At 70.7% G+C, this 57,085-nt stretch carries 55 protein-coding genes and 1 pseudogene (2 of these 56 cut by a window edge); 21 read left to right on the forward strand and 35 right to left on the reverse strand.

Annotation, left to right across the window (positions count from 1 at the left end):
• Positions 1 to 288: the 3' end of an acyl-CoA dehydrogenase family protein gene (locus tag ABZV38_RS07155; RefSeq protein ID WP_356325413.1), read on the forward strand. Its footprint begins 720 nt before the window's first position; the window shows 288 of its 1,008 coding nt (coding positions 721-1,008); its start codon lies beyond the left edge, outside the window; its stop codon occupies positions 286 to 288.
• Between the two features lie 107 nt (positions 289 to 395).
• Here the strand turns inward: ABZV38_RS07155 and ABZV38_RS07160 are convergent, their stop codons facing one another.
• Positions 396 to 899: a pyridoxamine 5'-phosphate oxidase family protein gene (locus ABZV38_RS07160; RefSeq protein ID WP_356325415.1), complete on the reverse strand. Its 504-nt coding sequence runs from the start codon at positions 897 to 899 to the stop codon at positions 396 to 398.
• 161 nt (positions 900 to 1,060) lie between these two features.
• Between ABZV38_RS07160 and ABZV38_RS07165 the strand changes: the two genes are divergently transcribed.
• Positions 1,061 to 1,348: a hypothetical protein gene (locus ABZV38_RS07165; protein ID WP_356325418.1), complete on the forward strand. Its 288-nt coding sequence runs from the start codon at positions 1,061 to 1,063 to the stop codon at positions 1,346 to 1,348.
• 6 nt (positions 1,349 to 1,354) lie between these two features.
• Here the strand turns inward: ABZV38_RS07165 and ABZV38_RS07170 are convergent, their stop codons facing one another.
• Entirely contained in the window at positions 1,355 to 1,918 is a 564-nt protein-coding gene (locus tag ABZV38_RS07170) for a HutD family protein (RefSeq protein WP_356325420.1), read from the reverse strand.
• A pseudogene (locus ABZV38_RS07175) lies at positions 1,915 to 2,340 on the reverse strand (VWA domain-containing protein); the annotation flags it as partial. The pseudogene ABZV38_RS07175 and the gene ABZV38_RS07170, both read right to left, overlap by 4 nt.
• Positions 2,341 to 2,558: 218 nt before the next feature.
• On the opposite strand from ABZV38_RS07175, the gene ABZV38_RS07180 reads away from it, so the two are divergent.
• Positions 2,559 to 3,494: a rhomboid family intramembrane serine protease gene (locus tag ABZV38_RS07180; protein WP_356325422.1), complete on the forward strand. Its 936-nt coding sequence runs from the start codon at positions 2,559 to 2,561 to the stop codon at positions 3,492 to 3,494.
• Positions 3,495 to 3,668: 174 nt separating this feature from the next.
• Here the strand turns inward: ABZV38_RS07180 and ABZV38_RS07185 are convergent, their stop codons facing one another.
• From ABZV38_RS07185 to ABZV38_RS07195, 3 genes are all read right to left on the reverse strand, one after another.
• On the reverse strand, positions 3,669 to 5,129 hold the full coding sequence (locus tag ABZV38_RS07185) for a glutamate synthase subunit beta (RefSeq protein ID WP_356325424.1): 1,461 nt from the start codon (positions 5,127 to 5,129) through the stop codon (positions 3,669 to 3,671).
• The gene (gene gltB / locus ABZV38_RS07190) at positions 5,122 to 9,681 is read right to left on the reverse strand and encodes a glutamate synthase large subunit (RefSeq protein ID WP_356325426.1); all 4,560 of its coding nucleotides are present in this window, start codon (positions 9,679 to 9,681) and stop codon (positions 5,122 to 5,124) included. Before gltB ends, ABZV38_RS07185 begins: the two co-directional genes overlap by 8 nt.
• 384 nt (positions 9,682 to 10,065) lie before the next feature.
• The gene (locus ABZV38_RS07195) at positions 10,066 to 10,800 is read right to left on the reverse strand and encodes a VIT1/CCC1 transporter family protein (protein ID WP_356325428.1); all 735 of its coding nucleotides are present in this window, start codon (positions 10,798 to 10,800) and stop codon (positions 10,066 to 10,068) included.
• Positions 10,801 to 11,063: 263 nt separating this feature from the next.
• Between ABZV38_RS07195 and ABZV38_RS07200 the strand changes: the two genes are divergently transcribed.
• The 7 genes from ABZV38_RS07200 (at position 11,064) to ABZV38_RS07230 (ending at position 18,991) form a co-directional block, all read left to right on the forward strand.
• The gene (locus ABZV38_RS07200) at positions 11,064 to 12,359 is read left to right on the forward strand and encodes an ADP-ribosylglycohydrolase family protein (protein ID WP_356325430.1); all 1,296 of its coding nucleotides are present in this window, start codon (positions 11,064 to 11,066) and stop codon (positions 12,357 to 12,359) included.
• A 62-nt stretch (positions 12,360 to 12,421) separates the two neighbouring features.
• Positions 12,422 to 13,609, forward strand: coding sequence for an ADP-ribosylglycohydrolase family protein (locus ABZV38_RS07205; RefSeq protein WP_356325645.1), 1,188 nt, complete (start codon positions 12,422 to 12,424; stop codon positions 13,607 to 13,609).
• Positions 13,563 to 14,738 carry an ADP-ribosylglycohydrolase family protein gene (locus ABZV38_RS07210; protein ID WP_356325432.1) on the forward strand — a complete coding sequence of 392 codons (1,176 nt, stop codon included), beginning with the start codon at positions 13,563 to 13,565 and terminating at the stop codon, positions 14,736 to 14,738. Before ABZV38_RS07205 ends, ABZV38_RS07210 begins: the two co-directional genes overlap by 47 nt.
• A complete protein-coding gene (locus ABZV38_RS07215; protein WP_356325435.1) occupies positions 14,735 to 16,099 on the forward strand; it encodes an ADP-ribosylglycohydrolase family protein in 1,365 nt (454 codons plus the stop codon). The genes ABZV38_RS07210 and ABZV38_RS07215 overlap by 4 nt, the downstream gene beginning before the upstream one ends.
• Positions 16,096 to 16,980 carry a ribokinase gene (gene rbsK / locus ABZV38_RS07220; protein ID WP_356325437.1) on the forward strand — a complete coding sequence of 295 codons (885 nt, stop codon included), beginning with the start codon at positions 16,096 to 16,098 and terminating at the stop codon, positions 16,978 to 16,980. Before ABZV38_RS07215 ends, rbsK begins: the two co-directional genes overlap by 4 nt.
• Positions 16,977 to 18,176, forward strand: a complete 1,200-nt coding sequence (locus ABZV38_RS07225) for a CoA transferase (protein ID WP_356325439.1) — start codon at positions 16,977 to 16,979, stop codon at positions 18,174 to 18,176. Before rbsK ends, ABZV38_RS07225 begins: the two co-directional genes overlap by 4 nt.
• A complete protein-coding gene (locus ABZV38_RS07230) occupies positions 18,173 to 18,991 on the forward strand; it encodes a CoA ester lyase (RefSeq protein ID WP_356325441.1) in 819 nt (272 codons plus the stop codon). Before ABZV38_RS07225 ends, ABZV38_RS07230 begins: the two co-directional genes overlap by 4 nt.
• 253 nt (positions 18,992 to 19,244) lie before the next feature.
• On the opposite strand, the gene lgt is transcribed toward ABZV38_RS07230, so the two are convergent.
• The 11 genes from lgt to hisI form a co-directional block, all read right to left on the reverse strand.
• Complete coding sequence (lgt, locus tag ABZV38_RS07235; protein WP_356325443.1) at positions 19,245 to 20,204, reverse strand: prolipoprotein diacylglyceryl transferase; 960 nt, start codon at positions 20,202 to 20,204, stop codon at positions 19,245 to 19,247.
• A gap of 108 nt (positions 20,205 to 20,312) precedes the next feature.
• Positions 20,313 to 21,140 (reverse strand): thioredoxin domain-containing protein, encoded by an 828-nt coding sequence (locus tag ABZV38_RS07240; RefSeq protein WP_356325445.1) that lies wholly within the window; start codon positions 21,138 to 21,140, stop codon positions 20,313 to 20,315.
• Between the two features lie 76 nt (positions 21,141 to 21,216).
• On the reverse strand, positions 21,217 to 22,029 hold the full coding sequence (trpA, locus tag ABZV38_RS07245) for a tryptophan synthase subunit alpha (RefSeq protein WP_356325447.1): 813 nt from the start codon (positions 22,027 to 22,029) through the stop codon (positions 21,217 to 21,219).
• The gene (gene trpB, locus ABZV38_RS07250) at positions 22,026 to 23,312 is read right to left on the reverse strand and encodes a tryptophan synthase subunit beta (RefSeq protein ID WP_356325449.1); all 1,287 of its coding nucleotides are present in this window, start codon (positions 23,310 to 23,312) and stop codon (positions 22,026 to 22,028) included. The genes trpA and trpB overlap by 4 nt, the downstream gene beginning before the upstream one ends.
• Positions 23,313 to 23,447: 135 nt before the next feature.
• Positions 23,448 to 23,648 (reverse strand): tryptophan synthase subunit(beta), encoded by a 201-nt coding sequence (locus tag ABZV38_RS07255; RefSeq protein ID WP_356325647.1) that lies wholly within the window; start codon positions 23,646 to 23,648, stop codon positions 23,448 to 23,450.
• Between the two features lie 26 nt (positions 23,649 to 23,674).
• Positions 23,675 to 24,484 carry an indole-3-glycerol phosphate synthase TrpC gene (trpC, locus tag ABZV38_RS07260; RefSeq protein WP_030972813.1) on the reverse strand — a complete coding sequence of 270 codons (810 nt, stop codon included), beginning with the start codon at positions 24,482 to 24,484 and terminating at the stop codon, positions 23,675 to 23,677.
• A gap of 115 nt (positions 24,485 to 24,599) precedes the next feature.
• Complete coding sequence (locus tag ABZV38_RS07265) at positions 24,600 to 25,028, reverse strand: DUF2752 domain-containing protein (protein ID WP_356325649.1); 429 nt, start codon at positions 25,026 to 25,028, stop codon at positions 24,600 to 24,602.
• A gap of 130 nt (positions 25,029 to 25,158) precedes the next feature.
• Positions 25,159 to 25,410: an HGxxPAAW family protein gene (locus ABZV38_RS07270; RefSeq protein ID WP_356325451.1), complete on the reverse strand. Its 252-nt coding sequence runs from the start codon at positions 25,408 to 25,410 to the stop codon at positions 25,159 to 25,161.
• Positions 25,411 to 25,546: 136 nt separating this feature from the next.
• Positions 25,547 to 26,206 (reverse strand): TIGR02234 family membrane protein, encoded by a 660-nt coding sequence (locus ABZV38_RS07275; RefSeq protein WP_356325453.1) that lies wholly within the window; start codon positions 26,204 to 26,206, stop codon positions 25,547 to 25,549.
• Positions 26,207 to 26,220: 14 nt separating this feature from the next.
• Positions 26,221 to 27,708 (reverse strand): anthranilate synthase component I, encoded by a 1,488-nt coding sequence (locus ABZV38_RS07280; RefSeq protein ID WP_356325455.1) that lies wholly within the window; start codon positions 27,706 to 27,708, stop codon positions 26,221 to 26,223.
• Positions 27,709 to 27,719: 11 nt separating this feature from the next.
• Positions 27,720 to 28,100, reverse strand: coding sequence for a phosphoribosyl-AMP cyclohydrolase (gene hisI / locus ABZV38_RS07285; RefSeq protein WP_356325457.1), 381 nt, complete (start codon positions 28,098 to 28,100; stop codon positions 27,720 to 27,722).
• Positions 28,101 to 28,185: 85 nt separating this feature from the next.
• Here hisI and ABZV38_RS07290 point away from each other — a divergent pair, with 85 nt between their 5' ends.
• Positions 28,186 to 28,818, forward strand: coding sequence for a TIGR03085 family metal-binding protein (locus ABZV38_RS07290; RefSeq protein WP_356325460.1), 633 nt, complete (start codon positions 28,186 to 28,188; stop codon positions 28,816 to 28,818).
• A 16-nt stretch (positions 28,819 to 28,834) separates the two neighbouring features.
• Here the strand turns inward: ABZV38_RS07290 and ABZV38_RS07295 are convergent, their stop codons facing one another.
• From ABZV38_RS07295 to hisD, 10 genes are all read right to left on the reverse strand, one after another.
• Positions 28,835 to 30,079, reverse strand: coding sequence for an MFS transporter (locus ABZV38_RS07295; RefSeq protein ID WP_356325462.1), 1,245 nt, complete (start codon positions 30,077 to 30,079; stop codon positions 28,835 to 28,837).
• Between the two features lie 26 nt (positions 30,080 to 30,105).
• Positions 30,106 to 30,693, reverse strand: a complete 588-nt coding sequence (locus tag ABZV38_RS07300; RefSeq protein ID WP_356325464.1) for a helix-turn-helix domain-containing protein — start codon at positions 30,691 to 30,693, stop codon at positions 30,106 to 30,108.
• Between the two features lie 164 nt (positions 30,694 to 30,857).
• Positions 30,858 to 31,613, reverse strand: coding sequence for an imidazole glycerol phosphate synthase subunit HisF (gene hisF, locus ABZV38_RS07305; protein ID WP_267005654.1), 756 nt, complete (start codon positions 31,611 to 31,613; stop codon positions 30,858 to 30,860).
• Positions 31,610 to 32,008, reverse strand: coding sequence for a RidA family protein (locus ABZV38_RS07310; RefSeq protein ID WP_267005653.1), 399 nt, complete (start codon positions 32,006 to 32,008; stop codon positions 31,610 to 31,612). The genes hisF and ABZV38_RS07310 overlap by 4 nt, the downstream gene beginning before the upstream one ends.
• Positions 32,005 to 32,733: a bifunctional 1-(5-phosphoribosyl)-5-((5-phosphoribosylamino)methylideneamino)imidazole-4-carboxamide isomerase/phosphoribosylanthranilate isomerase PriA gene (gene priA / locus ABZV38_RS07315; RefSeq protein WP_326631047.1), complete on the reverse strand. Its 729-nt coding sequence runs from the start codon at positions 32,731 to 32,733 to the stop codon at positions 32,005 to 32,007. Before priA ends, ABZV38_RS07310 begins: the two co-directional genes overlap by 4 nt.
• Positions 32,733 to 33,374, reverse strand: coding sequence for an imidazole glycerol phosphate synthase subunit HisH (gene hisH / locus ABZV38_RS07320; RefSeq protein ID WP_356325466.1), 642 nt, complete (start codon positions 33,372 to 33,374; stop codon positions 32,733 to 32,735). The genes priA and hisH overlap by 1 nt, the downstream gene beginning before the upstream one ends.
• A gap of 11 nt (positions 33,375 to 33,385) precedes the next feature.
• Positions 33,386 to 33,553, reverse strand: a complete 168-nt coding sequence (locus ABZV38_RS07325; RefSeq protein WP_356325468.1) for a hypothetical protein — start codon at positions 33,551 to 33,553, stop codon at positions 33,386 to 33,388.
• Positions 33,550 to 34,146: an imidazoleglycerol-phosphate dehydratase HisB gene (gene hisB / locus ABZV38_RS07330; protein WP_356325470.1), complete on the reverse strand. Its 597-nt coding sequence runs from the start codon at positions 34,144 to 34,146 to the stop codon at positions 33,550 to 33,552. The genes ABZV38_RS07325 and hisB overlap by 4 nt, the downstream gene beginning before the upstream one ends.
• Positions 34,143 to 35,264, reverse strand: coding sequence for a histidinol-phosphate transaminase (locus tag ABZV38_RS07335; protein ID WP_356325472.1), 1,122 nt, complete (start codon positions 35,262 to 35,264; stop codon positions 34,143 to 34,145). The genes hisB and ABZV38_RS07335 overlap by 4 nt, the downstream gene beginning before the upstream one ends.
• Positions 35,261 to 36,583, reverse strand: coding sequence for a histidinol dehydrogenase (hisD, locus tag ABZV38_RS07340; protein ID WP_356325474.1), 1,323 nt, complete (start codon positions 36,581 to 36,583; stop codon positions 35,261 to 35,263). The genes ABZV38_RS07335 and hisD overlap by 4 nt, the downstream gene beginning before the upstream one ends.
• A 169-nt stretch (positions 36,584 to 36,752) precedes the next feature.
• Between hisD and ABZV38_RS07345 the strand changes: the two genes are divergently transcribed.
• From ABZV38_RS07345 to ybaK, 4 genes are all read left to right on the forward strand, one after another.
• Positions 36,753 to 38,354 (forward strand): oxidoreductase, encoded by a 1,602-nt coding sequence (locus ABZV38_RS07345; protein ID WP_356325476.1) that lies wholly within the window; start codon positions 36,753 to 36,755, stop codon positions 38,352 to 38,354.
• A 276-nt stretch (positions 38,355 to 38,630) separates the two neighbouring features.
• Entirely contained in the window at positions 38,631 to 39,668 is a 1,038-nt protein-coding gene (locus ABZV38_RS07350; protein ID WP_356325478.1) for a hypothetical protein, read from the forward strand.
• Positions 39,669 to 39,673: 5 nt separating this feature from the next.
• Positions 39,674 to 40,420, forward strand: a complete 747-nt coding sequence (locus ABZV38_RS07355) for an LON peptidase substrate-binding domain-containing protein (RefSeq protein WP_356325481.1) — start codon at positions 39,674 to 39,676, stop codon at positions 40,418 to 40,420.
• A 25-nt stretch (positions 40,421 to 40,445) separates the two neighbouring features.
• Entirely contained in the window at positions 40,446 to 40,955 is a 510-nt protein-coding gene (gene ybaK / locus ABZV38_RS07360; RefSeq protein ID WP_356325483.1) for a Cys-tRNA(Pro) deacylase, read from the forward strand.
• 163 nt (positions 40,956 to 41,118) lie between these two features.
• On the opposite strand, the gene ABZV38_RS07365 is transcribed toward ybaK, so the two are convergent.
• The 4 genes from ABZV38_RS07365 to ABZV38_RS07380 form a co-directional block, all read right to left on the reverse strand.
• Entirely contained in the window at positions 41,119 to 41,796 is a 678-nt protein-coding gene (locus ABZV38_RS07365; protein WP_356325485.1) for a hypothetical protein, read from the reverse strand.
• Positions 41,797 to 41,830: 34 nt separating this feature from the next.
• Complete coding sequence (locus ABZV38_RS07370; RefSeq protein ID WP_356325651.1) at positions 41,831 to 42,631, reverse strand: ABC transporter permease; 801 nt, start codon at positions 42,629 to 42,631, stop codon at positions 41,831 to 41,833.
• A 127-nt stretch (positions 42,632 to 42,758) separates the two neighbouring features.
• Positions 42,759 to 43,733 carry an ABC transporter ATP-binding protein gene (locus ABZV38_RS07375; RefSeq protein WP_356325653.1) on the reverse strand — a complete coding sequence of 325 codons (975 nt, stop codon included), beginning with the start codon at positions 43,731 to 43,733 and terminating at the stop codon, positions 42,759 to 42,761.
• A gap of 95 nt (positions 43,734 to 43,828) precedes the next feature.
• Positions 43,829 to 45,085 (reverse strand): NYN domain-containing protein, encoded by a 1,257-nt coding sequence (locus ABZV38_RS07380; RefSeq protein WP_356325487.1) that lies wholly within the window; start codon positions 45,083 to 45,085, stop codon positions 43,829 to 43,831.
• Between the two features lie 224 nt (positions 45,086 to 45,309).
• Between ABZV38_RS07380 and ABZV38_RS07385 the strand changes: the two genes are divergently transcribed.
• Positions 45,310 to 45,489 (forward strand): hypothetical protein, encoded by a 180-nt coding sequence (locus tag ABZV38_RS07385; protein ID WP_356325489.1) that lies wholly within the window; start codon positions 45,310 to 45,312, stop codon positions 45,487 to 45,489.
• Positions 45,490 to 45,589: 100 nt separating this feature from the next.
• Here ABZV38_RS07385 and dnaE read toward each other — a convergent pair whose 3' ends face one another.
• Positions 45,590 to 49,126, reverse strand: coding sequence for a DNA polymerase III subunit alpha (dnaE, locus tag ABZV38_RS07390; protein ID WP_356325491.1), 3,537 nt, complete (start codon positions 49,124 to 49,126; stop codon positions 45,590 to 45,592).
• Positions 49,127 to 49,295: 169 nt separating this feature from the next.
• Here dnaE and ABZV38_RS07395 point away from each other — a divergent pair, with 169 nt between their 5' ends.
• From ABZV38_RS07395 to ABZV38_RS07415, 5 genes are all read left to right on the forward strand, one after another.
• A complete protein-coding gene (locus ABZV38_RS07395; protein WP_356325492.1) occupies positions 49,296 to 50,621 on the forward strand; it encodes a DUF2252 domain-containing protein in 1,326 nt (441 codons plus the stop codon).
• A 66-nt stretch (positions 50,622 to 50,687) separates the two neighbouring features.
• On the forward strand, positions 50,688 to 51,416 hold the full coding sequence (locus ABZV38_RS07400) for a hypothetical protein (protein ID WP_356325494.1): 729 nt from the start codon (positions 50,688 to 50,690) through the stop codon (positions 51,414 to 51,416).
• A 50-nt stretch (positions 51,417 to 51,466) separates the two neighbouring features.
• Entirely contained in the window at positions 51,467 to 52,279 is an 813-nt protein-coding gene (locus ABZV38_RS07405) for a DsbA family protein (protein ID WP_356325496.1), read from the forward strand.
• 84 nt (positions 52,280 to 52,363) lie between these two features.
• Positions 52,364 to 54,025 carry an alkaline phosphatase D family protein gene (locus ABZV38_RS07410; protein WP_356325498.1) on the forward strand — a complete coding sequence of 554 codons (1,662 nt, stop codon included), beginning with the start codon at positions 52,364 to 52,366 and terminating at the stop codon, positions 54,023 to 54,025.
• 285 nt (positions 54,026 to 54,310) lie between these two features.
• Positions 54,311 to 55,300 carry a zinc metalloprotease gene (locus ABZV38_RS07415; protein WP_356325500.1) on the forward strand — a complete coding sequence of 330 codons (990 nt, stop codon included), beginning with the start codon at positions 54,311 to 54,313 and terminating at the stop codon, positions 55,298 to 55,300.
• 60 nt (positions 55,301 to 55,360) lie between these two features.
• Here ABZV38_RS07415 and ABZV38_RS07420 read toward each other — a convergent pair whose 3' ends face one another.
• The 3 genes in view from ABZV38_RS07420 to ABZV38_RS07430 are tightly spaced (at most 47 nt apart) and all read right to left on the reverse strand, a layout consistent with a single transcriptional unit that may run on beyond the window.
• Positions 55,361 to 55,930, reverse strand: a complete 570-nt coding sequence (locus ABZV38_RS07420; RefSeq protein WP_356325502.1) for a dienelactone hydrolase family protein — start codon at positions 55,928 to 55,930, stop codon at positions 55,361 to 55,363.
• 47 nt (positions 55,931 to 55,977) lie between these two features.
• On the reverse strand, positions 55,978 to 56,457 hold the full coding sequence (locus tag ABZV38_RS07425; protein WP_356325504.1) for a GNAT family N-acetyltransferase: 480 nt from the start codon (positions 56,455 to 56,457) through the stop codon (positions 55,978 to 55,980).
• Positions 56,454 to 57,085, reverse strand: the 3' portion of a protein-coding gene (locus ABZV38_RS07430) for an RluA family pseudouridine synthase (RefSeq protein WP_356325506.1). It continues 310 nt past the right edge of the window; only the last 632 of its 942 coding nucleotides appear in the window; its start codon lies off the right edge, out of view; its stop codon occupies positions 56,454 to 56,456. The genes ABZV38_RS07425 and ABZV38_RS07430 overlap by 4 nt, the downstream gene beginning before the upstream one ends.

Raw genomic sequence — 57,085 nt, forward strand, 5'->3', positions numbered from 1 at the left:
GGCCTGGAGTTCGCCCGTCCGCTGCTGTACGGGGCTGCGGCGGCGCTCGCCGAGGGGGCGCCGCGCGCGGGAGCGGATGTCGCGGCGGCGAAGGTCGCGGCGGGCGAAGCGGCGTACGCGGTGGCGCGGGCGGCGCTGCAGTTGCATGGGGCGGTGGGGTATACGGAGGAGCTGGATCTGTCGGTGTGGATGCGGAAGGCTGGGCCGCTGCGGGATGCCTGGGGGGTCCGGGGGGACTGTCGGGGGCGGGTCGTGACCGCGGGCACTCGGTGGGTGCTCCGTCCTTGATCCCCCCATGGCCCGAAGGGCATGGAGGGACCATCTCGACAGGCTCGATTTCCCCGCTCGGCGGACTCGACGTGGCCGGGCCGGCGGCCCCGCCCGGCCCGGTCGTTTCAGGCCGCTTCGTGCGGGGGGCTGTCGTCGTTTCCGCGGTGGAGCGTGCGCAGGGGGGTGCCCGGGCGCCATGTCTGGACGATCAGTTCCTCGTCCTGCAGCCCCGTGCGGACCACCTCCGTCAGTTCCGTGCGGAACAGGTGGAAGGGCTCCGGTGGCTTCGCCTCCGCGATGAAGCGGGCCAGGACGTCGGGGTCGGTCTCCTCCACCGCGCGGCCGGAGACCCGGACGTCGGCGTCGGCCATCGTGTCGTCCGGTCCGGGGTTGGCCTGCACGGCGAACCGTGGATCGCGCCGCAGGTCCAGCGCCTTGCGCGAGTTCGGCATCATGCCGAGCCACAGCTCACCGAAGCGGAAGTCCACTTCCAGTCCGGTCACACGCGGCGAGCCGTCCTTGCGAAGGGTAGCCAGGACGTGGTGCTTGTACAGCCCGAAGCGGGCCTGAACGGTCTCGGCGAAGTCCGGCTCCGCCGACTGGAACGCTGCCCAGGAAATCGATGTCATGACTCCATCGAACCCTTGAAACCCGACATCTTCTGTCCGGTTTTTTGGGCGGCCACCCGATCGGATGCCGTCCTGCGTCGATCGTGTTCTGCTGGACGAGGCACTGGCCGTCAGCGTGGCGGCGGGGAGGGACTGATCCCGCGAACCCGAGGTGATTGACGATGGCGATCTTCGTGCATGCCACTCTGCCGGGCGTCACGGCCGACCAGTACGACGCTCTCAACAGGGAGCTTCAGGCACTGCCCGGAGACACCTTCGCCGGCTGCCTGTCGCAGGTCTGCACATTGACCGATTCGGGCGTGGAGCTTTTCGACCTGTGGGAGTCCCCGGAGGCTGTGGAGAAGTTCGGCACCGTGATGCTGCCGGTCGCCGAGAAACTGGGGCTGCCCATGACATTCGGACCGCCGAGGATGTCGCAGGCGCACACCTACTGGCTTTCCGGCGCGTGACCGCAGCTACCTGGCGGACAGTGTGACCAGGAGCGCCCAGCCCTGGGTCCGGAGCACCCCGGACGATGCGCCGTCCGCCACCACCGCGTCATAGCAGTCGAGTTCGATGTCCTGGCTGTCGAGCACCGCACCGTCCTCCAGCGCGACGGCCAGGACCGTACCGCCCTGCGGCGCCAGCAGCCGGAGGGTGCCGCGTACGACCGCGACCTCCGCCGTCGTACGTTCTCTGCGGTACATCACATTGAGGTTCACGACGGGACCGCCGAACAGCCGGCCGCCCGTCTCCAGGTCCCCGGGGAAGTCGTACGGCCAGTACGGCTCGTCGACGATGTGGTGTTCTCCGCCCACCATCAGATCCATCCCGGCGCCCTCGACCACCGTCAGCGTGCGGTCGACGCCAGGGAACGAGGAGAACGGTCCGTCCGCGGACACATCGGCGAGACTGACCCGCCAGTCGAAGTCGTCCAGCGGCGCGCCCTCGGGGGACGCGGCGATCTCCCGGGTGACTCCCCCGCCGTTCTTCCAGGGCACGGCCGTGCGGTCGGCCGCCCTCAGCACGCGTAGTGTCACTTGACGATCCTCTGTGCTCGAGCCGCGGCCAGCCAGAGCGGGAACTCGGCGACGAGCCGGTCGTACAGCTCGGCGTCCGGGACCTGCCGCGGGTCGAGTCCGGCGTGGAAGAAGCCTGCGTTGTCGACGGGACGCTGGGCGGGTACGGCCAGTTCGTCGAGCTTGTACAGGAAATTGAACTGCGAACTGCGCTGGTTGCCGAAGCCGATGAACTGCCAGAACATCGGCAGCTTCGCCGCCTTGCACAGATAGCGCTCGGCCGCCATTTTGTTGATCGGGCCGCCGTCGGTCTGGAAGACGACGAGCGCGGGCGCGGTCGAGCCACTGTCGATGCTTGTAGTACTCCTTCGTGACTCCGCTCCCCCACCTGTAGGGAGGGGGGCTTCCAACCCGAGGGTTGCGGTCCAGCCCGAACCGATCCCTTGCGGGATACCCGGAAACTACCACAAACCAGGGAAGTGCTTCCCCCACTGGCTGGGGCCGGCGGTTCCCTCGCCAGGAGAGGCGGATTCTCCGTTCCTCAACGTCTCGGAACCCCGAGCGTAGGCCACCCGAGTATGCCCCGGGCGGGCGGCGTTCGCTATCTTGATCTGCCGCCCCCACCGGCCCTCGTGACCGCCCACCAGTGAAGGAGCCGGCCATGGAGGCCGCCGTCACCACGTGCTATCGCCATCCGTCGTACGAGACATATGTGCGCTGCACCCGCTGCGACCGCTACATCTGCCCCGACTGCATGCGTGAGGCAGCTGTCGGGCACCACTGCGTGGAGTGCGTGAAGGAGGGACAGCGCTCGATCCGGCAGGCGCGCACGGTCTTCGGCGGCGCGGTGCCGAGGACGGGGGTGCCCGTCGTGACGTACGTACTGATGGGCCTGAACATACTGGCGTATCTGGGCGAGCTGATCCGTCCGGAGATCGTCGACCGGTTCGGGATGCTCGGCGCGGGTCTGAACGGTTCCGACGGCAGTCAGTACGTGTACGAGAGCGGGAACATACCCGGGTTCGACGCGGTCGGTGTGGTGGACGGCGAGTGGTACCGGCTGCTGACCGGGGCCTTCCTTCATCTTCCGCCGGACGAGTCGTCGTTCGGTTCCCTGCCGTTCGGGGTGCTGCACATCCTCTTCAACATGTACGGGCTCTGGAATCTGGGCCGGGTCGTCGAAGGACAGCTGGGCCGGGGGCGTTATCTCGCGCTGTATCTGCTGTCCGCGCTGGGCGGTTCGGTGCTGGTGTATCTGGTCGCGCCAGACACCGTCACGGTGGGCGCCTCGGGGGCGATCTTCGGTCTGGCGGCGGCGTTCTACGTCATCAACCGGCGGCTGGGCCGGGACATGCAGGCGGTCAACCGGTTCCTGGCCGGATTCCTGATCTGGATGCTGATCTCCGCCGGGTTCACCTCGTGGCAGGGACACCTGGGCGGGCTCCTGACGGGTGGCCTCGTCATGGCCGTGCTCGCCTACGCGCCGGCGAAGCGCCGTACCGCCGTGCAGATCGCCGCATGCGGGGTGCTGTTCGTGGTGCTGGTCGCCCTGGTGGTCCTCAAGACGTCGCAGCTGACCGGTGGCGCAGTGGCGTGAGCCGTCCGGCAACGCGGTGATCACCACCGGGATCCGCCCCGCCCGGACAGCCGGTACGGGGCGTCCCCGGACGCGCCACGGCGCCTGCCGAATCGTCCGGTCGGGGACGGGCAGGCGCCGCGTTCAGTTCCGTACGCCGTTGTACGGGACGTCTGTTGGTGGTGCTGGTGGTGCTCAGACCGTCAGGGAACGGTCCGTCGGGCGGATCGGGGCCGGCAGTGCGCTGGCCCCGGTCAGGAAGCGGTCCACACCGCGCGCCGCGGAGCGGCCCTCGGCGATGGCCCACACGATGAGGGACTGGCCGCGGCCCGCGTCACCGGCGACGAAGACACCGTCGACGTTGGTGGCGTAGTCCGCGTCACGCGCGACATTGCCGCGACCGTCGAGCTCCACACCGAACTGCTGGACGAGGCCGTTGGCCTGGTCGATGCCGGTGAAGCCCATGGCGAGCGTGACCAGCTGCGCCGGGATCCGCCGCTCGGTGCCGGGCTTCTGCTCCAGCTTGCCGTCCTTGAACTCCACCTCGACGAGGTGCAGCGCCTGGACGTTGCCGTCCTCGTCGCCCTCGAAGTGGGTGGTGGAGACGGAGTAGACCCGCTCGCCGCCCTCCTCGTGCGCCGAGGTGACCTTGTACAGCATCGGGAAGGTCGGCCAGGGCTGGTTGGCGTTCCGCTCCTCGCCCGGCTTCGGCATGATCTCCAGCTGGGTGACGGAGGCCGCACCCTGCCGGTGGGCGGTGCCGACGCAGTCGGCCCCGGTGTCGCCGCCGCCGATGACGACGACGTGCTTGCCCTCGGCGGAGATCGGGGAGACCGTCAGGTCGCCCTCCTGCACCTTGTTCGCGAGCGGCAGGTACTCCATCGCGAAGTGCACGCCGTTCAGCTCGCGGCCCGGGACGGGCAGGTCGCGGGAGACGGTGGCACCGGCGGCGATGACGACCGCGTCGTACCGGCGGCGGAGCTTGGCGGCGTCGATGTCCTTGCCGATCTCCACCTCCGTACGGAACTTGGTGCCTTCCGCGCGCATCTGCTCGATGCGGCGGTTGATGTGCGACTTCTCCATCTTGAACTCGGGGATGCCGTACCGGAGAAGGCCGCCGATGCGGTCCGCGCGCTCATAGACAGCGACCGTGTGACCGGCCCGGGTCAGCTGCTGGGCGGCGGCGAGACCCGCCGGGCCCGAGCCGATGACCGCGACGGTCTTGCCGGAGAGGCGCTCGGGCGGCTGCGGGGTGACGTCGCCGCTGTCCCACGCCTTGTCGATGATCGAGACTTCGACGTTCTTGATGGTGACGGCCGGCTGGTTGATGCCGAGGACGCACGCCGACTCGCACGGAGCGGGGCACAGGCGGCCCGTGAACTCCGGGAAGTTGTTCGTCGCGTGCAGGCGCTCGGACGCGGCCGTCCAGTCCTCGCGGTAGGCGTAGTCGTTCCACTCGGGGATGAGGTTCCCCAGCGGACAGCCGTTGTGGCAGAACGGGATGCCGCAGTCCATGCAGCGGCCGGCCTGCTTGCTGATGATCGGGAGCAGCGAGCCCGGAACGTAGACCTCGTTCCAGTCCTTGACGCGCTCGCCCGCGGGGCGGGTCTCGGCGACCTCGCGCCCGGTGGTCAGGAAGCCCTTGGGGTCAGCCATTGGTCGCCGCCTCCATCATCTTCTCGGTGGTCTCCTGCTCGGAGAGACCGGCGAGCTCAGCGGCGTCCTTGGCGGCGAGCACTGCCTTGTAGGTGGACGGGATGATCTTGCTGAAGCGGGCCACCGCGGTGTCCCACTCGGCAAGCAGCTTCTCGGCGACGGTGGAGCCTGTCTCCTCCTGGTGGCGGCGCACGACGTCGTGCAGCCACCGCTTGTCGGTGTCGGAGAGTTCCTCGATCGCACCGAGGTTGCCGACGTTGACGTTGTCGCGGTCCAGGTCGACGACGTACGCGACACCGCCCGACATACCGGCGGCGAAGTTGCGTCCGGTCTCGCCGAGGACGACGGCGCGGCCACCGGTCATGTACTCGCAGCCGTGGTCGCCCACGCCTTCCGAGACGACGGTCGCGCCGGAGTTGCGGACGCAGAACCGCTCACCGGTGCGGCCGCGCAGGAACAGCTCGCCACCGGTCGCGCCGTAGGCGATGGTGTTGCCCGCGATGGTGGAGTACTCGGCGAGGTGGTCGGCGCCGCGGTCCGGGCGGACGATGACGCGGCCGCCGGAGAGGCCCTTGCCGACGTAGTCGTTGGCGTCGCCCTCCAGGCGCAGCGTCACACCGCTCGGCACGAACGCGCCGAACGACTGGCCGGCGGAGCCGGTGAAGGTGATGTCGATGGTGTCCTGCGGCAGACCGGCACCGCCGAACTTCTTCGTCACCTCGTGGCCGAGCATCGTGCCGACGGTCCGGTTGATGTTCCGGATCGCGATCTGGGCCCGGACCGGCTGGGCGTCCTCGGCGCTGTCCGCGTTCAGGGCGTCGGCGGCGAGCTTGATCAGCTCGTTGTCGAGGGCCTTGGCGAGACCGTGGTCCTGCTCGATCTGCTGGTGGCGGACCGCGCCTTCGGGCAGCTCCGGGACGTAGAACAGGGGCTGCAGGTCGAGGCCCTGCGCCTTCCAGTGCGTGATCGCACGGTCGGTGTCCAGCAGCTCGGCGTGGCCGACGGCCTCTTCGATCGTACGGAAGCCGAGCTCGGCGAGGATCTCGCGGACTTCCTGGGCGATGAACTCGAAGAAGTTGACGACGTACTCGGCCTTGCCGGAGAACCGGTCGCGCAGGACGGGGTTCTGGGTGGCGATGCCGACCGGGCAGGTGTCGAGGTGGCAGACGCGCATCATGACGCAGCCGGAGACGACGAGCGGCGCGGTCGCGAAACCGAACTCCTCGGCGCCCAGCAGCGCGGCGATGACGACGTCGCGGCCGGTCTTCAGCTGGCCGTCGGTCTGCACGACGATGCGGTCGCGCAGGCCGTTGAGCAGCAGGGTCTGCTGGGTCTCGGCGAGGCCGAGCTCCCAGGGGCCGCCCGCGTGCTTCAGCGAGGTGAGCGGGGAGGCGCCCGTTCCGCCGTCGTGGCCGGAGATCAGGACGACGTCCGCGTGCGCCTTGGAGACACCCGCGGCGACGGTGCCGACGCCGACCTCGGAGACCAGCTTCACATGGATGCGGGCCGCGGGGTTGGCGTTCTTGAGGTCGTGGATCAGCTGAGCCAGGTCCTCGATGGAGTAGATGTCGTGGTGCGGCGGCGGGGAGATCAGACCGACACCCGGGGTGGAGTGCCGGGTCTTGGCGACCCACGGGTAGACCTTGTGGCCGGGCAGCTGGCCGCCCTCGCCGGGCTTGGCGCCCTGCGCCATCTTGATCTGGATGTCGTCCGCGTTGACCAGGTACTCGCTGGTCACACCGAAGCGGCCGGAGGCGACCTGCTTGATGGACGAGCGGCGCGCCGGGTCGTGGAGCCGGTCGGCGTCCTCGCCGCCCTCACCGGTGTTGGACTTGCCGCCCAGCTGGTTCATGGCGATGGCGAGGGTCTCGTGCGCCTCGCGGGAGATCGAGCCGTACGACATGGCGCCGGTGGAGAACCGCTTGACGATGTCGGAGACGGACTCGACCTCGTCGACCGGGATCGCCTCGCGGTCCGACTTGAAGCCGAACAGGCCGCGGAGCGTCATCAGGCGCTCGGACTGCTCGTTCACCCGGTCCGTGTACTTCTTGAAGATGTCGTACCGGCGGTTGCGGGTGGCGTGCTGGAGGCGGAAGACCGTCTCCGGGTCGAACAGGTGCGGCTCGCCTTCGCGGCGCCACTGGTACTCGCCACCGATCTCCAGCGCGCGGTGCGAGGCGGAGATGCCGGAGGCGGGGTAGCCCTTGGCGTGCCGGGCGGCGACCTCCTTGGCGACGACGTCGAGTCCGGCGCCGCCGATCTTGGTCGCGGTGCCGTTGAAGTACTTCGCGACGAAGGCCTCGTCCAGGCCGACGGCCTCGAAGACCTGGGCGCCGCGGTAGGAGGCGACGGTCGAGATGCCCATCTTGGACATGACCTTCAGGACGCCCTTGCCGAGCGCGTAGATCAGGTTCCGGATGGCCTGCTCGGGCTCGATGCCCTCGATGAACGTGCCGGCCCGGACCAGGTCCTCGACGGACTCCATCGCCAGGTACGGGTTGACCGCGGCGGCGCCGTAACCGATCAGCAGCGCGACGTGGTGGACCTCGCGGACGTCCCCGGCCTCGACCAGCAGACCCACCTGGGTGCGCTGCTTGGTACGGATGAGGTGGTGGTGGACGGCCGAGGTGAGCAGCAGCGACGGGATCGGTGCGTGCTCGGCGTCGGAGTGCCGGTCGGACAGGACGATCAGGCGGGCGCCGTCCTCTATGGCGGCGTCGACCTCGGTACAGATCTGCTCGATCCGGGCAGCGAGGGCCTCACCGCTGCCGCTGACCCGGTAGAGACCGGAGAGCGTGGCGGCCTTCATGCCCGGCATGTCGCCGTCGGCATTGATGTGTATCAGCTTGGCCAGCTCGTCGTTGTCGATCACCGGGAACGGCAGCGTCACGCTGCGGCACGACGCGGCGGTCGGCTCCAGCAGGTTGCCCTGCGGGCCCAGCGTGGAGCGCAGCGAGGTGACGAGCTCCTCGCGGATGGCGTCCAGCGGCGGGTTGGTGACCTGCGCGAACAGCTGGGTGAAGTAGTCGAAGAGCAGCCGGGGGCGCTCGGACAGGGCCGCGATCGGCGAGTCCGTGCCCATGGAGCCGAGCGGCTCGCCGGCGGTGCGGGCCATCGGTGCGAGGATGACGCGGAGCTCTTCCTCGGTGTAGCCGAAGGTCTGCTGGCGGCGGGTGACGGAGGCGTGCGTGTGCACGATGTGCTCGCGCTCGGGGAGATCCTCCAGCTCGATCTCGCCGGTCTCCAGCCACTCCTGGTACGGCTGCTCGGCGGCGAGGCCCGCCTTGATCTCGTCGTCCTCGATGATGCGGCCCTCGGCAGTGTCGACGAGGAACATCTTGCCGGGCTGGAGGCGGCCCTTGCGGACGACCTTCTCGGGGGCGATGTCCAGGACACCGACCTCGGAGGAGAGGACGACGAGGCCGTCGTCGGTGACCCAGTAGCGGCCGGGGCGCAGACCGTTGCGGTCGAGGACCGCGCCGACCTGGGTGCCGTCGGTGAAGGTGACGCACGCCGGGCCGTCCCAGGGCTCCATCATCGTGGAGTGGTACTGGTAGAAGGCGCGCCGGGCCGGGTCCATCGAGTCGTGGTTCTCCCACGCCTCGGGGACCATCATCAGCACCGAGTGCGGCAGCGAGCGGCCACCGAGGTGGAGCAGCTCCAGGACCTCGTCGAAGGAGGCGGAGTCGGAGGCGTCCGGGGTGCAGACGGGGAAGATCCGGTCCAGCTGCTCCGTACCGAAGAGGCTCGACGCGAGCTGGGACTCGCGGGCCTTCATCCAGTTGCGGTTGCCCTTGACCGTGTTGATCTCACCGTTGTGCGCGACGAAGCGGTACGGGTGGGCGAGCGGCCAGCTCGGGAATGTGTTCGTGGAGAAGCGCGAGTGGACCAGCGCGACCGTGGTGGCGAGACGGCGGTCGGAGAGGTCCGGGAAGAACGGCTCCAGCTGCCCCGTGGTGAGCATGCCCTTGTAGACGATCGTGCGGGCGGAGAGCGAGGGGAAGTACACCCCGGCCTCACGCTCGGCGCGCTTGCGCAGCACGAAGGCCTTGCGGTCGAGCACGATGCCGGTGCTCCCGCCGTCCGCGACGAAGAGCTGGCGGAACTCGGGCATGGTGGCGCGGGCGCCGCTGCCGAGGAGGTCGGGGCTGACCGGGACCTCACGCCAGCCGAGAACCTTCAGGCCTTCCTCGGCGGCGATCTTCTCGAGCTTCTGGACGGCCTCGGTGGAGTCGTCCGCGGGCAGGAAGGCGATTCCGACGGCGTAGCCACCGGCCTCCGGGAGGTCGAAGGGGACCTCTGCGCGAAGGAAGGCGTCCGGCACCTGGAGCAGGATTCCGGCGCCGTCGCCCGAGTCGGGCTCGGATCCGGTGGCGCCGCGGTGCTCGAGGTTGCGCAGTACGGTCAGCGCCTGCTCGACCAGCTCATGGCTGGCCACACCGGTCAGAGTGGCCACGAACCCGACACCACAGGCGTCGTGCTCGTTACGGGGGTCGTACATCCCCTGCTGGGCGGGGCGACCGTCCATGGGCGACCAGGCGTCGGAACGCATCGGCTCTCCCGTCGTCGTCGTGGCATATGCAGTGCCGAGGGACGACGTTGGCCCTCTGCGAAATTTCGTGCAGGTTACATGATGGGCCGCTTCTCAAGAAGCGGATAGCCCGTTCCAACATGCGGACACCGCATGGAGCGGTGGAGCGGGTCGCAGTCGGAGGATCGGCGCCCGGGGACCACAGAGAGCAGGCGTCGTTGCCTGCGGTGTCTACGGCTCATGCCCACTGGTAAAGGAAACGAAACCGCGGGGTAACGGCTACTTATGTGCAGCCCTGCATAGGGACTCATTTTACTTCCGCAGGGGTGGTTCCGCCCAGTGGCAGCGACCAAGACGTACGTCACACGGATTGCAGGCAGGTTGCGAGCGGCGGCGCGGGCGCGATCAGCTGCCGACGGCCACACCGAAGAGTGTGCCCAGACCGTACGTGATCGCGGCGGCCGTCCCGCCGAGCACCAGCTGCCGCAGCCCGCTGAACCACCAGCTGCGGGCAGTCACCCTCGCCACCACCGCCCCGCAGCCGAAGAGGCCGATCAGCGCGAGCAGCACCGCGGGCCACATCGCGCTCGCACCGAGCAGATACGGCAGTACGGGCATCAGCGCGCCCATCGCGAAAGCGCCGAACGACGAGACGGCAGCGACGAGCGGCGAGGGCAGATCGCCCGGGTCGATGCCGAGCTCCTCGCGGGCGTGTATCTCCAGCGCCTGCTCGGGGTCGCGGGACAGCTGCCGCGCGACCTCGCGGGCGAGCCCGGGGTCGACGCCGCGGGACTCGTAGAGCGCGGCGAGCTCTTCCATCTCGTCCATCGGATGCTTGCGCAACTCACGCCGCTCGACGTCGAGTTCGGCCTGGACGAGCTCGCGCTGCGAGGCCACGGAGGTGTATTCGCCGGCCGCCATGGAGAACGCACCGGCGGCCAGGCCCGCCAGACCGGTGATCACAAGCGTCTGCTGGGAGACCGCGCCACCCGCGACGCCGGTCATCAGCGCCAGGTTCGAGACCAGCCCGTCCATCGCACCGAAGACCGCCGGACGCAGCCAGCCGCCGTTCACATCACGGTGGGTGTGGTTGTCGCGGTGCGCCTCGTGCAGTACGGCGTCGGTCTCGATGATGGACACAGCTCTCCCTTTCTCCGGCAGCGGGATCTGCTCGTCCCACCCCCGCTCAACACGACCGAAAATACGCACGAAAGTGATCCCCCGCCAGCAAGCCAGGCCGTACTTACCTGCCCTCTGACCAGGTAAGTACGGCCTGCCTTACGAAGGGGATCCCGTCATCCGAGTGGCCCTTTTGTTGCGTTTATCGGCCTCTGTCGGGGCTCCGCGTGGCACAGATCGGACAGGTACGAGAACTGGCTCGGTACGAGCGAAGGGTCGACGCGATGGAGCTGATTGCAGGCAATCCGGCAGAACCGCGCACGGGCGGGGGCATGGCGGAGGCAGCCCGGAACGACGTACCCCGCCTCGACGTGAGCACCGGCAGCCCCGACGACCCCGGCCGCCCAGATCGGGCCGACCGGGCCAGGGGCGCGCTCCTAGGCCTGGCCGTGGGCGATGCGCTGGGCGCGCCCGCGGAGAACCTGCGTCCGTCCGAGATCCGCCGTCGCTGGGGCCGGATCGAAGGCTTCGTCAGCGACGACCCGGCCGGTACCGACGACACGGAGTACGCCATCTTCTCCGGACTGCTGCTTGCCCGGCACGGCTCGGCGCTGACCGTCACCCAGGTCGAGCGGGCCTGGCATCTGTGGATCGCCGACCTGGACGAGGGGCCGTTCCGCGGCGCCGGCTTCAGTGAGCGCGGCACCCTGGAGAACCTGCGCCGGGGCCTCGCCGCCCCGATCTCCGCCCAGCACCGGCACGCCTGGAGCGACGGACTCGCGATGCGCGCGGCCCCGTTCGGCGTCTTCGCCGCAGGCCGGCCCGCGGAGGCCGCGCGCCTGGTCGCGATCGACGGGCAGGTCAGCCACGACGGGGAGGGCATCTACGGCGGCCAGGCGGTGGCGGCCGGGGTGGCCGCCGCGATGGCGGGAGCGGGGGTCACGTCCGTGATCGCGGCGGCCCTGTCCGTCGTACCGATGGACTCCTGGACCGCGCGCTCGCTGCGGCGGGCGGTGACGGCCGCGCAGCACAAGCACCCCGACCGCCTCACGAGGGAACGCGCGGTGCGCTCCGCGGTGGTGGTCGGCGGCTACCCGTGGACGGACCTGGCACCGGAGGCGGTGGGACTGGCCTTCGGTGCGTTCGCGGCGGCGCGCGGCGACTTCCGTACGGCCGTACTGACAGCGGTCAACATGGGCCGCGACGCGGACACAACGGCAGCGGTGGCGGGAGCGCTGGCCGGCGCACTGGGCGGGGTATCCGCGATTCCCCGGAACTGGGGGCAGGCGATCGGCCCGGTCCGAGGCAGCTGCCTGCCGTCGATGCGGGGGTACCACGTCCTCGACATCGCCGAGTTGCTCACACCGGACGAGACGGATGAGACGGACGGCGCCGGGGGCTGCGAGGACGGCAGGGACAACGGGGCCGGCCGCCCCGAAGGGACCGGCAGGTCCCTCGAGGATGGCGGCACCCCTGGCAGCACCCACCCCCCGGCTGCCGCAGCCCGGCGCACCGCCGCACCCGCCGACGCACCGTCGGCTCCGTCCGCCGCGGGCGGGCCCGCGGCGGTGGTGTCATGACTACCGCGCGGGACACCCAGCCCCACCCGGAGAACCGTTCCGCTCTGCCCCATCACCGGCCCCTGCCCGGGCGCCGGGCCCGGATCGAGGGGCTGCTGCTCGGGCTGGCCTCCGGGGACGCCGCCGGGTGGCCCGCGGCGCGTCACCGGGCGGCCCGGATGCCCGAGTGGACGCGTCGGCTCACCCGGGAGCTCGACACCTTCGCCGAGCAGAACGCCACCACCACCCTCCCCGTGCCCATCGCACTCAACCAGCCGCCCGAGCCACTGCGACTCGGTCCCTCCGACGACGCCGAGTGGGCCGCGTTCGCCGCCGGGACCGTGCTCGCTTCGGCGGCCGGTCCGCTGCAGGGCCTCTCCCCCGACCGCCGGATGCGGGCCGCCATCGATGTCGCGTGGAACGCGCTGGCCGCCGAGGTCGCCGCGGCCGCCGCGCGGGCGCCCGAGGTCGAGTCGGCGGTTCTCCCGCTGCGCGCCCGGATCTCGGTCCGGGCCGGGCTCGGCAATCTCGCCGCCGGTCTGCGGCCACCCGCCACCGGCCACGACAACCCGCACTACTTCGACGACGCGGCCTGTGTGCGGGCTGCCGTGCTGGCGATCGTCCACCCCGGCCGACCCCGGGCCGCCGCCGAACTCGCCGAGTTCGATGCCCGATACACCCAGGACGGCGACGGTGTGCACGGGGCGCGCGCGATGGCCGCCGCGATCGCCGAGGCACTGGACGGAGCCGATGTCGACACCGCGGTGAACGCCGCGCTCGCGCAGCTCCCCGAGGGCACCGAGATCGCCCGTAACGCCGCTCACGCCGTCCGGATCGCCCGCGACTTCGTCGGTGAGGCAGCCGGCGCCTTCGCGCTCGTACCCGTGCTGGAGCATCAGATCGTCGACCATGTCTACAGCTACGGGATCGCCGCGGCCGAGACCGTACCGGTCGCCCTGGCCCTGGCCACCGCGGCCCGCGGCGAGATCGCCCAGGCCATTCCCGCGGCGGCCTGCCTGTCGCGGGTCGCGGACTCGGCGCCCGCCCTGGCCGGCGCGCTGACCGGTGCGCTCGGCGGCATCGCCGCCGTCCCGGACGGCTGGCGCGAGGCCTGCCGCACTCTCGCGGGATGCGCGCTGCCTCGTCTCGCGGGCACCGATCTCATCGAACTCGCCGGGCTGCTGACAGACACCGAACCAGCCCCTTCGGGTAGACAATTCCGACATGACGCCGATTCAGAACAAAACACCCACCGCGCTCGGTCTCGATGAGCGGATCACCGGCGCCCTCGTCGGCGCCGCCGTCGGTGACGCGCTCGGCGGCCCGGTCGAAGGCCGGCCCCCCGAGCAGATCGTCGAGCGCCACGGCGGCCGGATCACCGGCATCGTGGGCCCGTGGGACGGCGAGGACTGGCGCACCGCCCGCCCCATCGCCCCATACCACAAGGGCGACGGTCACGTCACCGACGACACCTTGATGACCCATGCGCTGGTACGGGTGTACGGCACCGTACGGGACCATCTCGACGCGTACTGCGTCGCCGACCATCTCGTACCGGAGCTGATCTCGGCTCCCCGCTGGATCCCGGAGCTGGAGGCCGAGGCGCTGCCGCTGCAGCGGATCTTCCTCGCCGAGAAATGGATCGTTGCCCGGCTGCACTACGGCCATGTCGACCCGCGCGAGGCGGGCTCCGGGAACATCGTGAACTGCGGGGCGGCGATGTACATGGCGCCGGTCGGCCTGGTGAACGCCGCCCATCCGCAAGCCGCGTACGCCGAGGCGCTGGATGTCGCGGGCGCCCACCAGTCGTCCTACGGGAGGGAGGCTGCCGGAGTCTTCGCGGCGGCCGTCGCGGCCGCCTGCGCGCCGGATGCGACGCCCGCCGCCGTCGTCGACGCCTGTCTGTCGCTCGCCAAGGACGGGACACGGGCCGCCATCGAAGCGGTCTGTGAAGTGGCCGTACGGTACCGGGACTTCGAGACGGCACTGACACCGCTGCGTACCGCCGTCGCCCCCTTCGACACCGTCGGGCCCGACTACCGCGCACCGTCCCTCGGCGCCCGCCGCCCGTCCCGGCTGCACGCCATCGAGGAGCTCCCGATCGCCCTCGGGATGCTGCTCGTCGCGGACGGCGACTACCGGCACGCGGTGCTCGGCTCGGTCAACTACGGCCGGGACTGCGACTCGATCGCCACGATGAGCGGTGCGCTCGCGGGCGCGCTGCACGGCGAGGCGGCGATCCCCGCCACCTGGGTGAAATCGGTCGCCGAGGCCAGCCGGCTCGATCTGCACGCACCGGCGCGGACACTGACGGACGTCGCCCGCGAGGTGTTCGTACGGGACACCGCCCGGCGGCGTACGCACGAGGCGGCCTTCGCGACGCTGGCAGGTACGCCGTGACCGTGCGGGTCACCTGGGTGCAGCCGGAGGATCTGATCGGGCACGAACTGCGCCAGGCGGCCGAGGACGGCCGGGACGCGCGGGACATCGAGCTCCGCTGGTACGCGGCGGGCGGCGCCCCCGCCCCGGAGCGCGCGGGCGCGTCGAAGCCCCCCGCACCACCCGCACTGCGCGCACTCGCCGAGCGGCTGCTCGACGAACTCGCACTGCTCGACTCGCCGTCGGCCGTTGACGAGCCGACGGATCTGGCCGCGATCCGGGCGGCCTGCCCGCACTGGCCGACGCCGCGCGCGGACCCTCCATCGGCCGGCCGGGCCCGGCTGGAGGCTGCCTGGCTGGGCCGCGCCGCCGGCTGTCTGCTCGGCAAGCCCGTCGAGAAGCTGCCCCTCGCGGGGATCCGCGCACTGGCTCGCGCCACCGGGAACTGGCCGCTCGCGACCTGGTTCACCGCGAGGGGCCTGCCCGCCGGCCTGACCGCCAGGTACCCCTGGAACCGTCGCTCCGCACCCACCTCGCTCGCCGAGAACATCGACGGGATGCCGGAGGACGACGACCTCAATTACCCGCTCCTGACCCTGCTGTTGATCCAGCGGCACGGACCGTCCTTCTCCACCGCCGATCTCGCCCGGCTCTGGCTCGACGAACTCCCCGCGGGCCGCACCTTCACCGCCGAGCGGGTGGCGTACCGCAATCTGCTCGACGGCATCGAACCGCCGGGGACCGCCCGGCACCGCAACCCGTTCCGGGAGTGGATCGGCGCCCAGATCCGCGCCGATGTGCACGGCTGGACGCACCCCGGCGATCCGGCGGCCGCCGCCCAGCAGGCCTACCGGGACGCGGTCCTCACCCACACCGGCAACGGGGTGTACGGGGCGATGTTCACCGCCGCCGCGCTCGCCGAGGCGGCCGGCGGCGGAACCGATGTACACGGCTGCCTCGCGACCGGGCTTCGCGTCGTTCCGCCGCGCTCGCGGTTCGCGCACGCGGTCCGCACCGGGATCGACACGGCCCGCGGCGAGCGGGACTTCGACGCGGTCGCCGACCGGCTGCACGCCGGGCTCGGCGCATACCACTGGGTCCATGTGCTGCCCAACGCCGCGCTGCTCGCCGCCGCCCTCACCCACGCCGACGGCGACTTCTCCGGCTCCATCTGCCGGGCGGTGTCCGGTGGTTGGGACACGGACTCGAACGGTGCGACCGCCGGTTCACTGGCAGGTCTGCTGGCCGGCCGGCCCGACGCGCTGCCCGACCGGTGGACCACTCCCCTCAAGAACCGTCTCGCCACATCCGTCCCCGGTTTCGACTCCATCGGCTTCGACGCACTCGCTGAACTGACCTACCAGGAGGCACTCCGCCCATGACCGGCATCGCGGTGCTCGGCAGCACCAATATGGATCTCGTCGCCTACGTCGCACGGGCCCCGGAGCGCGGGGAGACCGTCACCGGAAGGGAGTTCCGCACCATCCCCGGCGGCAAGGGCGCCAACCAGGCGGTCGCCGCCGCCCGCGCGGGCGGCGACGTGCTGATGATCGGCGCGGTGGGCGACGACGCGTACGGGGTGCGGCTCCGGGCCGAACTGGAGCACGCGGGCATCGACACCGACCTGCTGCACACCGCCGAGGGCCACAGCGGCACGGCACACATCGTCGTCGACGACGCGGGCGGCAATGCCATCGTGGTGATCCCCGGCGCCAATGGCACCGTCCACACGCTCGGCCCCGGCGAGATGGCCGCCATCGCGGGCGCCGACCTGCTGCTTCTCCAGCTGGAACTGCCCCTGTCGGCCGTGATCGAAGGGGCCCGGGCGGCCCACGCGCAGGGCGTACGGACGATCCTCACCCCCTCCCCCGTCCAACCCCTGCCGGACGAGCTCTTCGACACCGTCGACCTGTTGATCCCCAACGAGCACGAGGCGGCCTCACTCTCCGGCAAAACCGAACCCCACGCGGCGGCCGAGATCCTGCTCCGGCACGTCCCCGAGGTCGTCATCACCCTCGGTTCGAAAGGCTGCCTGTACGCGGCCCGGGGCAGCGAAACGGTCCACTTCCCCGCCCCGGAGGTGACCGCTGTCGACACCACCGGCGCCGGGGACACCTTCGTCGGCGCGCTCGCCGTGGCCCTCGGCGAAGGACGGGCCGTACCGGAGGCCCTGGCCTGGGCGTCGGTGGCTGCGGCGCTCTGCGTACAGAAGCCCGGCGCCTCGACCTCCATGCCGTACCGCAGCGAGATCGACGCCGCATGACCGCGCCCACGGAAGCACCCCTCTCCGGTCTGCGGGTCCTCGACCTCGCCACGCTCTTCGCGGGCCCCCTCGCGGCCACCATGCTCGGCGACTTCGGCGCCGAGGTGATCAAGGTCGAGCATCCACGCAAACCCGACCCGTCGCGTGGCCACGGTCCGACGAAGGACGGCATCGGCCTGTGGTGGAAGCTGCTGGGCCGCAACAAACGCAATCTCACCCTCGACCTCGCCGCTCCCGGCGGCCGCGACGTCCTCCTCCGGCTGGCGGCCTCCAGTGATGTGATCATCGAGAACTTCCGGCCGGGGACGCTGGAGCGGTGGGGCATCGGCTGGGAGGAGCTGCACACCGTCAACCCGCGGCTGGTGCTGACCCGGGTCACCGGCTTCGGTCAGTTCGGTCCGTACGCGCACCGCCCCGGCTTCGGCACACTCGCCGAGGCGATGAGCGGATTCGCCGCGATCACCGGAGAGCCGGACGGGCCGCCGACCCTGCCGCCCTTCGGCCTGGCCGACTCGATCGCGGCGCTCGCCACCGCGTACGCCGTGATGGCGGCGCTGGCCGGGCGGGACCGCACCGGGGAGGGCCAGGTCGTCGACATGGCGATCATCGAGCCGATTCTCACCGTGCTCGGCCCGCAGCCGCTCTGGTACGACCAGCTCGGCTACGTCCAGGAACGCACCGGCAACCGCTCGCGCAACAACGCCCCCCGCAATACGTACCGCACGTCGGACGGCCAGTGGGTGGCCGTCTCCACCTCCGCCCAGTCCATCGCCGAACGCGTGATGCGGCTGGTCGGCCGGGCGGAGCTGATCGACGAGCCGTGGTTCGCCTCCGGCACCACCCGCGCCGAACACGCCGACGAACTCGACGAGGCGGTCGGCCACTGGATCGCCCGGCACACCCGCGAGGAGGCGATCTCCGCGTTCGAGAAGGCGGAGGCGGCCATCGCGCCCATCCACGACATCCGGGACGTGATGGAGGACCCGCAGTACCGGGCCCTGGACTCCGTCACCGAGGTCCCCGACCCCGAACTGGGCCCGCTCCGGATGCAGAACGTCCTCTTCCGGCTCTCCCGGACGCCGGGCTCGATCCGCTGGGCGGGCCGTCCGCACGGCGCGGACACCGAGGAGATCCTGACCGGGCTCGGTCTGTCAGGACCGGACATTGCCGCGCTACGGGCGGAAGGCGCCCTGTGACCACGGCCGAAGGGGTGTATCTGACGTGGCTGTACGTTCCCGGGGACCGGCCGGACGTGGTGCGCAAGGCACGCGGCTCGGGCGCGGACGTGGTGATCGTCGACCTGGAGGACGCGGTCGCACCGGACCGCAAGGAGTACGCCCGGTCCGCCACCGCCGAACTCCTCACCGAACCGGCCGCCGACACGGCCGCGCCGGTGCATGTCCGGGTCCACACCGAGGCCGACGTCCTGGCCCTGGCCGGGCTGCCGGGCCTCGCCGAACTGCGCCTGCCGAAGATCACGCACGCCGCGACCGTCCACCACATCGCGGCGCTCGCCCCCGGCGTCGCGCTCTGTCCGCTGCTGGAGTCGGCACTCGGCATCGAGCACGCGTACACGGTCGCGGCCTCCCACCCCCAGGTCCGCTCGATCGCCCTCGGCGAGACCGATCTCCGGGCCGATCTGGGGGTACGGGACGACCGGGGCCTCGACTGGTCACGCAGCCGGGTGGTGGTGGCCGCCCGCGCGGCCGGCCTCGCCCCGCCGACCCAGTCGGTGTTCCCGGACGTACGGGACCTGGACGGCCTGCGGCACTCCTGCGCGCACGGCCGCGCGCTGGGGTTCATCGGCCGGGCGGCGATCCACCCCCGGCAGCTACCCGTGATCGAGCGGGCGTTCCGGCCCACGACGGAGGAGATCGACTCGGCCCAGGAAATCGTGGCGGCAGCCCTCACGGAGGCAGGCGCACTGGCACTGCCGGACGGCCGTTTCGTGGACGCGGCAGTAGTGGCAGCGGCCCGCCGGACGCTTGCCCTGGCAGAACGGGTGGGGTGACGACGGAAATCCCCGCCCCTCCGCCGGCTGAGGAGCGGGAGCCGGATCAACCGGCGATCGCGGGGCGCAGGCCAATCCACCCGGCGACAGCCGGGCGCAGGCCAAACCCAGCCCGCGACAGCCGGGCGGGGAGCCAGATCAGGCCCCTCCGGCGATTGAGGAGCGGGGGGCCGGGGGCGGAGCCCCCGGTGGTGAGGGAACGGGCGAGGGGCCCGAACCGTCCGGTTCGGGCCCCTCGTACAAGTGGGTGGCGTCAGCCGTTCGTCGCCGCCTCTGCGCTGCCGTTCTTCTCCGGCGCCCGAGCCTCACCATCACGCTTGGCGTCACCCTCGGCATCCGAGCCCGACTCCGAAGCCGGGTCCGCGTCCTCCACGCCCTCGGCCGCCTCGGCCGCCTCCGCGGCCTCCGGCTCGACGACCTCCTCGCGCCCCGGCCGCACCTTCGCCGAGATCACGATGTACGTCACCGCCAGCACGAACACGATCACCGCGGTCCACACATTCAGGCGCAGGCCCAGAATGTGGTGGGCCTCGTCGACCCGCATGTACTCGATCCACGCCCGCCCCGTGCAGTACGCCGCGACGTACAGCGCGAACGCCCGCCCGTGTCCGAGCTTGAAGCGGCGGTCCGCCCAGATCACCAGCAGCGCGACACCCACGCACCACAGCGACTCGTACAGAAACGTGGGGTGGTACGTACCGGCGACCCGGTTGGGGCCTTCGCTGATCTTCAGGGCCCACGGCAGATCCGTCGGCTTGCCGTACAGCTCCTGGTTGAACCAGTTGCCCCAGCGGCCGATCGCCTGGGCGAAGGCGATGCCGGGGGCGAGCGCGTCGGCCCAGGCGGGCAGCGGGATGCCGCGGCGGCGGCAGCCGATCCAGGCACCGACCGCGCCGAGCGCGATCGCACCCCAGATGCCGAGGCCGCCCTGCCAGATCTTGAAGGCGTCGACCCAGTTCTCACCGTCGCTGAAGTACAGCTGGTAGTCGGTGATGACGTGGTAGAGCCGCCCTCCGACGAGGCCGAAGGGCACGGCCCAGACGGCGACGTCAGCCACTGTGCCGGCTCTGCCGCCCCGGGCGATCCAGCGCTTGTTGCCGAACCAGACGGCGACAAACACACCGATGATGATGCAGAACGCGTAGCCGCGGAGCGGGATCGGTCCGAGATCGATCACGCCGGTCGACGGGCTGGGAATGTAGGCAAGGTCCATGGCAGGGTCGACGCTACCCTGCCGGGCGGGACGTACGGCAACCCGCCCGACAACGTCTGGGTAACGAGCCGGTCATCTGTTCCCCGCCCCCACAGGTCCCGGTCCGGGTCAGGAACCGGCAGGCGCCGGGGTGACCGTCCCCGGCTGCTTGCCCTTGTTCGCCTCGGCGACCCACTTCTTCAGGTTGGCCACGGTGATCGGTTCGCTCCCCTTCTTCGGGAAGATCGACTCACCGTTGAGCAGCGCGGTCGGCGTGCCCTGGAAGCCGCCGTTCTGGAAGGCGGTGTTGGACTTCTGGACCCAGGTGTTGTGCGTGCCGTCCTCCACGCAGCTGCGGAAGGCAGGGGTGCCGAGGCCTTCGACCTTGCCCGCCAGCTCGATCAGCTTGCTGCTTTTGCCGAAGGCGTCGTCGGTCTCCGGCGGCTGGTTGCGGTAGAGGACGTCGTGGTACGCGGAGAACTTGCCGACGTCCTGCGCGCAGGCCGCCGCATTGGCCGCGTCCAGCGAGCCGCTGCCGCCGAGGTTGCCGTCGATGATCGTGGCCAGGTGGTACTCGACCTTCAGCTGTCCGCTGCTCTCCAGCTGGTGGATCGTGTCCCGGAACGCGTTCTCGAACTGGGCGCAGACCGGGCAGCGGAAGTCCTCCCAGATCGTGAGGGTGGACGGCGCATTGTCCGCACCCACCTGGATGGCCAGGCTGTCCTTGCCGGTCGCCCCGGACGGCGCGACGACGGGCCCCGCCCCGCTCGTCTTGTCGCCCTTGCCGCCCGAATTCGCGGCGATCACTCCGATGACGGCGGCCAGCGCCAGCACACCCACCACGGCGGTGGAGACGATCAGCGTGCGCCGGCGGCGCTCGCGCGCCCTCTCCTGCTCACGCTGCTGTACGAGCCGGTCGCGCGCGGCCCTTTTTCCCTCTTCGTTCTTCTCGCTCACACCCGCAGCAACGAACCGGGGAGGCACGTACGTGCCTCCCCGGTCCCAGGTCCACCCGTTCGGGCGATGCCCGATGTCAGCGCTTTCGAACACCTTCGGCCAGTTCGCCCGCAAGGGAGCGGACTCCGGCCAGTCCGGACACCTCGTCGGGGGCGTCCAGCATCCGCTTGACGAAGGCGGAGCCGACGATCACTCCGTCGGCGAAGGCGGCGACCTCTGCGGCCTGCTGGGCATTGGAGACCCCAAGGCCGACGCAGACCGGGAGCCCGGTGGTGGCGCGGGTGCGCCGCACCAGGTCCTGGGCCTGCTCACCGACCGATTCACGGGTGCCGGTGACGCCCATCAGCGAGGCCGCGTAGACGAAGCCGGAGCCGGCCGCGGTGATGGTGGCGAGGCGCTCGTCCTTGCTGCTCGGCGCGACGACGAAGACGGTCGCGAGACCGTGCTTGTCGGCGTGCTCGCGCCACACCGAGGACTCCTGGACCGGCAGGTCGGGCAGGATGCAGCCGGCGCCGCCCGCTTCGGCGAGCTCGGCGGTGAAGCGCTCGATGCCGTACCGGTCGATGGGGTTCCAGTACGTCATGACAAGGATCGGGACGCCGGTCGCCTCGTAGGCCTCGCGGACCGTACGCATCACGTCTGCGATCTTCACGCCGCCGCGCAGGGCGATGTCGTCGGCGGTCTGGATGACCGGTCCGTCGAGCACCGGGTCGCTGTGCGGCAGGCCCACCTCGACGACATCGGCGCCACCGGCGACGACGGCCTTGACGGCCTCGATGCCGCCGTCGACCGACGGGAACCCGGCCGGCAGGTAGGCGATCAGTGCGGCCCGGTCCTCGGCCTTGGCGGCGGCGAGGGTGGCGCTCAACAGCTCGATGTTGCCGCTCACTTGGCATCCCCCTCGATCTCGGCGCTGTTGCTGTCCGCGTCCGCCTCGACGGCCGCGTCCGTGTCGTACAGCCCGAAGTAACGGGCCGCCGTGTCCATGTCCTTGTCGCCGCGACCGGACAGGTTGACCAGGAGCAGCGCGTCCTTGCCGAGCTCCTTGCCGATCTCCAGGGCGCCGGCCAGCGCATGGGCGCTCTCGATGGCCGGGATGATCCCCTCGGTACGGGAGAGCAGACGCAACGCCTGCATGGCGGCGTCGTCGGTGACCGCGCGGTAGTCGCCGCGGCCGATGTCCTTGAGGTACGAGTGCTCCGGGCCGATGCCCGGGTAGTCGAGACCGGCCGAGATGGAGTACGGCTCGGTGATCTGGCCCTCGTCGTCCTGGAGGACGTAACTGCGCGAGCCGTGCAGGATGCCGGGCTCGCCCGCGGTCAGGGTCGCCGCGTGCTCGCCGGTCTCCACACCGCGTCCTGCGGGCTCGCAGCCGATCAGCCGGACGTGCGCGTCCGGGATGAACGCGTGGAAGAGCCCGATGGCATTGGAGCCGCCGCCGACACAGGCGATCGCGGCGTCCGGCAGCCGGTGGGTCCGCTCCAGGATCTGCCGGCGGGCCTCGACGCCGATGACGCGGTGGAAGTCGCGGACCATCGCCGGGAAGGGGTGCGGGCCCGCGACCGTACCGAAGAGGTAGTGCGTGCGGTCGACGTTGGCGACCCAGTCGCGGAACGCCTCGTTGATGGCGTCCTTGAGCGTGCGGGAGCCGGACTTCACGGCGATGACCTCGGCGCCGAGCATCCGCATCCGCGCCACGTTCAGCGCCTGCCGCTCGGTGTCGATCTCGCCCATGTAGATGGTGCATTCGAAACCGAAGAGGGCGCAGGCCGTCGCGGTGGCCACACCGTGCTGGCCGGCGCCGGTCTCGGCGATGACCCGGGTCTTGCCCATGCGCTTGGTGAGCAGTGCCTGGCCCAGCACATTGTTGATCTTGTGCGAGCCGGTGTGGTTGAGGTCCTCGCGCTTGAGGAAGATCCGGGCACCGCCCGCGTGCTCGGCGAAGCGCGGCACCTCGGTCAGCGCGCTGGGCCGGCCGGTGTAGTTGACCATGAGCTCATTGAGCTCGGCGGCGAAGGCCGGGTCGGCCTTCGCCTTGTCGTACTCGACGGCGACCTCGTCCACGGCGGCGACGAGCGCCTCCGGGATGAACTTGCCGCCGAACGCACCGAAGTAGCCCTCGGCGCTGGGGATCAGACCCTCGGGGTCCGGAATGAAGAAGTCAGATGACATCCGACGTGCTCCTCGTCATGGCAACGGGTGGGTTCACCGTATGCGTCGTGAGCGAGACGCCGCCGCGACCGAGGGCGGTCGGGCGGTGCGGTCGTACGTACGAGAGGTGTGGTGCGAGTACGTGGCCGGGGCTCGCTACAGCGCAGTCCCCGGGCGCCATCGCATGCCGTTGACCTGGCCGGGCTCGTCGCCGATCACGTACCGCACACGCCGGCCGTGCACCCGGCGCGCGGGGGCGCGGCAGCCGCGGGGGCGGCAGCCGCGCGCCAGCGGCGCGTGCGGGTCCCGCACAGCCGTCACACCGGCGAGACGCAGGCCCGGCCGGGTGCGGAACACGGAACGGTCGGCGGACACGGTGCGGGTCAGCTCCGTCCGTGCCGCAGGGCCGGGTGGGCGCCCGCGGCGACCAGGTCCGCGACGGCGGCCCGCGGGTCGCGGCCGGTGACCAGGGACTCGCCGACGAGCACGGCGTCGGCGCCGGCGTTGGCGTAGGCGATGAGGTCGTGCGGGCCTCGGACGCCGGACTCGGCGACCTTGACGATGCCCGCCGGGATCTCCGGGGCGACGCGCTCGAACGTCGAGCGGTCGACCTTGAGGTCCTTCAGGTTGCGCGCGTTGACACCGATGATCTTCGCTCCGGCGGCCACGGCACGCTCCGCCTCCTCCTCGTCGTGCGCCTCGACCAGCGGCGTCAGGCCGATGGACTCGGCGCGCTCGATCAGGGAGACGAGGGCCTCCTGGTCGAGGGCGGCGACGATCAGCAGGGCGAGGTCGGCGCCGTAGGCGCGGGCCTCCCAGAGCTGGTACGAGGTGACGATGAAGTCCTTGCGCAGGATCGGGATGTCGACCTTGGCGCGAACGGCTTCCAGGTCGGCGAGCGAACCGCCGAAGCGGCGCTCCTCGGTGAGGACGGAGATGACGGACGCGCCACCGGCCTCGTAGTCCGCGGCGAGCGCGGCCGGGTCGGCGATCGCGGCCAGGGCCCCCTTGGAGGGGCTGGAGCGCTTGACCTCGCAGATGACGGTTACGCCCTCGCCGCGCAGGGCGGCGACTCCGTCCTTGGCCGCCGGAGCGCGCGCCGCGCGTTCCTTGAGCTCGTCGAGGCTGACGCGCGCCTGCCGCTCTGCGAGGTCGGCGCGAACGCCGTCGATGATCTCGTCGAGCACACTCACGCGAGCGGCCCCCTTCCGGGACGGTGATGAGGGAACAGGATCAGCCATCTCGATGGTATCCGCAGGAGGGCCCCGGGCTCACATCCGGCCGACGGATATCCCACTACCTGGGCATTCATGGCGCCAACAACGATCCGAACGGCAGATTCCGGACGACGGTGAAGATCAGGAGCACGGCGCCGATCCCCCACCAGTAGACCGGTGCCAGATTGATCCGTAGGGGCAGCCCCCTGCGCGCGCGGACCATCCAGACCACCCAGACGACGGCGAAGATCGCGTAGCCGACAACCGCGAGGGCGTTGGAGCCGAGGGCCGCGGCGATATCGCCGTGGGCGACGGCGTGGGCGCTGCGCAGCCCGCCGCAGCCGGGGCAGTACAGGCCGGTGATCTGGAGCATCGGGCAGACCGGGTAGTGGCCCGGCTGGTTGGGGTCGACGGCGCCGACATAGCCGAAGGCTCCGATGACGGTGGCCATCACCCCCAGGGGGGTGGCGAGCCGTCGGACGGCCGACCCGCGCACGGGCGCGGACGGAAAGACCGGCACGGGCGGATGACCGGGCGGGCCCGGTGCGGCTGCGGGAGAAGGCGAGGCGTCCACCCGGTGATTGTCCCCGGTCACGCGGAAAGGCGCAGCCCGGCCGGGGCTGCGCCTCGCACGATGGATCCGACCGGGGTCAGGAGGAGACCTGGGCCTGTCCGGCCCGCGCCCTGGCCGCAGCCATCTCGGCGGACTCCTTCGGCATGCCGAGGCCGGCGACCTTCATCGCGAGACCGACGATCCCGCCGATGAAGATGACCGCGATTCCGGCCCAGAAGCCGAGCGGGCTGGCCGCGACGATGAAGACGCCTGCGATGCAGAAGCCGATGAAGGAGATGATGACACCGGTCCAGGCGGCCGGGGTGTGTCCGTGGCTGCTGCCCGCCATGAGTTGCTCCTCGTTGGTGTTGCGCTGTTGGTATCGCTGTACGCAAAGCTGGTGCCGCTGTGGTGCGCTGCGCTGCCGCTTTGCAGAAAGCTCACCGCCATTGTCCCGTACGTGCGGGTACGACGTGAGCTGGGGGTCATACCTCGCGCGTCGGGTCCTCGCCGCGGTCCAGGGCCTTCCACAGGTCCTCGGGCCGGTCCGGGTCCGGGGCGGTGCGGGGGGTCCTGCGGGGGCGCGGGGTGCCGTCGCGCTCGTACCGTCCCGACATGGTGGGCCAGAGCTTCCCGTACCGCAGGGCGAGCAGCCCGGCGAGAAGGATCAGCAGGCCTCCGACGGCGGTGATGTACGGCCACGCGGTGTGGCTGAGGGCGTCGATGGTGGCGGAGGCGTCGCCGGTGTTCTGCGCCGCCTTCTCGTCGAGGGCCGCGCTGTCGGAGGCGCCGAGGTAGGCGCTCACACCGGCCCCGAGGCCGCTGAGGGCGAGCAGCCCGGCGACGAGCAGCCGGCCGGCGCTGCGAACGGCGAAGACGGCGACGAGGGCAGCCAGGCCGACGATGGCAAGGGCCGCCGGGAGACCGGTGATGTCGTCGCCGTCGGCGGTCAGCGGCAGGGAGACGCCGCCGACTGCGGCCGTGCCCTCCGCCCAGGTCTGGCCGGAGGCGAGGAGCACGACGGTGGCGCCGACGGCCCCGAGAAGCAGGCCGGCAGCCAGGCTGCGGCGGCTTCCCGTCGCGTCGGGCGCGGCGGCGGCTTGGGCACGGGGCTGGGGTACGGGGACAGCACTCACGTACCCCACTATCCCTTACCGGGTCAGTTTGTGTGGAGGCGGTTGGCGGTATGGACGGCGCGCAGGACCGCAGCGGCCTTGTTCCGGCACTCGGTGTCCTCCGAGACCGGGTCGGAGTCGGCCACGATGCCCGCCCCGGCCTGGACATACGCGGTGCCGTCGCGCAGCAGCGCCGTACGGATGGCGATGGCGGTGTCGGAGTCCCCGGCGAAATCCAGGTAGCCGACGCAGCCGCCGTACAGTCCGCGGCGGGTGGGTTCGAGCTCCTCGATGATCTGCATGGCGCGGGGCTTGGGGGCGCCCGAGAGGGTGCCGGCCGGGAAGCAGGCGGTGAGGACGTCGAAGGCGGTACGGCCTTCGGCGACGCGGCCGGTGACGGTGGAGACGATGTGCATGACGTGCGAGTACCGCTCGATCGACATGAAGTCGACGACCTCGACGCTGCCGGGCACGCAGACCCGGCCCAGGTCGTTGCGGCCGAGGTCGACGAGCATCAGGTGCTCGGCGCGTTCCTTCGGGTCGGCGAGGAGTTCGTCGGCGAGGGCCTGGTCCTCCTGCGGGGTGGCGCCGCGGGGCCGGGTCCCGGCGATCGGGTGGACCATGGCGCGCCCGTCCTCGACCTTGACGAGGGCTTCCGGGCTGGAGCCCGCGACGTCGAAGCCGTCGAACCGGAAGAGGTACATGTACGGCGACGGGTTGGTGGCGCGCAGCACCCGGTAGACGTCCAGCGCGCTTGCCGTGCACGGGGTCTCGAAGCGCTGCGAGGGCACGACCTGGAAGGCCTCGCCGGCCCGGATGCGCTCCTTCACGTCTTCGACGGCGTCCTGGAAGGCCTGGCCGCCCCAGAGCGCGGTGTACGGCGGGAGTTCGGACGGCGGGAGGGTGGCGGGGGCGCTCTCGACCGGGCGGGAGAGGTCGGCCTCCATGGCGTCGAGGCGGGCGACGGCGTCGGCGTACGCCTCGTCGACCCCGGTCTCCAGGTCGTTGTGGTTGATCGCGTTGGCAATCAGCAGGACGCTGCCGTCCCAGTGGTCGAGGACGGCGAGGTCCGAGGTGAGCAGCATGGTCAGCTCGGGGAGTTTCAGATCGTCGCCACCGTGCTCGCCGATCCTCTCCAGCCTGCGCACGATGTCGTACCCCAGATAGCCGACCATGCCGCCGGTGAACGGTGGCATGCCGGAGTGCAGGTCGCGCGGGGTGTGGAGGGCGTCGATGGTGGCGCGCAGTGCGTCGAGCGGGTCGCCGTCGACAGGGACGCCGACGGGCGGGGTGCCGAGCCAGTGGGCCCGGCCGTCGCGGGCGGTGAGGGTGGCGGCGCTGCGTACTCCGATGAAGGAGTAGCGGGACCAGGTCCGTCCGTTCTCCGCGGATTCGAGGAGAAACGTGCCGGTGCGCTCGCCCGCGAGCTTGCGGTAGAGCGCGACCGGGGTGTCGCCGTCCGCGAGAAGGCGGCGGCTGACGGGAATGACACGCCGGTCGGCGGCCAGCTTGCGGAAGGTCTCGAGATCCATGGCGGCTGACCCTACTGCCCGAGCGGGAGCACGTCGGCGTCGAAACAGGTGCGGTCGCCGGTGTGACAGGCGGCCCCCGTCTGGTCGACCTTGACGAGGACGGTGTCCGCGTCGCAGTCGAGGGCGACGGACTTGACCACCTGGATGTGACCGGAGGTGTCGCCCTTGACCCAGTACTCCTGACGGCTGCGGGACCAGTAGGTGCAGCGGCCGGTCGTCAGGGTGCGGTGCAACGCCTCGTCGTCCATCCAGCCGAGCATCAGCACCTCACCGGTGTCGTACTGCTGGGCGATGGCCGGAACCAGTCCATCGGCGCCGCGCTTGAGGCGGGCGGCGATGGCGGGGTCCAGACTGCTGGCGGGCGGGGTGCTGGGCGCGGGCGTGCTGGTCATGTGCCCCATTGTGCCGTGGTCGCGGAGGCCGTTCGGCGGGACGTCCACTGGGCGGACTGCGGACGCCGGTCGTACGCTGGCGGGCATGTCGACCCATGCAAAGCGTGAACGACTTCTGCTCGCCGACCTGTTGGAGGCGGCGGGCCCCGAAGCCCCGACCCTGTGCCACGGCTGGACGACCCGCGACCTCGCCGCCCATGTGGTGGTACGCGAGCGCAGGCCGGACGCGGCGGCCGGGGTGCTGCTGAGCCCGCTGAAGAACCGGCTCGACCGGGTGCAGTCCGAATTCGCCGAGAAACCGTACGAGGAGCTGATCCAGCTCATCCGTACGGGACCGCCCCGGATGTCACCGTTCGGACTGAAGCAGCTGGACGAGGCGGCCAACACGGTGGAGTTCTACATCCACGCGGAGGACGTGCGCCGGGCGCAGCCCGACTGGTCGCAGCGGGATCTGGACCCGGTCTTCGCCGACGCCCTGTGGTCGCGCATGGAGAAGGCGGCGCGGCTGATGGGGCGCAAGGCCCCGGTGGGGCTGGTGCTGCGCCGCCCGGACGGGCAGACCGCCGTGGCGCACAAGGGCACTCCGGTGGTGACGGTGACCGGGGAGCCGGGCGAGCTGCTGCTCTTCGCGTCGGGGCGGCAGAATGCGGCGCGGGTGGAGCTGGAGGGCGACAAGGAGGCGGTGGCCCGGGTGAGCACGGCCGAGCTGGGCATGTAGGGCGTACGGGGCCGGGTCAGCGCGGGAGTTCCGCGCGGCGCAGCCGGGTGACGACCAGACCGGTTACGGCCCCCGCCCCGCCCAGCGCCGCGCCGGCGGCGAAGACCGGCCCGGTCCCCCAGGTGGCGACGGCCGCGCCGGTCACCGGGTAGCTGAGCGGTGCGACCGCATGGGTGAAGAGCGTCGAGACCGAGGTGACCCGCCCCAGATAGGCAGGATCGGTGGCGGACTGCATCAGCGCCCCGCACAGCGCCCCGCCCAGTCCGGCGAAGAGCCCGACCGCGGCGCCGACGGCGGCGGCGAGCGGCACCGACGGGACGTACGCGAGGGCCCCGGCGGCGACCGCGCCGACGAGCACGGTCAGGCACATGATCAGCCCGGCGCGGGGCAGCCGCCCGCGGACCGCGAGCAGCAGGGCCGCGGCGCCGGCGCCGATACCGAAGGCGGCGACGATCCAGCCCATGCCGGAGGCGCCCCAGCCGCGCTCTTTCGCAAGCAGGATCAGCCCGAGGTTGAGCGGGCCCGCGAAACCCAGCTCGCTGACGGCGAGGACGAGTACGAGCGGCCCGAGCAGTGGATGGCGCCGGATGTGGCGCACCCCGTCGGCCAGTTCACGCCACGCGGTGCCGGGAGATTCGGCACCGTCCTGGTCGGGCAGCGGCGCGATCCGTACGACGACGAGCAGGGGCAGTGAGACGGCAAAGAGCACCCCGGCCGCGGCGAATGCGAGCACGGGTCCGCCGACGGCCACCGCGACCCCGCCCAACGGTGCGCCGACCACATGGGCGGTACGGGTGGCGAGTCCGCGCAGTCCCTGGATCCGGGCCAGCTGTCCGGCGGTGGTGATCCTGGGCGGCAGAGCTCCCACCGCGGGCAGGAAGAGTGCGTCGACCGCGCCGAAGACGAGCGCGACGGCGATCAGCATCCACACGGCGGGCGAGGTGGACATCAGGGCGCCGGCCAGGCCCAGGACGACCAGGCAGCGCGCGGCGTCGGCGCCGATGACGAGTCGCCGGGGTCCGAGCCGGTCGGCCAGGACTCCCCCGCCGAGCATCAGCACGGCCCGGGGTATGGATCCGGCGGCGAGGACGAATCCGGCCTGCGAGGCGGTGCCGGTGCGGGTGGCGGCCCAGGCGAGTGCCATGTAGTAGATGCTGTCGCCGACCATCGACGCGGTGTACGCGCCGAGCCAGCGCAGGACATTGCCGTCGCGGTGGGCGGGGCGTTCGGGAGCCTTCGCGGCCGTGGCGGTGACAGTCATGAGGGGCGTCCTCTCGGGGCGCCGGCTCAGGTGCGGAACGGGAATGCGTACAGGTGCATGGCGACGTTCTCGCGCCCTTCCGTGTCCCCCGCCTCGTCGCGGGCACGGCCGGCCTCCTCGTACCGGTCGATCACCTCGTGCACTTCGCGGTTGAGCGCGGCCAGTTCGTCGGCGGTGAGCCGGGCCAGGTACTCGGAGCTGGAGGCGGCGCTGCGCCACTTCAGCGACCAGCTCTGGGCCGAGTCGAGGTAACGGCGGTACAGCTCGATGTGCTGGTCGAAGGAGAGCCTGCCGACAGCGGCATGCGTGGCGACCTTCTCGGGCGCGTCGCTGAAGTCTTCGTCGTGGAAGTTCAGCCCCTTCGACGCGGGCTGCCACCAGCGCTCGCGGCCATCCTTGCCCTGCTGCTCGGCCTCCTCGATCAGGCCGTGGTCGGCGAGCTTGCGCAGGTGGTAGCTGACCAGCGAGACCGCCTCGTCGACCAGCTCGGCGAGCTGGGAGGCGGTGGCTTTCCGGGAGATGTAGAGCGCTCGGTACAGCTTCATCCGCAGGGGGTGTCCGAACGCCTTCAAGGTCTCCAGATCCGAGACCCGGCGCGGTTCATTGCTTGCCATGCCCTCCACCGTAGATAGGAAAGAAAACTTGCGCAATCTTTATTGTGCAATAAAAGTTGTGGAGTTTGGCACTGCTGCCACGATCGGACAGGGCACGGCCCGCAAACGCCGATCGCCGGACGGAACCGCATATCGGTTCCGTCCGGCGATCGATGACTCCGCGGTCAGCGGACCGGGTGCCCGGCCTCCCGCAGTGCGCCCTTGACCTCGGAGATCCTCAGATCACCGAAGTGGAAGACGGACGCGGCGAGCACCGCGTCGGCGCCCGCCGCGATGGCCGGCGCGAAGTCCGCGAGCCGGCCCGCGCCACCGGAGGCGATGACCGGGACGGTCACATGCCCCCGGACCGCCGCGATCATCTCGGTGTCGTAGCCGTCCTTCGTGCCGTCCGCGTCCATCGAGTTGAGCAGGATCTCGCCCGCGCCCAGCTCGGCGGCCCGGTGCGCCCACTCGACGGCGTCGATGCCGGTGCCCCTGCGGCCGCCGTGCGTGGTGACCTCGAAGGTGCCTTCGGGGGTACGGCGGGCGTCCACGGACAGCACGAGGACCTGTCGGCCGAACCGCTCGGCGATCTCCCGGATGAGGTCCGGGCGGGCGATGGCCGCGGTGTTGACGCCGACCTTGTCGGCGCCGGCCCGCAGCAGCTTGTCGACATCGTCGGCGGTGCGGACGCCGCCGCCGACGGTGAGCGGGATGAAGACCTGCTCGGCGGTGCGGCGCACCACGTCGTAGGTCGTCTCCCGGTCGCCGCTGGACGCGGTGATGTCGAGGAAGGTCAGCTCGTCCGCGCCCTCGGCGTCGTACAGCTTCGCCATCTCGACGGGGTCACCCGCGTCGCGCAGGTTCTGGAAGTTGACGCCCTTCACGACCCGGCCGTTGTCGACGTCCAGGCACGGGATGACGCGTACCGCGAGACTCATTGCACACCTGCCCGGTAGGCCTCGATCTCGACCTCGACGACCAGGCTGGGGTCGACGAAGCCGGACACGATGATCATGGAAGCGGCGGGGCGGACGTCGTCGAACAACTCCTTGTGGGCGCGGCCGACCTCGTCCACGTCCCGGGCGTGCGTGATGTACATCCGGGTACGGACGACGTCCTCACGGCCGAGTCCCACCTGCTTCAGCGCGTCGAAGGCGACGTTGAAGGAGGCGACGGCCTGCTCGTACGGGCCGCCCGCGGAGATCTGCCCCTTGACCACCGATGTGCAGCCGGCCACCAGGACGAGCCCGTTGGACAGCTCCACCGCTCGGGAGTAGCCGAACTTCTCCTCCCAGGGGGCCCCGGAGGAGACACGGCGGACGGAGTCGGTCATGCGGAGACCACCTGCAGCGCCTCTTCCAGGGTGAACGCCTTCGCGTACAGCGCCTTGCCGACGATCGCGCCCTCGACCCCGTCGGGCACGAGCGAGGCGATCGCCCGCAGGTCGTCCAGCGAGGAGACACCGCCGGAGGCGACGACGGGCTTGTCGGTGGCGGCGCAGACGTTCTTCAGCAGCTCCAGGTTGGGGCCCTGGAGCGTGCCGTCCTTGGCGATGTCGGTGACGACATAGCGGGCGCAGCCCTCGGAGTCGAGGCGGGCGAGCGTCTCGTAGAGGTCGCCGCCGTCGCGGGTCCAGCCGCGGCCGCGCAGCGTCGTACCGCGGACGTCGAGGCCGACGGCGATCTTGTCGCCGTACTCGGCAATGACCTTCGCGACCCACTCGGGGGTCTCCAGGGCGGCGGTGCCGAGGTTGACCCGGGTGCAGCCGGTGGCGAGGGCCGCGGCGAGCGAGGCGTCGTCGCGGATGCCGCCGGACAGCTCGACCTTGATGTCCATGGAGCGGGCGACCTCGGCGATCTGCGCCCGGTTGTCACCGGTGCCGAACGCGGCGTCCAGGTCGACGAGATGCAGCCATTCGGCGCCCGCCTGCTGCCAGGCGAGGGCGGCCTGCAAGGGGTCGCCGTACGAGGTCTCGGAGCCGGACTCGCCGTGCACGAGGCGGACGGCCTGGCCGTCGCGGACGTCGACGGCGGGGAGGAGCTCAAGCTTGGTGGACATCAGAGTGTTCCGATCCAGTTGGTCAGCAGCTGGGCGCCGGCGTCGCCGGACTTCTCGGGGTGGAACTGGGTGGCCCACAGGGCGCCGTTCTCCACTGCGGCGACGAACGGCTCGCCGTGGGTGGCCCAAGTGACCCGGGGTGCGCGGATCCTGGCGTTGGTGACTTCGAGGCTCCAGTCGTGCACGGCGTAGGAGTGCACGAAGTAGAACCGGGCCTCGGGGTCGAGACCGGCGAAGAGCTCGGAGTCCTCCGGGGACCGCACGGTGTTCCAGCCCATGTGCGGAACGATCGGGGCCTTCAGCGGGGCGACGGTGCCGGGCCACTCGTCGAGGCCCTCCATCTCGACGCCGTGCTCGATGCCTCGCTCGAAGAGGATCTGCATGCCGACGCAGATGCCCATCACGGGCCGGCCGCCGGAGAGCCTGCGACCGATGATCCATTCGCCGCGGGCCTTCTTCAGCCCCTCCATACAGGCGGAGAACGCACCGACGCCGGGCACCAGCAGCCCGTCGGCGTTCATCGCCTTGTCGTAGTCGCGGGTGATCTCGACGTCCGCGCCGACGTGGGCGAGGGCGCGCTCGGCGGAACGGACGTTGCCGAAGCCGTAGTCGAAGACGACGACCTTCTTCTGGTCACTCACAGGTCGCTCCCTCAGTCCCAGAGTCCCTGGATCCGCAAGACGCCTGCGACCAGGCACATCACGGAGGCGATCCCGAGCAGCACGATGAGGCCCGTGGGCATCTTCTGCTTCGAGAAGGAGTAGACGCCGCCGGCCAGGAAGAGGCCGACGACGATCAGCACGGTGTTGAGGCCGGTCACAGCGCACCCTTCGTGGAGGGGAGGATTCCGGCAGCGCGCGGGTCGTGCTCACAGGCGTACCGCAGGGCGCGGGCGAGCGCCTTGAACTGGCACTCCACGATGTGATGGGCGTTGCGGCCGTACGGGACGTGGACATGCAGGGCGATCTGCGCCTGGGCGACGAACGACTCCAGGATGTGCCGGGTCATCGTCGTGTCGTAGGAGCCGATCATCGGCGCGATGTTCTCCGGCTCGGTGTGCACCAGGTAGGGGCGGCCGGAGAGGTCGACGGTGACCTGGGCGAGCGACTCGTCCAGCGGGACGGTGCAGTTACCGAAGCGGTAGATGCCGACCTTGTCGCCGAGGGCCTGCTTGAAGGCGGCACCGAGGGCGAGGGCGGTGTCCTCGATGGTGTGGTGCGTGTCGATGTGCAGGTCGCCTTCGGTCTTCACCGTGAGGTCGAAGAGGCCGTGGCGGCCGAGCTGGTCGAGCATGTGGTCGTAGAAGCCGACCCCGGTCGACACGTCGACCGTGCCGGTGCCGTCGAGGTTGACCTCGACGAGTACGGACGTCTCCTTGGTGGTGCGTTCCACGCGGCCTACGCGGGGGCTCATGCGTCGTGCTCCTTCTTGAGTTCGCGTACCGCATCGAGGAACGCGTCGTTCTCTTCCGGGGTTCCTGCGGAGACCCGCAGCCATCCCGGTACGCCGTTGTCCCGGACCAGGATGCCCCGGTCGAGGATCTGCTGCCAGGCGGTGTGGCTGTCGGCGAAGCGGCCGAACTGGACGAAGTTGGCGTCCGAGTCCGTCACGTCGAAGCCGAGGGCGCGCAGTTCGGTGACGATCCGGTCGCGCTCGCTCTTGAGCTGGGCGACGTACCCGAGGAGCGTATCGGTGTGCTCCAGGGCGGCGAGCGCGGTGGCCTGGGTGACGGAGGACAGGTGGTACGGCAGCCGCACCAGCTGCACGGCGTCCACGACGGCCGGGCCGGCGGCGAGATAGCCGAGCCGCAGCCCGGCGGCGCCGAACGCCTTCGACATGGTGCGCGAGAGCACCATGTTCGGCCGGCCCTCGATCAGCGGAAGCAGCGAGGGGTGGTGGCTGAATTCGCCGTACGCCTCGTCGACCACGACCATCGACGGCCCGGCGGCCTGGGCGGCGTCGTACAGCGTGCGCACGGTCTCGGCGTCGACGGCGGTGCCGGTGGGGTTGTTGGGCGAGGTGATGAAGACGACGTCCGGTCGCTGCTCGGCGATGGCCTCGCAGGCCGCCGCGACATCGATCGTGAAGTCGTCCTTGCGCGGTCCGGAGATCCACCCGGTGCCGGTTCCCCGGGCGATGAGCGCGTGCATCGAGTACGAGGGCTCGAAGCCGATCGCCGTGCGTCCGGGACCGCCGAAGGTCTGCAGCAGCTGCTGCAGCACCTCGTTGGAGCCGTTGGCCGCCCAGACGTTGGCGAGACCGACCTCGTGCCCGGCGGTGCGGGTGAGGTAGCGGGCCAGCTCGGTACGGAGCTCGACGGCGTCCCGGTCGGGGTAGCGGTTGAGGTCGCGGGCGGCCTCGCGGACGCGCTCGGCGATGCGGTCGACGAGCGCCTCGGGAAGCGGGTACGGGTTCTCGTTGGTGTTCAGCCGTACCGCAACGTCGAGCTGCGGGGCGCCGTAGGGGGACTGGCCGCGGAGCTCGTCCCGGACCGGAAGATCGTCGATCCGGATCGACTTGCTGTTCGTCACTGCTGCGGAACCTTCCAGCCGAACCGTGCCTTGAGAGCGGCGCCGTGGGCGGGGAGGTCCTCCGCCTCGGCGAGGGTCACGACATGGTGGGCGACCTCGGCGAGCGCGTCGCGCGTGTAGTCGACGATGTGGATGCCGCGCAGGAAGGACTGCACGGACAGACCCGAGGAGTGGCAGGCGCAGCCACCGGTCGGCAGGACGTGGTTGGAGCCCGCGCAGTAGTCACCGAGCGAGACCGGGGCCCACGGGCCGACGAAGACCGCTCCGGCGTTGCGGACCCGGTCGGCGACAGCGGCGGCGTCGGCGGTCTGGATCTCCAGGTGCTCCGCGGCGTACGCGTCGACAACCTTGAGGCCGTCCTCGAGATCGTTGACCAGGACGATCGCGGACTGACGGCCGGCCAGCGCGGGCTCGATCCGGTCGGTGATGTGCTTGGTCGCGGCGACCTGCGGCTTCAGCTCCGCCTCGGTGGCGGCGGCCAGCTCCTCGGAGTCGGTGACGAGGACCGCGGCGGCCATCGGGTCGTGCTCGGCCTGGCTGATCAGGTCGGCGGCGATGTGCACCGGGTCGGCGGTGGAGTCGGCGAGGATCGCGATCTCGGTGGGGCCGGCCTCGGCGTCGATGCCGATGCGGCCCTTGAGGAGGCGCTTGGCAGCGGCGACATAGATGTTGCCGGGGCCGGTGACGAGGTTCACCGGAAGACATTCAGCCGTTCCGTAAGCAAACATCGCGATGGCCTGGGCGCCACCGGCCGCGTACACCTCGTCGACGCCGAGCAGGGCGCAGGCCGCGAGGATGGTGGGGTGCGGCAGGCCGTCGAACTCCTTCTGCGGCGGGGAGGCGACGGCGATGCCCTCGACGCCCGCCTCCTGGGCCGGTACGACGTTCATGACCACGGACGACGGGTAGACGGAGCGCCCGCCCGGCACATACAGACCGACGCGCTCGACGGGCACCCACTTCTCGGTGACCGTGCCGCCGGGGACGACCTGGGTGGTGTGCGTGGTACGGCGCTGCTCGTGGTGGACGAGGCGGGCGCGGCGGATCGACTCCTCGAGGGCGGCCCGTACGGCGGGATCCAGCCGCTCCAGCGCATCCGCGATCGCCGATACCGGGACCCGGATCGAATCGAGCCGTACGCCGTCGAATTTCTCCCCCCACTCGATCACTGCCGCTGAGCCACGATGGCGTACGTCCTCGCAGATGGGGCGCACCGTCTCCAGCGCGGCTTCCACGTCGAACTCGGCTCGGGGCAGCAGGTCGCGCAGGTCGCCGCCCTCAGGGAGGGCACCACCGCGCAGATCGATTCGAGAGATCACACCGCAATTCTCTCAGACCGCCATCGGCGACAGTTCGCCCGTATCACTGGCTGATACATGTCGCGGCGGTCACAGCCGACTACTCCCGGCCACTGCTGACTACCGGCGTTCACGGCGTCACACAGAGGGAACAGAGAGGGAATAACAACTGCAAGCGGAGGGGGCCACGGTGACCGACCCGCAGAACGGTGACATTCCGGACGCTCTCAGCGCGGCCGAGCTGGGTATGTGGCAGGCCTTCCGGAACGGCAGCACCTACGATCTGCGCGCCCGCGACCCGCTCCGGGACGATCCGTTCGCGCCGACGGCCTGGGGCGCGGAGCGCAGTGTGGACGCCCGGGTCGTCGCCCGGCTGCTGCTGAGCGGGCCGCCGGCCCGGCCCGGGCGTGTCGCCGCGCTGAAGCTCCGGGGCATACGGATCACCGGGACGCTGGATCTCGCGGGCGGACGCGTCGCGCCGTACGTGGAGCTGACGGGCTGCCGGCTGGAGAACGAGGTGGTGCTGCCCGAGTGCCATTTCACGACATTACGGATGGTCGGCTGCGCGGTGCCCCGGCTGGAGGCGGCCCGGCTGCACACCGAGGGCGATCTGCATCTGCCGCGCTGCCGGATCGAGCCCGGGATCCGGCTCACCGACGCCCATATCGGCACGGATCTGCTGCTCAACCAGATCGAGCTGGGGGCCGACCGGCAGGGCCGCGCCCTCGCCGGGGACGGGCTCACGGTCGCGCAGGACCTGCAGGCCGAGATGGTGGAGGCACGCGGCGAACTGAGCCTGCGTGGGGCGAAGGTGGGCGGTTCGATGAGTCTGCGCGGCAGCCGGCTGCGGGCCGGGCGGGGCCGGCGTGCGCTGAACGCCCCTCAGCTGACCGTGGAGCGCACGCTCTACATGACCGAGGCCTGGGTGAGCGTCGACACGGGGAACCAGGGCACCACTCCCCCGTACGGAATTGTCATGGCCCCGACCCCGGCGCACGGCACCCGTTCGCAGATCTTCGAGTGCCGCGGCGGGGTGCGGCTGGACGACGGGCGGTTCGGTGACGCGGTCGATCTGCACAAGGCACGGTTCGTGCTGGCGCGCCACGAGGAGCTGTCGCTGCGCCGGATCGTCGCTCCGGAGCTGCGGTTCAACGCGGAGCGGCCGGAGGAGGGCCGGGTCGTGCTGAACGGCGCGAAGGTCGTCACGCTGATCGACGTGTCGACCAGCTGGCCGGGACCGGGCGGGCTCGCGATGGGCGGCTTCGTGTACGAAAACCTCGTCCCGTACGGGCACTTCCCGCTCTCCCGGCGCCTGGAGTGGGTGGCGGCGGCGACCCCCGAATACGTACCGGAGCCGTACGAGCGGCTGGCGGCCGTGCTCCGCAACTGCGGCGAGGACGCGGACGCCCGTGAGGTGCTGCTCGCCAAGCAGCGGCGGCGCCGCGAGACGCTGCCGCCCGCCGCGAAGCTGTGGGGGATCCTGCAGGACTGGACGGTGGCGTACGGCTACCGGCCGGGGCGGGCGGCGGTGTGGATGGCGGTGCTGTGGGCGGCGGGGGCAGTGGCCTTCTCGCAATACGACCCGGCGCCGATCAAGCGGGACGAACACCCGGAGTGGAATGCGGCGCTGTACGCACTGGATCTACTGGTCCCCGTGATCAACCTCGGGCAGGACGGGTACTGGCGGATGGAGGACGGCTGGCAGTGGGTTGCGGCCGCGCTGGTGCTGCTCGGATGGATACTGGCCACCACCGTGGCGGCGGGCGCGTCCCGGCTGTTGCGCCGGGGCTGACCCGCGTCGGCCCGGTCCGGGCTGCAAACCGTTCCGCCCCACCGCCCCGTCCCCTTCCGCCGCCCGGTCGGCACGCGGCCCGACAGCCTTCGCCGGGGCGCTCGAACGACCGGCCGACCGACGGCCGAAGAGACGGACGCGACCGCCGGAACAACAGGATCGAGCCAGATTCCCTACATTCCTTTACTTTTTCTTGACCGCCTTCGGGGCAACCCATGTACTCGGCACCAAAGCTTCACAGTGCCCCTCTGGCGCTGCCCCTACCAGCGCTTTTCAATGGTCTGCACCATGGCATTCCTTCGCGCTCTGCTTCGTACCGCGCGCATGATCCGGCACTCGCCGCGGCTGTCCACGGGACTGCCGGCGGACGATGCGGTGCTGCTCGACGCCCCGGACGAACGGCTTTCCCCGGCCCTCGTAGCCGCCGCCCTCGGTGAGTACGAGCCGGCCGCGAAGCTTCTCGCCACCACCCGGGACGCGGCCGAGTGGGAGAACCGGGACCGCTATCTCAGCCGGCTCGTCACCTTCGCCCGCAACCGCGACGGCTGGCTGAACGACTGGCTCGCCGCCGCCCCGCACGACCCCGACGCGCTGCTCGTCAAGGCCGAGCTGGCCGTCCGCCGGGCCTGGGAATCGCCCGCCCGCGCGGAGCGGCTGCACGACGCGGGGCCGCTGATCGCCGCAGCGGCCGAGAGCGATCCGCGCGACCCGGTGCCATGGCGGCTCGCCCTGGAACACGCGCGCGGCACGCATGCCTCGCACACCACCTTCGAGGCGCTGTGGGAGCAGGCGATCCGGCGCTCGTCGCACCACTACGGCTGCCATGTCGCGGCGCTGCAGTACCTCTCCGCCGCCTGGTACGGCTCGCACCGCGAGTGCTTCGACTTCGCCGAACGGGCCGCCGAGGACTCGCTGCCCAGCTCGCTGGTGCAGGCACTGCCGGTGCGGGCCGCGTTCGCGCTGCTGATCGCCGGTCCGGACGTGAAGACGACGTCGGTGCTGGAGGAGCGGATCGACTCGGCCGCGGATCTGGCGATCACGCTCTCCGCCGCTTTCGAGCCGGGCGATCCCTGGCCGGCCGAGGTCCGCAATCTGCTGGCGTACGTACTGGTCGTGCGGGGCCGGTGGGACGAGGCACTGGAGCAGTTCCGGCTGATCGGGCCCCATGCGGCGTCGTTCCCGTGGTCGTTGGTGTCCGATGATCCGCTGGGCCAGTTCCTGGATGCGCGGGACGGGGCGCGGCTCCAGGTGGCCTCCGCGACGCCCTTGTGGAACCGGGCCGACCACGGCCGGTCGCACGGCCATTACGCTTGACCGTTGTGACCACCGCTCGTCTGCCCCTCTTCCCGCTGAACGCGGTGCTGTTCCCCGGCCTCGTGCTGCCGCTCAACGTCTTCGAGGAGCGCTATCGCGCCATGACGCGCGAGCTGCTGAAGACCGATGAGGACGAACCGCGCCGCTTCGCCGTGGTCGCCATCCGCGACGGCCGCGAGACCGCCCCGACGGCCCTCGGCATGCCGGACGCCGCCACGGTGCCCGCCGCCGAGCGCGGCCCCTCGGACGGCTTCGGCCCCGACCCGGTCCAGACCTTCCACCGGGTCGGCTGTATCGCCGACGCGGCGAAGATCCGGGAGCGGGCGGACGGCAGCTTCGAGGTCCTGGCGACCGGAACGACCCGGGTCAAGCTGCTCTCGGTCGACGCGAGCGGCCCGTATCTGACGGCCGAACTCGAAGAGCTCGACGAGGAGGCCGGCGAGGAGGCCGGTGCACTCGCCGAGGGTGTGCTGCGGGCGTTCCGCAGTTACCAGAAGCGGCTGGCCGGAGCGAGCGAACGCTCGCTGACAACGGGCGCGGAACTGCCGGACGACCCGTCGGTCGTCTCCTATCTGGTGGCCGCTGCGGCGGTCCTGGACATCCCCACCAAGCAGCGGCTGCTGCAGGCACCGGACACGGCGACGCGGCTGCGCGAGGAGCTGACGCTGCTGCGGTCCGAGACGGCGGTCATCCGCCATCTGCCGTCGCTGCCCGCGGTGGACCTGACCAGGGCCCCCACCCACTCCAACTGACCTGCCCACCCGAGGACCCTGCCCCGTGGCGAAGAAGTCGAAGAAACAGCAGCAGTCCGGCTCCGGCGGTACCCCGGCGACGGTCGCCCTGACCGCGGCGGACACACCGTTCACGACCCATGCGTACGAGCACGACCCGGCCTCCCCTTCCTACGGCGAGGAGGCCGCCGAGGCGCTCGGCGTCTCCCCGGACCGCGTGTTCAAGACACTGGTGGCCGACGTGGACGGCAACCTGACCGTGGCGGTCGTCCCGGTGGCCGGCTCCCTGGACCTGAAGGCCCTGGCCTCGGCGGTCGGCGGCAAGCGGGCAGCGATGGCGGACCCGGCGGCGGCGGAGCGTACGACCGGCTACGTACGGGGCGGCATCTCCCCCCTGGGCCAGCGGAAGCGGCTGCCGACGGTGCTGGACGCGTCGGCGCAGACCCACGACACGATCTGCGTATCGGCCGGCCGCCGCGGCCTGGAGGTGGAACTGTCCCCGGCGGATCTGGCGTCGCTGACGGGGGCGGTGTTCGCGCCGATCGGACGGTCGTAGGCACCCTTCCGAGCCCGCCCGGCAAGATCAAGCCCTTCGAGGGGGTTCCCCACGCCTTGAGGGCCTACAGGGGAGATTGAGAACCGCGGTCCGGGACGGCGCCCCGGTTCCGGGAAGGCGCGGGGCGAGGGCCCCGCGCAGCGGCCCACCCCGCCCCCTGTCCCTACCGCTCCGTGGGAGACCCCGGCGCGGTCCCGGGCGTCCCGGGCGCCCCAGGCGTCCATCCCCCCGACTCCGGCTCCGGATCCCGCGGCCCGAACACCGCCGTCAGCGCCAGATGAACGACCATCGCCGCCAGCGCCCACGCCAGCAACGCTCCCTTCGCATGCAGCTCCAGCGGCGCATCGAACACCACGCCCTTGCCGACCTCACGCGCGTGGGCGACCACATCCCGCTCCGGCCCGAACCAGACGCCGACCCCCCAGGCGACCAGGGACCCGAGCAGCCCTCCCAGGGCGAGGCCGACCACGAGCGCGATCCCACCCCGCCGGAAGAACAAGAAGACGAGGACCGCAGCCACCGCGCCGAAGGCGAGCGCAAGCAGCACGAACGTGCCGTCGGAGCCGATCGCCTGCTCGCCCTCGCTTTCGCTGAGGAAGACCGCCTGGTTGTCGGAGACCAGCGGGACCCGCGGCGCCAGCCACAGCCACAGCGCTCCCAGCGCGATGCCGGCCGCCGTCGTCAGGACGGTGATCAGGGCAGCCCGCCACAGATCCGCCCGACGGTCGTGCTCCTCCTGCGACTCCGGGAGCATCCCGGGGTGGGAGCCACCGCCCTTCGGCGGGATCTGCCAGGGATCGTTGGGCGAGGGCCGGTGGGGCGGCGTCAGAGGTGCGGTCACCGTGCCATCGTGCCAGGCCTCCCTGTGCTGCGCCTCACCGGACCGCCGCCCTGCGGTACGCCCAGGTCGCCACGGCCAGCGAGAGAACACCGACAACCGCGCAGACGGCGAGATCGAGGGCGATGACCGCCCAATCGGGATGGGCGCCGAACGACCGGGACAGTGCCTCGACCCCGTACGTCGAGGGCAGCAGATCACGGGCCCAGCCGATCGGCGCGGGCATCCGGTCGGCAGGCAGCACCCCGAGCAGCAGCGCCGCGGACATGCCCAGCTGCCCGAGCAGCGTGGCCAGCTCCTGTCGGGGCGCGAGCAGTCCGAGTGCGGCGCCGAGCCCGGAGAGCGCGGCGCCGGAGAGCGGGATGACGGCGACCAGCACCCACAGGTGGGTCATCGGCAGCTGGAAGAGAACGCTCCCGGTGACCGCGGTGACGATCGTGCCGGGCACGGTGAAGGAGGCGTACGCCCCGGCCGCACCGAGCACCACTGCGGCGGGCGGCACCGGCAGGGTGGCGTAGTGGTCGAGCCCTCCGCTGGCCCGCAGCTGCCCGAAGTACTGGGCGAGCAGGTTGAGCGCGACGAAGGCGACGACGAGGACGCTGGACCCGGCGACGACGGCCCGTGCCTCAGCACCGCCGTCGACGACCCCGCGCATCAGGATCATGATCCCGATGGACTGGAAGGTCGCCACGAAGAGCAGCGGGATCCGGGCGACCCTGGCCCGGGACAGCTGGGCCCGGTAGATGGCGGCGAGCGAGGGGAACAGCCCGGCGCGCGGCGCGAGCGGCGCGACAACGGCGCCCCCGCCGTCCCCGGCAGGGGAAAGGCTTGCGGTCACCGGCTCGGCGCCGGCCACCTCTGCAGGAACAATGCTCGTCACCTGGCGCTGCTCCTGTTCGGTCCCTGCGCGGCCCTGTATCCGTACCCGATCACACCGATCACGTGCGTCACATCGATCGCGCCGGTCACGCCTTCACCAGCCCCTGCGTCGCATTCCCGCCGAGTGCCAGATAGACATCTTCCAGGCTCGGCGTCGCCAGCGTGAAGTCGTCCAGCGCGGCGAACGCCGCCCCGCCGGTCACCGCCGCGACCGCCGCACGCGCCTCGTCCGGCCCGAGCCGCAGTACCCAGCGGCGGCCGGACTCCTGGGCCAGGGCGCGCAGAGCGGCCACTTCAGGGACGTCCAGGGGGGCGCGTTCGCGCCACATGAGCTCGACCCGGACCTCACCCGCGACGCGCTCCTTGAGCCCGGTCGGGGTGTCGCAGGCGATGACCTTGCCGCGTTCGATGACGGCGACCCGGTCGAGGACGGTCTCGGCCTCGATCACGTTGTGGGTGACCAGCAGCACCGTCACCCCGCGCTCGGCGCGCCGCCGGTCGACGGCGGCCCAGACGGCGCGCCGGGCGACGGGGTCCATCCCGGTCGTCGGCTCGTCGAGGACGAGCACCGGGCGATCCCCGACCAGCGCCGCCGCAAAGCAGGCGAGCCGCCGCTGGCCGCCGGAGAGCTTCTTCAGGGGGCGCGCGGCGATGTCGGTGAGGCCGAGTTCGTCGAGTACGGCGTCCCGTGCGGCGCGGGCGTCGCGTACGGCAAGTCCGCGCAACCGCCCGGTGGTCTCGGCGGCGAGCGACACGGTCAGCTCGTCGAGGGCGGTGGACTCCTGCCCGAGGTAGCCGACCAGCCGGGATGCCCGCTCGGGGTGGCGTACGAGATCGTGGCCGAGCATCTCGACGCTGCCGGAGTCGGGCCGCATCAGCCCGGTGAGCTGCCGGACGAGCGTGGACTTCCCGGCTCCGTTGGGTCCGAGCAGTCCGAAGATCTCGCCGCGCCGGACGTCGAGGCTGATCCCGTCGGTGGCGCGCACCTCAGGGGTGGCGGGAGCGCCGCGGCGGCCGCGGGCGGCGGGATAGGTCTTGACCAGATCACGCACCGCGCACACGGTCCCGGTCGCCGTCTGCGCCTGTGCTGTGCCCGTACTCACGAGGTATGAGGGTACGGGGTCGGATGCCCCGGATTGCGCCCGGGGCCGCCGGACTACTCCGCCGCGGGGGCGTGTTCGGCCGCCGCGCGTACATCGATCTCGCGCCAGAAACCCGCCCGGATCGCGTACCGGTCGTGTTCGTCGATCTGGTCGTCCTTGTGGGCGAGCAGGCCGAACCGTGCCGCGTACCGCAGCAGCTCGCCGTCGATGCGGTGCGGAATGCGCGGGTACATGGTCGACAGCTTCTGCAGATGGACGGTCTCCGGCAGCCGTTCCATCCAGCGCCGGGCGAATACCTGGCCCACCTCGAAGGGGTCACCGCCGACGGTGGTGATGTCCTCCTCGCGGTCCGCCCAGCGCTGCTCGGCGGAGGTGAGCTGGGCGAGGGTGGGCAGCGACGCGGTCTCGGCGGGTTCGCCGAGCTGGCCGCCGCGCTCCACCCATCCCTTGTCGGAGGACCAGCGCAGGGTGGCACTCGCCGGGGGCGGGGCGGCGTGGCCCGGCAGGGCGCCGGGGCCGCGGAGGCTGCCTGCCAGGTCCTTGGGGGTGGGGACGCCCCTGCCGCCGTGCGCAACCGGGACGTGCGCGGTGTCGTCGACGGCCGGCTCCGCCGTACCGTTGCGGGCGGCGGCCGCCTGGGCCTCCGTGGCCCGCTCGGCGGAGGCTGCGAGGGCCGCCTCGGGCAGGGGCGCGGAGAGGATCGCGGCGATCTCGGGCCGGGGTGCGGGCGGCGGGGCGCAGCTGCCACCGTTGTCCTTGGCCCGGACGGCCTGGGTGATCCACGTCCGGTCGAGCACCCTGCGTTCGTCGGCTTCGGCGACCAGGTCCTCGGACTGGTTGTAGTCGCCGTCGGCGGCCTGGACGGCCCACAGATGGACGGCGACGCCGTGTTCCTTGGCGGACATCAGGCCGGGCAGCAGATCACCGTCGCCGGTCACCAGGACCACATCGGAGCAGGCGCGGTTTCTGGCCAGTTCGGTGAGTTCCGCATGCATGGCGGCGTCGACGCCCTTCTGCGCCCACCGTCCGTCACTGCGAGTGAGCGCTCCGAGCCTCACGGTCACCCGGGGCATGACCCGCAGCCTGCGGTGTTCGGGCTGCGGTACGCGGTCGGGGGCGCCGTCGAACCAGTAGATCCGCAGCAGCGGCTGCGCCGTATCGGCCTCGGCTCGCTCGCGCAGGCCCTGGATCAGCGCCGCATGGTCGACGGTGATGCGGGAACGGGCGGGCTCTCCGGCCAGCAGACTCGCGGCCGCTCCCAGCAGATAGCCGGCGTCCACCAGGACGACGCAACGGTCCACGCGTTCCACCCTCTTCCAGAAATCGGGAATGGGTTTTGCTCAGGGTTTCCTTCGAGTCTGCCCGACGGCACGGGGCTTGACGGCCGGAACTCGATCATCGGCGTGGCGGATCGATAAATCGGCGCATGATACCTCCTTTACTACGCACGGTAATGATCCAACATGCGGGCTATATCCTGATATGTGAGTCTGACAGCGGTGCTGGCCCCGAGATTCCGCACAGGAGGAACACCATGGCCAAGAACAAGAACCGCAAGCAGAGCAGCCAGCAGGACCGCGCGTCCGCCTCGGAGCGCGGTGCGGAGCAGGCGAAGTCGACGGCTTACGAGTCGCAGATCCAGCCTCAGTCGCAGGCCCAGGGCAGCCCTGCTGATGTTGCCCGTAAGCACCAGCGGCGCTTCGGCCACAATTGACCTGCTTTCCCCGGTCCGGCCCGTAGCCGGTAACCGGAGAGGGGCGCCCCGCTTTCGCGGGGCGCCCCTCGTGTCCGTGCGGTGATGCGTGCGTAGTCGCTCAGCCGGCCAAGCAGGACGGGCCGAGCAGCACCTTCAGGTCACCGAAGAGCGCCGGATCGGGCTGGACCCGGTGCCGGTCCAGCCGGAGGACGGTGGTCTTCCGGGGGCCCTGGAGCTTGATCCGCACCTCGGTGTTGCCGCGGTGGCTGCTGAGCACCTCGCCGAGGCGGGCGACCATCGGCGGCGTGATCTTGACCGTGGGGATGGTGAGCACCACCGGTGCGTTGGTCCCGGCCGACGAGAGGTCGGGAACCTGCATCTCCATGGCCACCAGCCGCGGGATGTCCTCTCGCTTGTCGAGCCGCCCCTTGACGAAGACGACGGTGTCCTCGACGAGCTGGGTGGAGACCAGCTGGTACGTGGCGGGGAAGAACATGCACTCGATGGACCCGGCCAGGTCCTCGACGGTGGCGATGGCCCAGGCGTTGCCCTGCTTGGTCATCTTGCGCTGGAGGCCGGAGATGATGCCGCCGATGGTGACGATCGCGCCGTCGGCGTGTTCGCCGCCGGTGAGCTGGGAGATCGCTGCGTCGGACTTGTCGGACAGGACGTGCTCGATACCGAAGAGCGGGTGGTCGGAGACGTACAGCCCGAGCATTTCGCGCTCCTGGGCCAGCAGGTACGACTTCTCCCACTCGATGTCGGAGAACTCGACGTCGAGCCCGAAGCCCGGCTCGTCGCTGTCCTCCTCGCCGCCGCCGAAGAGGTCGAACTGCCCCTCGGCCTCCTTGCGCTTGACCTGCACCACGTTGTCGATCATCGGCTCGTGGTGGGCGACGAGGCCCTTGCGGGTGTGGCCCATCTCGTCGAAGGCGCCGGCCTTGATCAGGGATTCGACGGTCCGCTTGTTGCAGACGACCGCTTCGACCTTGTCGAGGAAGTCGGGGAAGGTGCTGTACTTCCCCTTCGCCTTGCGGCATCGGATGATCGAGTCGACGACGTTCTGTCCGACGTTACGGATGGCCGTCAGCCCGAAGAGGATGACGTCGTCGCCCTGGGCGGCGAAGTTCGACTCGGACTCGTTGACGTTCGGCGGGAGCACCTTGATGCCCATGCGGCGGCACTCGTTGAGGTAGACCGCGGACTTGTCCTTGTCGTCCTTGACCGAGGTCAGCAGCGCCGCCATGTACTCGGCGGGGTAGTTCGCCTTGAGGTACGCCGTCCAGTAGGTGACCAGGCCGTACGCGGAGGAGTGCGCCTTGTTGAAGGCGTACCCGGCGAACGGGACCAGCACGTCCCACAGGGCCTGGATCGCCGCGTCGGAGAAGCCGTTCTTCTTGGCGCCCGCCTGGAAGAGCACGAAGTTCTTCGCCAGCTCGTCGGGCTTCTTCTTGCCCATCACGCGGCGCAGGATGTCGGCCTCGCCGAGCGAGTACCCGGCGACGATCTGGGCGGCCTTCTGCACCTGCTCCTGGTAGACGATCAGGCCGTAGGTCAGGCCCAGGGTCTCCTTGAGCGGCTCCTCCAGCTCCGGATGGATCGGAGTGATCTCCTGGCGGCCGTTCTTGCGCTCGGCGTAGTTCGTGTGCGAGTTCATGCCCATCGGGCCCGGCCGGTACAGGGCCGAGACGGCGGAAATGTCCTCGAAGTTGTCGGGCTGCATCTGGCGCAGCAGGGAGCGCATCGGGCCGCCGTCGAACTGGAAGACGCCGAGCGTGTCACCGCGGCAGAGCAGCTCGTACGTCTTGGGGTCGTCCAGCGGGACGGAGAGCAGCTCCAGCTTGATGCCCTTGTTGGCCTCCACCATCTTGACGGCGTCGTCCATGATGGTGAGGTTGCGCAGGCCGAGGAAGTCCATCTTCAGCAGGCCGAGCGACTCGCACTGCGGGTAGTCCCACTGCGTGATGGTGACGCCGTCGGTGTGCCGCACCCAGACCGGGGCGTGGTCGACGATGGGCTCGCTGGACATGATGACGCCTGCGGCGTGCACGCCCATCTGCCGGACCAGTCCCTCGACGCCCTTGGCGGTGTCGATGACCTTCTTGACGTCCGGCTCGCTCTCGTACATCCCCCGGATCTCGCCCGCCTCGCTGTAGCGCGGGTGCTTGGGGTCGGTGATCCCGGAGAGGTCGATGCCCTTGCCGAGGACGTCGGCGGGCATGGCCTTGGTGAGCCGGTCGCCCATCGCGTACGGGTAGCCGAGGACGCGGGCGGAGTCCTTGATCGCGTTCTTGGCCTTGATCTTGCCGTACGTACCGATCATGGCGACCTTGTCGGCGCCGTACTTCTCCGTCACGTACCTGATCACTTCGACGCGCCGGCGCTCGTCGAAGTCGATGTCGACATCGGGCATCGAGACACGCTCGGGGTTGAGGAACCGCTCGAAGATCAGCCCGTGCTCGATCGGGTCGAGGTCGGTGATCCCCATGGCGTACGCGACGATCGAACCGGCCGCGGAGCCACGGCCGGGGCCCACCGCGATGCCGTTGTTCTTGGCCCACATGATGAAGTCGGCGACGACGAGGAAGTATCCCGGGAACCCCATCTGGATGATGACGTCCATCTCGTACTCGGCCTGCTTCTGCCGGTCCTCGGGGACGCCGCCGGGGTAACGGCGGTTCATGCCGACCCGGACCTCTTCCTGGAACCAGGTGATCTCGGTGAAGCCGTCCGGGATGTCGAACTTCGGCATCAGGTCGCGCTTCTCGAACATCCCGGTGGTGTCGATCTGCTCGGCGACCAGCAGGGTGTTCGCGCACCCCTGCTGCCAGGCGTCGGAGGAGTCGACGGCGTACATCTCGTCCGTCGTCTTGAGGTAGTAGCCCGTGCCGTCGAACCGGAAGCGGTCCGGGTCGGAGAGGTTCTTTCCGGTCTGGATGCAGAGCAGCGCGTCGTGCGCGGAGGCCTCGCTGGCGTACGTGTAGTGCGAGTCGTTCGTCACGAGCGGCGGGATGTTCAGCTTCTTGCCGATTTCGAGGAGCCCGTCACGGACCCGGCGCTCGATCTCGATGCCGTGGTCCATCAGCTCCAGGAAGTACTTGCCCTCGCCGAAGATGTCCTTGTAGTCGGAGGCCGCCTGGACCGCCTCGTCGAACTGGCCGAGCCGCAGCCGCGTCTGCACCTCACCGGACGGGCATCCGGTGGACGCGATCAGGCCCTCGGACCACTGGGCGATGGTCTCCTTGTCCATGCGCGGCCACTTCTGCAGCCAGCCCTCGGCATACGCGTCCGAGGAGAGCCGGAAGAGGTTGTGCAGACCCGTCCTGTTCGACGCCCAGATCGTCTTGTGGGTGTAACCACCGGAACCCGAGACGTCGTCGCGCTTCTGGTGCGGCTGGCCCCACTGGATCTTCCGCTTGTGCTTGCGCGACTCCGGGGCGACGTACGCCTCGATGCCGATGATCGGCGTCACCTCGGCCTTCTTCGCCTGATGGAAGAAGTCGTACGCGCCGTGCAGGTTGCCGTGGTCCGTCATCGCGATGTGCGACATGCCCATTTCATTGCAGGCAGCGAACATGTCCTTGAGCCGCGCGGCACCGTCCAGCAGCGAGTACTGGGTGTGGACGTGAAGGTGCGTAAAAGGCGGCTTGGTCACGGCGTCGGGCCTCCGGGGAAACAAGCAATGACGGACTGGGGGGACAGCGTGGAAGTCTACGTCTCCGGACTGACAGTCGAGGGGCACTCCCCGGTACCGTCGCGCGTTGAGGGGTCGGAGACGCCCGTCCCATTTGTCATGAACGCCAGGTACCAGGAGGCACCCAGAAATGTCGGAAGCGCAGACCGGCGCAGCGCAGCGCGGGGAGCAGATTCTCGAGGTTTTCGACACCGCTTTCGGCCAGCTCCTGGCCGCGGACCCGGCGGCCTTCCGGGTCAAGTTCCGCAAGATGGCGGGCTCGGCGTTCGCCTTCTACCGGGGCACGGCGTGCCTGTTCTACAACGACCTGGAGCGGGAGCGGCACGGTGGCCCGTACCTGGACGACCGGACCGGCCGGGTGTGGATCCACGGCGATCTGCACGCGGAGAACTTCGGCACGTACATGGATGCCAACGGCCGGCTGATCTTCAATGTGAACGACTTCGACGAGGCGTACGTCGGCCCGTTCACCTGGGACCTCAAGCGGTTCGCCGCCTCCGTCGCGCTGATCGGGTACGCGAAGGCGCTGGGCGACGACCAGATCAGTGAGCTCGTCCGGGTCTACGCGGCGGCCTACCGCGAGCGGATCCACGCGCTCGCAACAGGCGCGAAGAACGACGAGGTGCCCCCGTTCACGCTGGACACCGCCGAGGGCCCGCTGCTGGGCGCACTGCGCGACGCCCGGTCGCTGACCCGGTTCTCGCTGCTCGACTCGATGACGGAGATCCGGGACTTCGAGCGCCGGTTCGCGGCGGGCGGCGGCGCGATCGATCTGGACGCGGCGACACGCTACAAGGTGCTGGCCGCGTTCGACGGCTATCTGGAGACGCTCCCCGAGTCGAGCCTGACCCGCCCCGACTCGTACCGGGTGAAGGACGTCGTCGGCCGTCGCGGCATCGGCATCGGCTCGGCCGGACTGCCCTCGTACAACATCCTTCTGGAGGGCAACAGCGACGCCCTGGAGAACGATGTGGTGATCTACATCAAGCAGGCGCAGACCCCGGCGGTCTCCCGGCACATCACCGACGCGGCCGTGCGCGAGTACTTCCAGCACGAGGGGCACCGCACGGTCATCTCGCAGCGCGCCCTGCAGGCGCACGCCGACCCGTGGCTCGGCTGGACCGAGCTGGGCGGCTCCGGGCAGCTGGTCGCCGAGGTCTCGCCGTACGCGGTCGATCTGGACTGGTCCGACATCGACGAGCCGGAGGAGATCGCGGCGGTGGTCGCCGACCTCGGCCGGGCGACGGCGACGATGCACTCCGCGGCGGACGACGAGAGCGGCCACTCGCTGGTGCCGTTCTCCACCGAGCGGGCGATCGACGCGGCGATCGCGGCGGACGAGGAGGGCTTCGCCGGGCTGCTGGTGGACTTCGCGCACAGCTACGGGGCCCGGGCGCGCGCCGACCACCAGATCTTCGTGGACCTCTTCCGCAACGGTCGCATCCCGGGGCTGTGAGCCTCCTCACCGAGCCGCGCACCCTTTAGGGGTCGCTTACAGGTTCACATGGCAGACTCTCCGGCGATGGACATATCAGGGACGCAGCTCAGAGTCGTTCGCGCGGCGCTTTTCACAGCGCTCGTCGTGACGCTCTCCGCTGCGTCCCATGTGCTGCTCTCCCGGGTTCCGCTGCCGCTGACGGTCGTCGGCGCACTGGCCGGTCTCGTCTTCGCCGTGGCGTACGGGCTGGCCGGCCGGGAGCGCGGCTTCGGCGCGATCGCCGGGCTGCTGGTGCCGCTGGAGCTGGCCGCCGACACCGTCTTCACCACCGGCCAGCACCTCTGTTACGGGGCGGCGGGCGGCCCGATCGCGGGTCCGCTGCGTTCGGTCGGCGTCGACGTCCTGTGCGGCGGTGACGCCGGTGCCGGGACGGCGCAGCTCGGCGGTGTCGGCACGGTGGGCACGCCGCTGGCCTCGGTGACCGGCTCCGGGCACGGTGCGGCCGCCCTGCTGGCCTCCCCGGGCCCCGCGGTGCCGTGGCTGCTGCTGGCCGCTCATGTGACGGTCGGTCTGCTGGCCGCGGCCTGGTTGCGGCGCGGCGAGTCCGCGCTCGCGGGTCTGCTGCGGGCGGTCGCCGCCACGGCGTTCCGGCCGCTTCTGATCGCGGTCGCCGTCGTGGGCACGGCCCGCCGCTCCGTACGCCGTGCCGCTCGGCCCGCGCCGTACGGCCCGCACCTCCTCGTGCACGCCCGTCTCCTCGTGCACTCCGTGGGACGGAGGGGACCGCCGCGCTCGGCCTGCGCCACCGCCTGAGCACGCACGTCCCTGACGACGTACACCCCACACACCACGGAGAAACCGCCATGAGCAAGCGCAACAGCCAGGCCAACAAGGCAGCCGCCCGCGAGCGGCTGCGCGCGGAGCGCGAGCGCCAGGCCAAGAAGGACAAGGTCCGCAAGCAGGTCGTCGTCGGCCTCTCGGTCGTCGCCGTGCTGGCGGTGGCCGGCGGCGTCGGCTACGGCGTGATGCAGCTGAACAAGCCCTCCCACTGGGAGGCGGCGAAGGACGCGAAGAACGTCACCGCGCCGAAGAACACGTCGGGCACCAACGGCACGACCGTCGTCATCGGCAAGTCGACCGCCAAGAAGACCCTCGAACTGTACGAGGACTCGCGCTGCCCGATCTGCGCCCAGTTCGAGCAGACCGTCGGTGAGACGGTCCACAAGGACGTCGACGCCGGCAAGTACAAGGTCAAGTACATCGGCGCGACGTTCATCGACAACAGCGGCGGCGAGGGGTCCAAGAACGCGCTCAGCGCGCTGGGTGCGGCGCTGAACGTCAGCCCCCAGGCGTTCCTCGACTACAAGTACGCGCTCTACTCCGCGAAGTACCACCCGGAGGAGACCGACGACAAGTTCGCCAAGGACTCGTACCTCATCAAGGTCGCGAACACGGTGGACGGGCTGAAGGACAACAAGGCGTTCCAGACGGACGTCAACGACGGTACGTACGACAACTGGGCGATGAAGATGTCCGCGACGTTCGACAAGAGCGGTGTCCAGGGCACCCCGACGCTGAAGATGGACGGCAAGACGCTCACCGGCGAGGGCACCGAGAACGCCCCGATGACCGTCGCCGATTTCAACACCGCGATCACCAGCGCCCTGAAGGGGTAATTCCGGGCAGCGGTTTCCCGACGGGCAGGCGAACTTCCTTTGTTCGCCTGCCCGTTCGCATACTGGTCAGTAGGGTTCTCCTCCGTGACCAGTCGACACCTTTCTTCGTCTCTTTCCGCTCCCAGCCGCCGCACGCTCGTGAAGGCCGCTGCCGCCACCGCCGTCGTGGCTCCCGTGCTCGGTGCCGCCACCGGCGCACGCGCCGCCGACGGGCCCGCCTTCCTGCACGGTGTCGCCTCCGGCGACCCGCTGTCCGACGGCATCCTCCTGTGGACCCGCGTCACCCCCACCCCCGACGCCGTGCCCGGCTCCGGACGCGGCGCCGACACGCCCGTGCGGTGGGAGGTCGCCGAGGACAAGGAGTTCAGCCGGATCGTCGCGCAGGGCTCCACCGTCGCGCGGGCCGCATCCGACCACACCGTCAAGGCCGACGTCCGGGGACTGGCCCCGGCGACCGCGTACTGGTTCCGCTTCTCGGCGGGCGACGGCGGGGCGGTACGCTCCCCGGCCGGCCGCACCCGTACGGCTCCGGCGGCCGGTGCGGCCACCCCGGGAGTCCGCTTCGGGGTGGTGTCGTGCGCCAACTGGGAGTCGGGCTACTTCTCCCCGTACCGTCATCTCGCCGCCCGCGCCGATCTCGACGCGGTCCTCCATCTCGGCGACTACATATACGAGTACGCCTCGGGCAGTTACCCGGACGCGAAGTACGTCGTACGGCCGCACGAGCCGAGGAACGAGATCCTCACCCTCGCCGACTACCGGACCCGGCACGGCCACTACAAGACGGACACCGATCTGCAGACCCTGCACGCCACCCATCCGGTGATCGCGATCTGGGACGACCACGAGTTCGCCAACGACGCCTGGTCGGGCGGGGCGGAGAACCACACGCCGGGCACGGAGGGCGCCTGGGCCGACCGGGCGGCCGGCGCAAAGCAGGCGTACTTCGAGTGGATGCCGGTCCGCGCATCCACCGAGGGCACCGTCTACCGGCGGCTGCGCTTCGGGAATCTGGCCGATCTCCACCTCCTCGATCTGCGCACCTTCCGCTCCCAGCAGTCGACGATCGGCAACGGTTCGGTCGACGACCCGGACCGCACGATCACCGGCCGGGCACAGCTGGACTGGCTGAAGGCGGGCCTCGCCGGTTCGGACGCGGCCTGGAAGCTGGTCGGCACGTCGGTGATGATCTCGCCGGTCGCGTTCGGTTCCGTACCTGCTCATCTGCTGGAGCCGCTGGCCGGGTTGCTGGGGCTGCCCAAGGAGGGGCTCGCGGTCAATGTCGACCAGTGGGACGGCTACACGGACGACCGCAAGGAACTGATCACGCATCTGCGGGACCGGTCGATCACCAACACGGTCTTCCTGACCGGTGACATCCACATGGCGTGGGCCAACGACGTACCGGTCAAGGCCGCGACGTACCCGCTCTCGGCATCGGCCGCCACGGAGTTCGTGGTGACGTCGGTGACCTCGGACAACCTCGACGACATCCTGCATGTCGCACCGCAGACGGTCTCCGTGCTCGCCGCGACGGCGGTCAAGGCCGCCAACCGCCATGTGAAGTGGGTGGACATGGACTCGCACGGCTACGGCGTCCTCGATGTGACCGCGGAGCGCTCGCAGATGGACTACTACGTGGTCTCCGACAAGACGAAGCGGGACGCGACTGCGGCCTGGACGCGTTCGTACCGGACGCTCAGCGGAACCCAGAAGGTCGAGCGGGTGGACCGTCCGGTGCGCTGAACATCCATTTCCGGCCACTCCGGGCCATGTTGACGGCGCATTACATCGCTACGGCGGGTGGCGCGCTCCCCTGCTCCAATGGGGACACACCACCCGCCGGGGTAACGCGCGACGTTACGTCCGCATCTCAAACTCTGGAACAGACAGAAATATTTCTTCCCGTTTCCCCGGTTTGCCCCACGATTGATTGGGCCTGATCGATTCTCCTCAACATGTGACATGCGCACGTAATCTCCCGGCGGCGGGTGAGGAAATTCCTCCCCCACACATCCGCGAGGAGTCTCTGTGCGCGCTCTTGCCCGTATATCGCCGCGTATACGTAACCGTGCGATCGGCACCGCCGTCCTGGCCGGAACCCTGGCCCTGGCACCGCTCTCCGCGCCCACCGGTTCAGCCGCCGCCAAGGTGTCCACCGCCTCCGCGTCCGCCTCCGCCGAGAAGTGCGCGAGCACCGACGCCACTGCGCGCCAGGCCCGCCCCTCGGGCACCAACCACGCCGCGGAGCCCAACGAACTCACCGTCTCCCAGGCCAAGGCCATGGACACGAAGCTCAAGGAGAGACTCGCGGACCGCCGGGTCAGTGGAACCACGCTGGCTGCCGGAGCGACCATCCCGGTCTACTTCCACGTCATCCACTCCGGCACCACCGGCAAGCTCACCGCCGCTGACATCAGCAGCCAGATGAGCGTGCTGAACGCGGCCTACAGCGGCCAGGGCACCGGCAACACCGCCACCGGCTTCCAGTTCTCCCTGGCCGGCACCGACTACACGGACAACGCCACCTGGTACAACCTCTCCTCGGGCTCGTCCGCGGAGAGGGCGATGAAGACGGCGCTGCGCAAGGGCGGCAAGAACGCGCTCAACATCTACAGCGCCAACCTCGGCGGCGGGCTGCTCGGCTGGGCCACCTTCCCCAGCTCGTACAACTCCAGCCCGAGCATGGACGGCGTGGTGATCCTCGATGCCTCGCTGCCGGGCGGCTCGGCCACCAACTACGACGAGGGCGACACCGCCACCCACGAGGTCGGCCACTGGATGGGGCTGTACCACACCTTCCAGGGCGGCTGTAACGGCAACGGCGACTACGTCTCCGACACACCCGCCGAGAAGAGCGCCGCGTTCGAGTGCCCGACCGGACGCGACACCTGCACCAACAAGACCGGGGTCGACCCGATCCACAACTTCATGGACTACACGTACGACTCCTGCATGTACCAGTTCACCGCGGGCCAGGTGCAGCGCATGAGCGACAGCTGGACCGCGTACCGCGCCTGATCCACGGTCAAGGCATCCGGGACCCCGCACACCGCCACGGTGGCGGGGCCCCGGGTCCGTCTACAGGGTGGCGAGGAAGCCGAGCGCGACCTTCCAGGTCAGCTCGGCGGCCGCCGCGTCGTAGTCCGGCAGATCCGGGTCCGTGAAGAGGTGGCCGGCCCCGGGGTAGCGGTAGACCTCGACGTCGGCTCCGGTCCGCTGCATCTGCAGATACCAGGAGTTCAGCCAGTCGTGTGTCTCGAACGGATCCGGGTCGGCGACATGCAGCTGTACGGGCAGCTCGTCGACCGACGCGTTCTCGGCGATGTCCGACGTGCCGTGGAGCAGCAGCAGTCCGCGCGCCTTCTCGTCGCCGAGCGCCAGGGTCTGGGCGGTGGACGCGCCGAAGGAGAAGCCCGCGTAGACCAGGCCACGCTCGGAGTAGGGCGCGGCGGCCAGGACAGCGCGCCGGAGCAGTTCGTCCTTGCCCACCTCGTCCTTGAAGGCCATGCCTTCCTCGACGGTCTCGAACGTGCGCCCGTCGAAGAGGTCGGGCACGTTCACCTCGTGCCCGGCTGCGCGCAGCCGGGCGGCGGCCGCGTACACCGCGGGGCGCAGGCCGTACGTCGAGTGGAAAAGCAGGATGTTCATGGGAGCAATGGTGCCAGTTGCGGCCGACAACACGGCGGCGCCGGCTGTCAGAGAGTGCGGCGCATCGCCCGGTGGGCGATTCCCGCATCCTTGAACTCAGGGCCGTACGCCACATACCCGAGCCGCTCGTAGAAGCCGAGCGCGTGCGTCTGGGCGTGCAGGTCCACGGCGACGAGACCGAGCCCGCGGGCCGCGTCCTCGATGGCCCGGACCAGCGCCACGCCGACTCCGAGGCCGCGCGTCCGCTTGGTCACCGCGAGCCGGCCCAGCGAGCCGACGGTGAGGTCGCCACCTGTCTTGGCGGCCACCCCCGCACCGTGCAGCAGTCGTCCCGCGCCGAGCACCGACCCGTCCGCCGCGACGGCGATGACATGCACCGCGTCCGCGTCGTAGGCGTCGTACTCGATCTCCTCGGGCACGTTCTGCTCGCCGACGAAGACCTCCTTGCGGACCTGGAAGCAGGCCGCGAGGTCGCTCTCGTCGACGGCCCTGCGGGTGGTGTACGGGGCCGGGGTGCCGGTGGTCATTCGCTCTCCGCCGCGATCTTGTCCAGGGCGTTCTGCAGGTCGTCCGGGTAGCTGCTGGCGAACTCCACCCAGCTGCCGTCCGCCGGGTGCTCGAAGCCGAGCCGGACCGCGTGCAGCCACTGCCTGGTCAGCCCGAGACGCTTGGCCATCGTCGGGTCGGCGCCGTAGGTCAGGTCGCCGACGCAGGGGTGGCGGTGGGCGGACATGTGCACGCGGATCTGGTGGGTGCGGCCCGTCTCCAGCTTGATGTCGAGGAGGCTGGCCGCCCGGTACGCCTCGATGAGGTCGTAATGCGTCACGGAGGGCTTGCCCTCGGCCGTGACCGCCCACTTGTAGTCGAGGTTGGGGTGGCGCCCGATGGGGGCGTCGATCGTGCCGCTCATCGGGTCCGGGTGGCCCTGGACCAGCGCGTGGTACTTCTTCTCGACGATCCGGTCGCGGAACTGGCCCTTCAGCAGCGTGTAGGCCCGCTCGGACTTGGCGACGACCATCAGGCCGGAGGTACCGACGTCGAGACGGTGCACGATGCCTTGGCGCTCGGCGGCGCCGGACGTCGAGATCCGGTACCCGGCCGCGGCGAGACCGCCGATCACGGTGGTGCCGGTCCAGCCCGGGCTCGGGTGGGCGG

The sequence above is a fragment of the Streptomyces sp. NPDC005181 genome, from assembly GCF_040608395.1.
Classification (GTDB): domain Bacteria; phylum Actinomycetota; class Actinomycetes; order Streptomycetales; family Streptomycetaceae; genus Streptomyces.

Coding starts and splice junctions, on each gene's coding strand:
- ABZV38_RS07160 (WP_356325415.1), bottom strand. CDS start 899: ATGACATCGATTTCCTGGGCAGCGTTCCAGTCGGCGGAGCCGGACTTC.
- ABZV38_RS07165 (WP_356325418.1), top strand. CDS start 1,061: ATGGCGATCTTCGTGCATGCCACTCTGCCGGGCGTCACGGCCGACCAG.
- ABZV38_RS07180 (WP_356325422.1), top strand. CDS start 2,559: ATGGAGGCCGCCGTCACCACGTGCTATCGCCATCCGTCGTACGAGACA.
- ABZV38_RS07185 (WP_356325424.1), bottom strand. CDS start 5,129: ATGGCTGACCCCAAGGGCTTCCTGACCACCGGGCGCGAGGTCGCCGAG.
- gltB (WP_356325426.1), bottom strand. CDS start 9,681: ATGCGTTCCGACGCCTGGTCGCCCATGGACGGTCGCCCCGCCCAGCAG.
- ABZV38_RS07200 (WP_356325430.1), top strand. CDS start 11,064: ATGGAGCTGATTGCAGGCAATCCGGCAGAACCGCGCACGGGCGGGGGC.
- ABZV38_RS07210 (WP_356325432.1), top strand. CDS start 13,563: ATGACGCCGATTCAGAACAAAACACCCACCGCGCTCGGTCTCGATGAG.
- rbsK (WP_356325437.1), top strand. CDS start 16,096: ATGACCGGCATCGCGGTGCTCGGCAGCACCAATATGGATCTCGTCGCC.
- ABZV38_RS07225 (WP_356325439.1), top strand. CDS start 16,977: ATGACCGCGCCCACGGAAGCACCCCTCTCCGGTCTGCGGGTCCTCGAC.
- lgt (WP_356325443.1), bottom strand. CDS start 20,204: ATGGACCTTGCCTACATTCCCAGCCCGTCGACCGGCGTGATCGATCTC.
- trpB (WP_356325449.1), bottom strand. CDS start 23,312: ATGTCATCTGACTTCTTCATTCCGGACCCCGAGGGTCTGATCCCCAGC.
- ABZV38_RS07270 (WP_356325451.1), bottom strand. CDS start 25,410: ATGGCGGGCAGCAGCCACGGACACACCCCGGCCGCCTGGACCGGTGTC.
- ABZV38_RS07280 (WP_356325455.1), bottom strand. CDS start 27,708: ATGGATCTCGAGACCTTCCGCAAGCTGGCCGCCGACCGGCGTGTCATT.
- hisI (WP_356325457.1), bottom strand. CDS start 28,100: ATGACCAGCACGCCCGCGCCCAGCACCCCGCCCGCCAGCAGTCTGGAC.
- ABZV38_RS07290 (WP_356325460.1), top strand. CDS start 28,186: ATGTCGACCCATGCAAAGCGTGAACGACTTCTGCTCGCCGACCTGTTG.
- ABZV38_RS07295 (WP_356325462.1), bottom strand. CDS start 30,079: ATGACTGTCACCGCCACGGCCGCGAAGGCTCCCGAACGCCCCGCCCAC.
- ABZV38_RS07300 (WP_356325464.1), bottom strand. CDS start 30,693: ATGGCAAGCAATGAACCGCGCCGGGTCTCGGATCTGGAGACCTTGAAG.
- hisF (WP_267005654.1), bottom strand. CDS start 31,613: ATGAGTCTCGCGGTACGCGTCATCCCGTGCCTGGACGTCGACAACGGC.
- ABZV38_RS07310 (WP_267005653.1), bottom strand. CDS start 32,008: ATGACCGACTCCGTCCGCCGTGTCTCCTCCGGGGCCCCCTGGGAGGAG.
- priA (WP_326631047.1), bottom strand. CDS start 32,733: ATGTCCACCAAGCTTGAGCTCCTCCCCGCCGTCGACGTCCGCGACGGC.
- hisB (WP_356325470.1), bottom strand. CDS start 34,146: ATGAGCCCCCGCGTAGGCCGCGTGGAACGCACCACCAAGGAGACGTCC.
- ABZV38_RS07350 (WP_356325478.1), top strand. CDS start 38,631: ATGGTCTGCACCATGGCATTCCTTCGCGCTCTGCTTCGTACCGCGCGC.
- ABZV38_RS07385 (WP_356325489.1), top strand. CDS start 45,310: ATGGCCAAGAACAAGAACCGCAAGCAGAGCAGCCAGCAGGACCGCGCG.
- ABZV38_RS07395 (WP_356325492.1), top strand. CDS start 49,296: ATGTCGGAAGCGCAGACCGGCGCAGCGCAGCGCGGGGAGCAGATTCTC.
- ABZV38_RS07400 (WP_356325494.1), top strand. CDS start 50,688: ATGGACATATCAGGGACGCAGCTCAGAGTCGTTCGCGCGGCGCTTTTC.
- ABZV38_RS07405 (WP_356325496.1), top strand. CDS start 51,467: ATGAGCAAGCGCAACAGCCAGGCCAACAAGGCAGCCGCCCGCGAGCGG.
- ABZV38_RS07420 (WP_356325502.1), bottom strand. CDS start 55,930: ATGAACATCCTGCTTTTCCACTCGACGTACGGCCTGCGCCCCGCGGTG.
- ABZV38_RS07425 (WP_356325504.1), bottom strand. CDS start 56,457: ATGACCACCGGCACCCCGGCCCCGTACACCACCCGCAGGGCCGTCGAC.